The organism is Mycobacterium persicum (assembly GCF_002086915.1).
Classification (GTDB): domain Bacteria; phylum Actinomycetota; class Actinomycetes; order Mycobacteriales; family Mycobacteriaceae; genus Mycobacterium; species Mycobacterium persicum.
This window is the reverse complement of the sequence record NZ_MWQA01000001.1, coordinates 1,144,641-1,201,970: the sequence shown is the minus strand read 5'-3', so window position 1 is coordinate 1,201,970 and position 57,330 is coordinate 1,144,641. Positions and strand designations below refer to the sequence as shown.

At 65.7% G+C, this 57,330-nt stretch carries 54 protein-coding genes and 2 pseudogenes (1 of these 56 cut by a window edge); 34 read left to right on the top strand and 22 right to left on the bottom strand.

Annotated features, from left to right (window positions below; genetic code table 11):
* The 8 genes from B4U45_RS05370 to B4U45_RS05335 form a co-directional block, all read right to left on the bottom strand.
* A protein-coding gene (locus B4U45_RS05370) for a hypothetical protein (RefSeq protein WP_219859346.1) crosses the window boundary here: on the bottom strand, positions 1-445 show its 5' end (the start). It extends 527 nt beyond the left edge of the window; 445 of the gene's 972 nt are visible here — the first part of the coding sequence; its start codon is at positions 443-445; its stop codon lies off the left edge, out of view.
* Positions 445-1,503: a vWA domain-containing protein gene (locus tag B4U45_RS05365; RefSeq protein WP_083153210.1), complete on the bottom strand. Its 1,059-nt coding sequence runs from the start codon at positions 1,501-1,503 to the stop codon at positions 445-447. The genes B4U45_RS05370 and B4U45_RS05365 overlap by 1 nt, the downstream gene beginning before the upstream one ends.
* Positions 1,500-2,594, bottom strand: coding sequence for a hypothetical protein (locus B4U45_RS05360; RefSeq protein WP_122511608.1), 1,095 nt, complete (start codon positions 2,592-2,594; stop codon positions 1,500-1,502). Before B4U45_RS05360 ends, B4U45_RS05365 begins: the two co-directional genes overlap by 4 nt.
* Positions 2,585-3,058 carry a hypothetical protein gene (locus B4U45_RS05355; protein ID WP_083153214.1) on the bottom strand — a complete coding sequence of 158 codons (474 nt, stop codon included), beginning with the start codon at positions 3,056-3,058 and terminating at the stop codon, positions 2,585-2,587. Before B4U45_RS05355 ends, B4U45_RS05360 begins: the two co-directional genes overlap by 10 nt.
* Entirely contained in the window at positions 3,048-3,920 is an 873-nt protein-coding gene (locus tag B4U45_RS05350) for a DUF58 domain-containing protein (RefSeq protein WP_083153216.1), read from the bottom strand. Before B4U45_RS05350 ends, B4U45_RS05355 begins: the two co-directional genes overlap by 11 nt.
* Positions 3,921-3,927: 7 nt before the next feature.
* Entirely contained in the window at positions 3,928-4,929 is a 1,002-nt protein-coding gene (locus B4U45_RS05345) for an AAA family ATPase (protein WP_075548348.1), read from the bottom strand.
* Between the two features lie 37 nt (positions 4,930-4,966).
* A complete protein-coding gene (locus tag B4U45_RS05340; protein WP_219859345.1) occupies positions 4,967-6,226 on the bottom strand; it encodes a hypothetical protein in 1,260 nt (419 codons plus the stop codon).
* Between the two features lie 615 nt (positions 6,227-6,841).
* Positions 6,842-7,522 (bottom strand): esterase, encoded by a 681-nt coding sequence (locus B4U45_RS05335; RefSeq protein WP_083153218.1) that lies wholly within the window; start codon positions 7,520-7,522, stop codon positions 6,842-6,844.
* 230 nt (positions 7,523-7,752) lie between these two features.
* Here B4U45_RS05335 and B4U45_RS05330 point away from each other — a divergent pair, with 230 nt between their 5' ends.
* Both B4U45_RS05330 and B4U45_RS05325 read left to right on the top strand, forming a co-directional pair.
* The gene (locus tag B4U45_RS05330) at positions 7,753-9,936 is read left to right on the top strand and encodes an adenylate/guanylate cyclase domain-containing protein (RefSeq protein WP_423734686.1); all 2,184 of its coding nucleotides are present in this window, start codon (positions 7,753-7,755) and stop codon (positions 9,934-9,936) included.
* Positions 9,933-11,336, top strand: a complete 1,404-nt coding sequence (locus B4U45_RS05325; RefSeq protein ID WP_075548344.1) for a mechanosensitive ion channel family protein — start codon at positions 9,933-9,935, stop codon at positions 11,334-11,336. The genes B4U45_RS05330 and B4U45_RS05325 overlap by 4 nt, the downstream gene beginning before the upstream one ends.
* 17 nt (positions 11,337-11,353) lie before the next feature.
* On the opposite strand, the gene B4U45_RS05320 is transcribed toward B4U45_RS05325, so the two are convergent.
* Positions 11,354-13,066 (bottom strand): amidohydrolase, encoded by a 1,713-nt coding sequence (locus B4U45_RS05320; protein WP_082275538.1) that lies wholly within the window; start codon positions 13,064-13,066, stop codon positions 11,354-11,356.
* A gap of 192 nt (positions 13,067-13,258) precedes the next feature.
* On the opposite strand from B4U45_RS05320, the gene B4U45_RS05315 reads away from it, so the two are divergent.
* From B4U45_RS05315 to B4U45_RS05305, 3 genes are read left to right on the top strand one after another with little or no spacing between them, the layout of a single operon-like run.
* Positions 13,259-14,560: a glutamate-5-semialdehyde dehydrogenase gene (locus B4U45_RS05315; RefSeq protein WP_075548343.1), complete on the top strand. Its 1,302-nt coding sequence runs from the start codon at positions 13,259-13,261 to the stop codon at positions 14,558-14,560.
* A gap of 25 nt (positions 14,561-14,585) precedes the next feature.
* Positions 14,586-15,461, top strand: coding sequence for an AAA family ATPase (locus tag B4U45_RS05310; protein WP_075548342.1), 876 nt, complete (start codon positions 14,586-14,588; stop codon positions 15,459-15,461).
* A gap of 13 nt (positions 15,462-15,474) precedes the next feature.
* The gene (locus tag B4U45_RS05305; RefSeq protein ID WP_075548341.1) at positions 15,475-16,914 is read left to right on the top strand and encodes a vWA domain-containing protein; all 1,440 of its coding nucleotides are present in this window, start codon (positions 15,475-15,477) and stop codon (positions 16,912-16,914) included.
* 6 nt (positions 16,915-16,920) lie between these two features.
* Here B4U45_RS05305 and B4U45_RS05300 read toward each other — a convergent pair whose 3' ends face one another.
* A complete protein-coding gene (locus B4U45_RS05300; protein WP_075548340.1) occupies positions 16,921-17,913 on the bottom strand; it encodes a class I SAM-dependent methyltransferase in 993 nt (330 codons plus the stop codon).
* Between the two features lie 904 nt (positions 17,914-18,817).
* Here B4U45_RS05300 and ltrA point away from each other — a divergent pair.
* The gene (gene ltrA, locus B4U45_RS05295) at positions 18,818-20,080 is read left to right on the top strand and encodes a group II intron reverse transcriptase/maturase (protein ID WP_075545413.1); all 1,263 of its coding nucleotides are present in this window, start codon (positions 18,818-18,820) and stop codon (positions 20,078-20,080) included.
* A gap of 426 nt (positions 20,081-20,506) precedes the next feature.
* Here ltrA and B4U45_RS05290 read toward each other — a convergent pair.
* A pseudogene (locus B4U45_RS05290) lies at positions 20,507-21,028 on the bottom strand (M23 family metallopeptidase); the annotation flags it as partial.
* Between the two features lie 245 nt (positions 21,029-21,273).
* Between B4U45_RS05290 and rpsB the strand changes: the two are divergent.
* The 12 genes from rpsB (at position 21,274) to B4U45_RS05230 (ending at position 29,703) form a co-directional block, all read left to right on the top strand.
* Positions 21,274-22,128 (top strand): 30S ribosomal protein S2, encoded by an 855-nt coding sequence (gene rpsB / locus B4U45_RS05285; RefSeq protein ID WP_083154277.1) that lies wholly within the window; start codon positions 21,274-21,276, stop codon positions 22,126-22,128.
* A 12-nt stretch (positions 22,129-22,140) separates the two neighbouring features.
* Entirely contained in the window at positions 22,141-22,956 is an 816-nt protein-coding gene (gene tsf, locus B4U45_RS05280) for a translation elongation factor Ts (protein WP_075548079.1), read from the top strand.
* Positions 22,957-22,965: 9 nt separating this feature from the next.
* Entirely contained in the window at positions 22,966-24,372 is a 1,407-nt protein-coding gene (locus B4U45_RS05275; RefSeq protein ID WP_075548080.1) for an amidase, read from the top strand.
* Positions 24,373-24,542: 170 nt separating this feature from the next.
* Positions 24,543-25,079, top strand: a complete 537-nt coding sequence (locus B4U45_RS05270) for a DUF1360 domain-containing protein (RefSeq protein WP_075548081.1) — start codon at positions 24,543-24,545, stop codon at positions 25,077-25,079.
* A gap of 17 nt (positions 25,080-25,096) precedes the next feature.
* On the top strand, positions 25,097-25,510 hold the full coding sequence (locus B4U45_RS05265; protein ID WP_036407092.1) for a ChaB family protein: 414 nt from the start codon (positions 25,097-25,099) through the stop codon (positions 25,508-25,510).
* Positions 25,494-25,973 (top strand): hypothetical protein, encoded by a 480-nt coding sequence (locus B4U45_RS05260; protein WP_075548082.1) that lies wholly within the window; start codon positions 25,494-25,496, stop codon positions 25,971-25,973. The genes B4U45_RS05265 and B4U45_RS05260 overlap by 17 nt, the downstream gene beginning before the upstream one ends.
* Positions 25,970-26,224 (top strand): hypothetical protein, encoded by a 255-nt coding sequence (locus tag B4U45_RS05255; protein ID WP_075548083.1) that lies wholly within the window; start codon positions 25,970-25,972, stop codon positions 26,222-26,224. The genes B4U45_RS05260 and B4U45_RS05255 overlap by 4 nt, the downstream gene beginning before the upstream one ends.
* Complete coding sequence (locus B4U45_RS05250) at positions 26,221-26,526, top strand: monovalent cation/H(+) antiporter subunit G (protein WP_082275515.1); 306 nt, start codon at positions 26,221-26,223, stop codon at positions 26,524-26,526. Before B4U45_RS05255 ends, B4U45_RS05250 begins: the two co-directional genes overlap by 4 nt.
* The gene (locus tag B4U45_RS05245) at positions 26,523-26,789 is read left to right on the top strand and encodes a DUF4040 domain-containing protein (RefSeq protein WP_075548084.1); all 267 of its coding nucleotides are present in this window, start codon (positions 26,523-26,525) and stop codon (positions 26,787-26,789) included. The genes B4U45_RS05250 and B4U45_RS05245 overlap by 4 nt, the downstream gene beginning before the upstream one ends.
* Positions 26,786-27,529 carry an MnhB domain-containing protein gene (locus tag B4U45_RS05240; RefSeq protein WP_075548085.1) on the top strand — a complete coding sequence of 248 codons (744 nt, stop codon included), beginning with the start codon at positions 26,786-26,788 and terminating at the stop codon, positions 27,527-27,529. The genes B4U45_RS05245 and B4U45_RS05240 overlap by 4 nt, the downstream gene beginning before the upstream one ends.
* The gene (locus B4U45_RS05235) at positions 27,526-27,876 is read left to right on the top strand and encodes a sodium:proton antiporter (protein ID WP_075548086.1); all 351 of its coding nucleotides are present in this window, start codon (positions 27,526-27,528) and stop codon (positions 27,874-27,876) included. The genes B4U45_RS05240 and B4U45_RS05235 overlap by 4 nt, the downstream gene beginning before the upstream one ends.
* Positions 27,877-27,882: 6 nt before the next feature.
* Entirely contained in the window at positions 27,883-29,703 is a 1,821-nt protein-coding gene (locus B4U45_RS05230; RefSeq protein WP_198929537.1) for a complex I subunit 5 family protein, read from the top strand.
* 4 nt (positions 29,704-29,707) lie between these two features.
* Here the strand turns inward: B4U45_RS05230 and B4U45_RS05225 are convergent, their stop codons facing one another.
* Both B4U45_RS05225 and ngg read right to left on the bottom strand, forming a co-directional pair.
* The gene (locus B4U45_RS05225; RefSeq protein WP_075548116.1) at positions 29,708-30,838 is read right to left on the bottom strand and encodes a glycoside hydrolase 5 family protein; all 1,131 of its coding nucleotides are present in this window, start codon (positions 30,836-30,838) and stop codon (positions 29,708-29,710) included.
* A gap of 671 nt (positions 30,839-31,509) precedes the next feature.
* Positions 31,510-33,300, bottom strand: coding sequence for an N-acetylglutaminylglutamine synthetase (gene ngg / locus B4U45_RS05220; protein WP_099184778.1), 1,791 nt, complete (start codon positions 33,298-33,300; stop codon positions 31,510-31,512).
* A gap of 309 nt (positions 33,301-33,609) precedes the next feature.
* Here ngg and B4U45_RS05215 point away from each other — a divergent pair, with 309 nt between their 5' ends.
* Entirely contained in the window at positions 33,610-34,494 is an 885-nt protein-coding gene (locus B4U45_RS05215) for a cyclopropane mycolic acid synthase family methyltransferase (protein ID WP_075548088.1), read from the top strand.
* Between the two features lie 38 nt (positions 34,495-34,532).
* Here the strand turns inward: B4U45_RS05215 and B4U45_RS05210 are convergent.
* Together B4U45_RS05210 and B4U45_RS05205 are read right to left on the bottom strand one after the other, a co-directional pair.
* Positions 34,533-34,873 (bottom strand): annotated as a pseudogene (locus tag B4U45_RS05210) (DUF222 domain-containing protein); the annotation flags it as partial.
* 94 nt (positions 34,874-34,967) lie between these two features.
* Positions 34,968-36,536 (bottom strand): aminotransferase class I/II-fold pyridoxal phosphate-dependent enzyme, encoded by a 1,569-nt coding sequence (locus B4U45_RS05205; protein WP_158006365.1) that lies wholly within the window; start codon positions 36,534-36,536, stop codon positions 34,968-34,970.
* A 294-nt stretch (positions 36,537-36,830) separates the two neighbouring features.
* On the opposite strand from B4U45_RS05205, the gene B4U45_RS05200 reads away from it, so the two are divergent.
* From B4U45_RS05200 to B4U45_RS05180, 5 genes are all read left to right on the top strand, one after another.
* A complete protein-coding gene (locus B4U45_RS05200) occupies positions 36,831-38,009 on the top strand; it encodes a phosphatidylserine decarboxylase (protein WP_075548118.1) in 1,179 nt (392 codons plus the stop codon).
* Between the two features lie 705 nt (positions 38,010-38,714).
* Positions 38,715-40,514 (top strand): Hsp70 family protein, encoded by a 1,800-nt coding sequence (locus tag B4U45_RS05195; protein ID WP_075548089.1) that lies wholly within the window; start codon positions 38,715-38,717, stop codon positions 40,512-40,514.
* Positions 40,515-40,750: 236 nt separating this feature from the next.
* Entirely contained in the window at positions 40,751-41,251 is a 501-nt protein-coding gene (locus B4U45_RS05190; protein WP_075548090.1) for an oxidoreductase, read from the top strand.
* Between the two features lie 23 nt (positions 41,252-41,274).
* Entirely contained in the window at positions 41,275-42,765 is a 1,491-nt protein-coding gene (locus B4U45_RS05185; protein WP_075548091.1) for a molybdopterin-dependent oxidoreductase, read from the top strand.
* Between the two features lies 1 nt (position 42,766).
* The gene (locus B4U45_RS05180; protein ID WP_075548092.1) at positions 42,767-43,120 is read left to right on the top strand and encodes a hypothetical protein; all 354 of its coding nucleotides are present in this window, start codon (positions 42,767-42,769) and stop codon (positions 43,118-43,120) included.
* Here B4U45_RS05180 and B4U45_RS05175 read toward each other — a convergent pair.
* The 3 genes from B4U45_RS05175 to B4U45_RS05165 all read right to left on the bottom strand — a co-directional run bounded on the left by B4U45_RS05175 (position 43,086) and on the right by B4U45_RS05165 (position 45,440).
* Positions 43,086-43,424 (bottom strand): hypothetical protein, encoded by a 339-nt coding sequence (locus B4U45_RS05175; RefSeq protein WP_075548093.1) that lies wholly within the window; start codon positions 43,422-43,424, stop codon positions 43,086-43,088. The genes B4U45_RS05180 and B4U45_RS05175 overlap by 35 nt on opposite strands.
* Before the next feature lie 7 nt (positions 43,425-43,431).
* Complete coding sequence (locus B4U45_RS05170; protein WP_176216247.1) at positions 43,432-44,424, bottom strand: YncE family protein; 993 nt, start codon at positions 44,422-44,424, stop codon at positions 43,432-43,434.
* A 176-nt stretch (positions 44,425-44,600) separates the two neighbouring features.
* Positions 44,601-45,440 carry an SDR family oxidoreductase gene (locus B4U45_RS05165; RefSeq protein ID WP_075513726.1) on the bottom strand — a complete coding sequence of 280 codons (840 nt, stop codon included), beginning with the start codon at positions 45,438-45,440 and terminating at the stop codon, positions 44,601-44,603.
* Positions 45,441-46,054: 614 nt separating this feature from the next.
* Between B4U45_RS05165 and B4U45_RS05160 the strand changes: the two genes are divergently transcribed.
* A complete protein-coding gene (locus B4U45_RS05160; protein ID WP_183154983.1) occupies positions 46,055-46,516 on the top strand; it encodes an MPT63 family protein in 462 nt (153 codons plus the stop codon).
* A gap of 124 nt (positions 46,517-46,640) precedes the next feature.
* On the top strand, positions 46,641-47,576 hold the full coding sequence (locus B4U45_RS05155; RefSeq protein ID WP_075548095.1) for a lysophospholipid acyltransferase family protein: 936 nt from the start codon (positions 46,641-46,643) through the stop codon (positions 47,574-47,576).
* Position 47,577: 1 nt separating this feature from the next.
* Here the strand turns inward: B4U45_RS05155 and B4U45_RS05150 are convergent, their stop codons facing one another.
* The gene (locus tag B4U45_RS05150; protein ID WP_083155160.1) at positions 47,578-48,306 is read right to left on the bottom strand and encodes a winged helix-turn-helix domain-containing protein; all 729 of its coding nucleotides are present in this window, start codon (positions 48,304-48,306) and stop codon (positions 47,578-47,580) included.
* 402 nt (positions 48,307-48,708) lie between these two features.
* Here B4U45_RS05150 and B4U45_RS05145 point away from each other — a divergent pair, with 402 nt between their 5' ends.
* From B4U45_RS05145 to B4U45_RS05115, 7 genes are all read left to right on the top strand, one after another.
* On the top strand, positions 48,709-50,220 hold the full coding sequence (locus B4U45_RS05145) for an FAD-dependent oxidoreductase (protein ID WP_075548097.1): 1,512 nt from the start codon (positions 48,709-48,711) through the stop codon (positions 50,218-50,220).
* Between the two features lie 176 nt (positions 50,221-50,396).
* Positions 50,397-51,203: a UMP kinase gene (pyrH, locus tag B4U45_RS05140; protein WP_075548098.1), complete on the top strand. Its 807-nt coding sequence runs from the start codon at positions 50,397-50,399 to the stop codon at positions 51,201-51,203.
* A 30-nt stretch (positions 51,204-51,233) separates the two neighbouring features.
* Positions 51,234-51,791 carry a ribosome recycling factor gene (gene frr, locus B4U45_RS05135; RefSeq protein ID WP_023372356.1) on the top strand — a complete coding sequence of 186 codons (558 nt, stop codon included), beginning with the start codon at positions 51,234-51,236 and terminating at the stop codon, positions 51,789-51,791.
* A 31-nt stretch (positions 51,792-51,822) separates the two neighbouring features.
* Positions 51,823-52,710: a phosphatidate cytidylyltransferase gene (locus tag B4U45_RS05130; protein ID WP_075548099.1), complete on the top strand. Its 888-nt coding sequence runs from the start codon at positions 51,823-51,825 to the stop codon at positions 52,708-52,710.
* 40 nt (positions 52,711-52,750) lie between these two features.
* Entirely contained in the window at positions 52,751-53,845 is a 1,095-nt protein-coding gene (gene rlmN / locus B4U45_RS05125; protein WP_075548100.1) for a dual-specificity RNA methyltransferase RlmN, read from the top strand.
* A 66-nt stretch (positions 53,846-53,911) separates the two neighbouring features.
* On the top strand, positions 53,912-54,433 hold the full coding sequence (gene dsbE / locus B4U45_RS05120; protein WP_075548101.1) for a disulfide bond-forming protein DsbE: 522 nt from the start codon (positions 53,912-53,914) through the stop codon (positions 54,431-54,433).
* Between the two features lie 4 nt (positions 54,434-54,437).
* Positions 54,438-55,304 (top strand): cytochrome c biogenesis CcdA family protein, encoded by an 867-nt coding sequence (locus tag B4U45_RS05115; protein ID WP_083155157.1) that lies wholly within the window; start codon positions 54,438-54,440, stop codon positions 55,302-55,304.
* Here the strand turns inward: B4U45_RS05115 and B4U45_RS05110 are convergent.
* The 3 genes from B4U45_RS05110 to B4U45_RS05100 form a co-directional block, all read right to left on the bottom strand.
* A complete protein-coding gene (locus B4U45_RS05110; protein ID WP_075548120.1) occupies positions 55,297-55,551 on the bottom strand; it encodes a DUF2631 domain-containing protein in 255 nt (84 codons plus the stop codon). The two genes, B4U45_RS05115 and B4U45_RS05110, sit on opposite strands and share 8 nt — an antisense overlap.
* A 116-nt stretch (positions 55,552-55,667) precedes the next feature.
* Positions 55,668-56,099 carry a type II toxin-antitoxin system VapC family toxin gene (locus B4U45_RS05105; RefSeq protein ID WP_075548103.1) on the bottom strand — a complete coding sequence of 144 codons (432 nt, stop codon included), beginning with the start codon at positions 56,097-56,099 and terminating at the stop codon, positions 55,668-55,670.
* Entirely contained in the window at positions 56,086-56,343 is a 258-nt protein-coding gene (locus tag B4U45_RS05100) for a ribbon-helix-helix domain-containing protein (RefSeq protein ID WP_075548104.1), read from the bottom strand. The genes B4U45_RS05105 and B4U45_RS05100 overlap by 14 nt, the downstream gene beginning before the upstream one ends.
* A 140-nt stretch (positions 56,344-56,483) precedes the next feature.
* On the opposite strand from B4U45_RS05100, the gene B4U45_RS05095 reads away from it, so the two are divergent.
* Positions 56,484-57,330, top strand: an 847-nt coding sequence (locus tag B4U45_RS05095; protein WP_219859343.1) for a 1-deoxy-D-xylulose-5-phosphate reductoisomerase, incomplete at its 3' end; no start/stop codon positions are given.

Below are 57,330 nucleotides of genomic sequence, written 5' to 3'. Positions count from 1 at the left end.
TGTCAGCACTGCGAGCCGCCAGGTCGCCTTGGGTCTCGCGAACCAGCTCCAGGTTCACCCGGGCCGCGCAGGAGTCGGCACCGCCGGTGCGGTCCAACACGTTCGTGAAGTCCTTTTCGGCGTCCTCGAGTCGGCCTTCCAGCACGGCGAGATCACCGGCGATATAGGACACCTGGGCGGGCTCAATGATATTCAACGTGCTCAGGGTGGCGACGTCGGCGCGCAGCGCGTCGATGTCGTGATGTGCGAAATCCGACACCGCAGCGTCGCCGGTCAGCATGGTGGAGCTGATCTTGCCGGCCGTCGCCAGCAACACCAGCGCGATCGGCGCCGAGTAGGCCACCAGGTGTCGTCGCAGTCGGATCCGGTGCGGTCCGCGCTGCCACCACCAGGTCGCGCGTTGCCAGGCCCGGTACACGGCGGGCCGGGGGTCGCGTCGCAGCATCAAGACCTCGCTCGTCGGGGTATCCGATTGCGCCGGAATTCGCGCAGTGTCAACGAAATTTCGCCGAGCGCCAGTATTGAGGCCAGCCCGGTGAACGCCCAATACAACTCGGTGCGCTCCACGGTGACCGACGCGACCACCGGTGATGCTGTTGATCGGGTGCCGGTCAGGTCGACGGCGGGCACGACGGGGGTGATGGGGCTGTTGTCCCGGTGAAAATACGGCACGCCAAGCTGGCCGGCGATCGCCTTGAGAGCGTCTTCGTTGAGTCCGGAGTTTGCGGCCCGGTTGGTTTGCTTGTCCCACATATAGACAAGATCGCCGTTGACGTAGGCCTGCGGGATCGGGCCACCGGCGGGGGTGCCGTAGCCCAGCACTGCGCCGCCCGCAATCGTGTCGTGGGGTATGTCGAAGCCCCCCTGGGCGGCTCGTGAGCCGCCAGCGCCCTCGCCGAAGTAGAACACGAGGTTCTTGGAATCACGGTATTGCCCGGCAGCTTCGGCGAGCTTGGCGCGCAGCAGGTCGTTGGCGGCGGCCGCGTTGACCTGAAACATCGCGTCCTGCGGGACCTCGGTGTAGGTCGACAGCCCCTTGACGAACGGCTTGAGGCTCCACACATCGTCAGATAACGGCCAGTCCAGGCCGGCCCTGGCGGCAAAGCTGATGACCGCGAAACGTGCCCGCGGATATTGATCCATCAGCGCGGCGATGTCGCCGCGGATGCCCGACATACGCGACTTGGCGTCGGCGTAATCCTCGACTCGGCTGTCTACCGAGCGGTCGACGACAAAGAACACGTTGGCATTGGCCGACGAGCCGCTGGCGGGTTTTGGCTCGGCTTGCCGGTGTGGGTCGCCGTGCGGCAGGCCGGGCCGGGCCGCGGCAAGAACCAGGAGCAGCCCGGCTGCGGTGAGCGCACCCCAGCGCAGGACCACCCGCAGGTAGCGGCCGGTGCCGGTGCGCACCAGCACCCGGTACAGGGCCGCCATCCGGATGGTGATGAGCACGACGGCGATGACGATCAGCGCGGCGGCCGGAACGATCGGATCAAATGTCACCGCCGTAGCACCGCCAACGACACGAACAGCAGTCCCGCCACCGCCAGCGAGCAGAGTAGCGGCACGTTGGGGTAATCCCAGGATCGGCTGGTGACGATGGTACCGCTGGGCAATACCACGTTGGGGGGACTGGCACGGATCTTGTCCAGCAGAGCGGACAGGGTGGGGTCGGTGCCGGCGCTGGTGTCACCGGCCGTGCCGGCCGGGTTGTAGACGCTGTAGCGGCCGCCGGTGGCGTTGGCGATCGCGGCCAGCGCCTGGTTGGACTGCTCGGGTGACTTGACCACGTCTGCGCGCGCGATGACGTTGATCTGCACACCCGCGCCGGTCGCCAAGTCCTTGACCTGCTGGTCGGTGAACAGTGCCGGTCGGGACTCCTCCGGGGCGCGAAAGCTGCTGTACCCCAGATAAATAAGCGAGCGACGCCGGGTGCTCTTGTCCTCGAAGGAGGGAAACCCGGTTATGCACAGGGCCAAGGCGTCTTGCACGCTGCGCGCATAGTCGTCATAGCTGAGTCTTCGGGAAAAGCCGTTGATACCGGCACGCAGTTCCTCGGCTTCGGGCCCAGGAAGCTCTTTGGTGGTCTCCAGCTGGTGCTGCAGGGCAGCCATCTCGGCGTAGTGGCTGAATCGGGTGGCGGCGTAGTCGTAATCTCGGGTCAACGGCACGACCCGAAGCGTGGTTGAGGTCATTCCGATGCGTTGGGTGTCATACGTTTTGATCTGCCGGGCGAAGTAGGTCAAGAGTCCGGCCGTGGTGGGGTCGGTGACCGGCTCGCCAACGCAGACCATGATGTCTTCGGGATGTACAGCTTCGAAATTGCGGCTGGCCGAGGAGAATCCGACGGGGCGAGAGGTGGTCAGCAGTGCCGTGGCGAATAACGCCAGCAGCAGCACCAGGGCGGTCAGCATCGACCAGAATTGGATCCGGGCCACGCGAGCGTATTCGGGCATTCCGGTGAGCCGATCGACGTGGGCCAGCGGTCGCAGCACCTTGGTGATTTTGGCCATCGGCGCCAGCAGTGCCGCGACGATCACCGCAGCCAGCGCGACGGCGCCGAGGATGAAGACGGCCCACCATCTCAGCTCCACGTACGGATCACCTCCATTGCGGCGCGAATGACGCCGTGCATGTCGACGCGTTCGGTGGCGAACTGGGCATCGTTGAGCGCGATGAATACCGGTGCGGCCGAAGCGAGTTGCGCATTCTCGGCGATGGCGTCGATGTGCAGGTACTGCACCCGTGCACCGGTGGACACGTGCAGGAAACTCCGCAGCGTGCGGCTGATGGCCGCGGCGGCCTGCCCGTCTGACAGCCGACCCGCGCCATAATGGCCGCCGATGATGGCGACAGTTCGGGTGAAGCGCCTACGCAGCAGATACGCGTGCACCCCACGGATAACCGGGATACGGCGCAGCCGCGCGGCGGGCAATGTCCACACATATACCCCGGCGTAGTAGGCGAGGGTGGTGGCAATGCACATCGCGGCCACCGCCCACCACCAGCTGGAGAATCCGGTGGGGCCGCCAAGGTAGCGCAGCAGGTCACCCGGCATGCTGGAACGCCTCGGTCAATGCGACGATATTGGCGCGAATCTCGGCGCTACTGCCGACACGAGTGAATTGGACACCGCGCGTGGTCAAGAACTCGTCGAGTTGGGTGATCCGTGCAGCTTCGCGGCGACGGTACGCGTCGACGATCCGGGTTCCCAGGGTGGCGCCGTTGATGACGTAGCCACCGGTGGCCACGTCGTAGCCGTCGCGTTCGCCTTCGACGGATCCCACTGCAGGCATGTCGGAGACCATCGCCCACATCAGGTCGTGACGCCCGGACAGCTGTTGCAGCGCGCCGGCCAGCCGGGCATCGGCGTCGGGTTCGTCGGAGATCACGATGACCAACATGCGGCGACGGTAACCCGTTGCCACGTAGGTTAATTGGGTAACAATGTCACTCGTGGCGGGTTGACTGAAGGTGTGGCTGTAGAAGCGGTGCAGCACACTTTCGACGTGGGTTTCGCCGCGGCGCGCCCGGATATTGGCGCTGCCGCGGGAATCTCCATACACCATGCCCAGTTCGTCGGAACGGCTCAGCGTGATCAACCCGATCGCACCCATGACGTGCAGCGCGACGTCGCGTTTGACCTCGCCGCTGGGCGCCAGTGCGGTCATGTTGCGTCCGGCATCGGCGATCAGCAGGATCTTGTGGTGCTTTTCGGAGACGTAGCGTTTGATCAGCACGGACCCGGAGCGCGCCGAGGCTTTCCAGTCGATGTCACGGATGTCGTCGCCGGCCACATAGGGGCGTAAGTCGTCGAATTCCAGGCTGCGGGTGTGCAGCAGCGCGTAACGGCCCCCTTCGAGAAGTCCACGGGTGTCGGTGCCGAAGTACTGTTTGGCTCGATTGAGGTGTTTGCCCATGGTGTGTTTAGGGCACCCGCACCGCTTGCAGGACCGCGTCGACGACGACCTGCGGAGTGATCTTGGCGCTGCTGGCTTCAAAGCCCAGGATCAGCCGGTGTCCTAACACTCGATGGGCCAGCTGCTGAATGTCTTCCGGCCGCACATGGTTACGGCCGCGCAGCAGTGCCAGTGCTCGAGCGCTTTCGCAGAATGCGATAGTGGCCCGCGGCGAGGCGCCGTACTCGACCATGCGGGCCAGCTGCGGCGGCAACAACTGTGATGGGTTGCGGGTTACCGCAACCAGCTGGCTCGCGTAGTGCATCAAGGCGGGATCCATGTGGATATTGCGCACCACCGCTTGCAGGCGGCGCACATCGTCCAAACCGATTACTGGATCGATCGGCCGGTCCTTGTCATAGATACCGGCGTCGCGGCGGACCATGACCTCCACCTCTTCCTGGGCGCTCGGATAGCGCAGGATGTCTTTGAGCATGAAGCGGTCGGTCTGAGCTTCCGACAACGGGTAGGTGCCCTCCTGGTCTACCGGATTTTGGGTGGCGATCACCAGGAACGGTTGGGGGATCGGGTACACCGTTCCGGCGATCGTGGTCTGGCGTTCTTCCATCGCCTCGAGCATCGCGCTTTGAGTCTTGGCGCTGGAGCGGTTGATCTCATCGAGGAGCACGATGTTGGCGTGCACCGGACCCAGTTGGGTGGCAAATGAGTTGGTCTCGGCCTCGTATACCTGGGTGCCGAGGATGTCGCTGGGTAGCAGGTCCGGCGTACATTGGATGCGCTGGAACCGGCCGTGGATCGATTCGGCGATCACCCTGGCTGCCGTTGTTTTGGCAAGTCCCGGAACGCTTTCGATCAACACATGCCCGCCGGCGAGCAACCCGATCAGCAGCGACTCACGCAGATTGTCCTGCCCGACCACCTTGGTGGTGAACGCGTGTGACAGCGCGGCGATGCTGCGCTGCGCGGCGTCGATGTCGTGGTGGTTGGGTTGCACTCGTACGGCGGTCATCGCGGCCTTTCACACATCGACAACAGGGTGTCGGGGTTCATCGAAATTTCAGTTCCGGCGGTGTCTTGGCCAGATCTGCGGTGCCCGAAAGGAACTGGCTTGCCTCGCCTTGCTTGGTGGCGCCTCCGGTGGTCCTGACCGTTATCGGCGCTTTGGCCTCGCCGAAAAACATCAGCGCCAGCCGATAGGGATCGAAGCTGTCGAATTTGACTGCGCTGATATCCGCGGGCCCCCACGCAGCGGTGCCGTCGGCCAAGCCGTAGGGATCCACGCTCATCGGGCAGCCGGGTGGGGCCAGCAGGTTGGACTTCTGACAGTTGGCCATCGCGGCGACGAGCTGGTCCCGGGCCGCGTCGCGGCCCTTGTCCGAGAGCACGAAGGTCGGCTGTATCCAGGTTTCGCTGATCAGCGAAACCTGGTCCAGCAAAATTGGTTTGGCCGTCACCGTGATGTACGGGTTGCTGGTGCCGACGTCGATCCAGCCGGGAAACACGTATACCGTGGAGTCACCGACGGGCTTACCGAAGAATGTCACCGTCTTGCCGGCAGCATCCCTGTCGCCGGCGATTCCGGGCTTGACCTTGATCGCCGCCGACGGGAGTTTCCAGCTGCCGTGGTCCTTTTTCACCGAAAGGGTGGTGTCGGAAACCTTGTCGCCGAAGTTGACGACCACATGTACCTGAGCGAAGCCGACCGCCGCCCCAGCCCCCGTCGAATCATCGCTGAGAATCCTGATGTTGCTGATCGGCCATTGCGCGATCTGCTTTTTGAGGATCTCGCTGGTGAGAAGTTCCTTGGTGGCCGGCTGGTCGGCGCCGTAGGACAGCGCGGTCTCGGCATCTCCGCGGGCCAGTGCCTGCAGGTAACCCTTCACCATGTCGCCGGCCGACCCGCCGCCGCCCGAGCCACCACCGCCGGCCAAGGTGATGACCAAGACAATGGCCACCACCACCAGCACCGCGCCACCGGCCGCCAGCGTCACCCATAACGGCTTACGGCTCTTGCGCAGTCCCGGCGACGGTGACCAGCCCGGCGGTGGCCCCGGCAGCGGCGGCCCGATGGGCGCCGGTCCAGCCGGCTGTGGGTGCCAGCCGACGCCGACCGGAGGCGGCGGGCTGCCCCAACCGTTCTGCAGTGGCTGATGTTGCTGCCAGGGCCCCGCGGCCGGCGGTTGCTGGTGCTCCCACGGACCCGGTGGCGAGGCCTGCGATTGCCAGCGATCAGCAGCCGGATCGACGGCATCCGACCCACCCACCGGGTTCGGGCCGCCAAACCGCCCACCCGACCAATCAGTCACGACAACCTCCACAGCTAAGGGCACCGAACATTCAGTGCGCCATCTTGTTGTGAGCGCGTTCGGCACCGCCCACGCCACAAACCACGTCGGGCATCGGTACTCGGGTGCAAAACAAACCCTGATCGAGTTGGTGGGCGGGTAGTCGCCGCGCTCGTCGGTTTGGGAGCGATAGCCTGGGGTAGCTGGCTGCCGTCATCACCAGCCCACCCGACGTCAAGCAGAGTTGTTGCCCCGGCCGGTATGAAAAGCGTTCTCCTGCTGGTGGTGCGCTGCCTTCGCAGCCACCTGGCACACTGCCTCCCTTGTTCGCGGAAATCAAACGCATTCAGTAAACCCGAACCGGCCGATCTCGCAACTCAGCCGGTTCGCCGAACCGGAGACAGCATGTGCCGCCGGCCCCACCGTTCACGGTGGGCACCACCGATTCGGCAACTGCGAGCGGCACAGTCGGAGCGGGGCCTCAGCGGATCGTCGTGTCCGGACCGAAACCCGGATCCGGGTTCATCGTCCAGCCGTGGCGGTGATCAAACTCACCAAACAACCGCAACCACTTCTGTCGCGTCAGCGGCTCCAGACCACCGTCTTGCTCTTCAGCCAAATTGCCTTGCCACGCGGCTAAGCCAGCATCGAGTCGATAGCGGAGCGTGGGACCGATGCCTGGGTGGGGCCGGCGGACTCGGGCAGTAGTTCACCCGGGTTGAAGAAAAAGGTCACTCCGTCGTTGGTGATGGCGAAATTCTGGTAGTTTGCCGGATCCAACCCGGCTGCGGGCGCTACCTGCTGTCCGGTCTGCTTTTGCAGGGCAGTCTGCACGATGGGAAAGACGATCGGCAGCGGGTCGGTCTTGGGCTGCCACAGCGTGTCGTAGGTAATTGGCTTGCGATATCCCTGATCCCAGTTGAACGCCTTGTACTTCGTCGTCGGCTGCCCGCTGCCGACGTTCTGAACGACCTTGAGCACCAAGGACTGGGTACCGCGAGGCGGTATCGCCGATTCGTAGTTGGTCGAGGTGATTTCCAACTGGTAGGGCGCATCGCGGGGAGCAGACGATTTGGCGACGTTGAGGAAGTCGTCTCGGGTCTGGGCGACATAACTTTGCAGCGACTTCTGGTCGGGGTAGTTACTCGGGAGGCTGATATTGATGGTGTATGCCGGGTCCGAAACCTGAATCTGGCATACCTGACCGGTAGTGGCGCCCTTCAGCTCGTCGCAGTAGGTCTTGGGTGCGGCCGCGGCGATTGCCGGACTGCCGAGCGCGACGACGGCCAGGACAACCAGGGGCGCTGTGATTCGCATGCGAGGTTCCCTCCGAGGCAAAGTTGCGGCGCCGGGGTAACGGACCAGTGTCCGGCCGCGGTGATGACCGGGCCATCGACCAACATAAGCCATCGGGGCACCCGCGGCGTTCCTGGGGGCAGCAGGCCCTGGGGCGGCATGTTTTCGGCCAAACCCGATTTTCCCTGCATTTTCGCGTTAGTCTGCTGCGTGATCTGCCGGTCTTGCCGCCGTAAGCGAAAGGAAGCCGAGTGACATCGGGGCAGCCAACGCAACCGGTATCCCAACAAGAGCCGGCACCAACCGGGAGTCGTGGGCGCCGGCTGCTGCGGTTGTTCCGGATGGGCATCCAATCGAAGTTATTGGTGACGCTGCTGCTGTGCAGCATCATGTCGGTGGCGGTGGTCGGTCTCACCGGATATGTGACCGGTCGCAATGCGTTACAGCAAGTGGCAACGGAGCGGCTGCTCGAATTGCGGGAGTCGCACAAGCGGCAGCTGGAGGGGCTATTCGGCGAGTTCACCAATTCCCTGGAGGTGTATAGCAGCGGTTTCAGTGCGGTCCAGGCGATCGAGGCGTTCACCGATGGCTTCAACCAGCTGTCCAACGCCACGATCAGCCCGGCCCAGCAGGAGTCGATCGTCAATTACTACAGCAACGCGATGGTCAAACCGATCAATCAGCTGACCGGTGACGATGTCGACATCAATGCGCTGCTGCCGACCTCCAACTCGCAGAAGTACCTTCAGGCCAACTACACCGCACAGTGCGCGTCGGCGATCGAATCGGTGTTGTGCGGCGACGCCGGTGACGGCAGCGACTGGTCGGCGGCCAATGCCCGCTACAACGACTTCTTCCGCGGGATCGTCACGCGCTTCGACTATCGAGACGCGCTGTTGCTCGATCTTCACGGCAATGTCGTCTACACCGTGAGCAAGGGCCCCGACCTGGGTACCAACATCTTCACCGGCCCCTATCGGGAAACGGTCTTGCGGGACGCATACCGGAAAGCGTTGCGCTCCAACAACGTTGACTTCGTATGGATCACCGATTTCCAGCAGTATCAGCCGCAGCTGGACGCCCCCACCGCATGGGTGGTGTCGCCGATCGGGATGGCGGGCAAGATCGAAGGCGTTATGGCGTTGCCGCTGCCGATCTCGAAGATCAACGACATCATGAACGCCCACAAACACTGGGAAGCCGTCGGCATGGGCCGCTCGACCGAGACCTACCTGGTGGGCCCGGACAACTTGATGCGTTCCGATTCACGGCTGTTCCTGCAGGACCGGGACAAGTATCGGCGGGAGGCGATGGCGGGCGGCACTCCACGCGACGTGGTGGACAGCGCGATCCGGCTGGAAACCACCGTTCTGGTGCAGCCGGTCCCGAGCGCCGGGGTTCGCGCGGCCCAACGCGGACAGACCGGCGTCACGAAGGACACCGACTACCTGGGCAATCGGGAGCTGGAAGCCTATGCGCCGGTGGATGTGCCGAACTCCGATCTGCACTGGTCGATCTTGGCGACCAGGGACGATTGGGATGCCTATCAGCGGCTGTCCACGTTCGGCAAGACTCTGGTACTGGCGGTCGCCGGGATCACCTTGGCGATCTGCGTGGTATCGATGCTGCTTGCCAAGCTGCTCGTGCGCCCGATCCGACGGCTAGAGGCCGGCACCGAGAGAATCGCCGCCGGCGACTACGAGGTGACCGTTCCGGTGCGGTCACGCGACGAGCTCGGGGACCTCACCGCGGCTTTCAACGAGATGAGCCGCAACCTCAAGATCAAAGAAGAGTTGCTCAACGAGCAACGCAACGAAAACGATCGGTTGCTGCTGTCACTGATGCCCGAACCGGTCGTGCAGCGGTATCGCGAGGGGGCCCAGACCGTCGCGCAGGAGCACCAGGACGTCGCCGTGATCTTCGCCGACATGGTGGGGCTCGACGACATGTCCGACGACCTTTCCGGAGACGAACTGGTCGCGGTCGTCAACGAACTTTTCCGGCAGTTCGACTCCGCGGCTGAAGCGCTTGGCGTGGAGCGGATTCGAACGTTCCACAACGGCTACCTGGCTAGCTGCGGCGCCACCACCCCGCGACTGGACAACATCCACCGAAGCGTGGACTTCGCCATCGAGATCCAGCGCATCATCGACAGGTTCAACAGCCGGTCACGGCACAAGCTCCGGCTGCGGGTCGGCATCAATACCGGCAAGGTCATCAGCGGCTTGGTCGGTCGCGCCAGCCTCGCCTACGACATGTGGGGTGCCGCGGTAAGTCTGGCCTATCAAATGCACAGTGGCTCACCGCAACCCGGCATCTACGTCACATCACAGGTGTACGAGGCGATGCGCGACATCTGGAAGTTCGTGCCGGCCGGAACCATTTCGGTCGGAGGTTCGGATCAGCAGATCTGGCGGTTGGTGGAACGCCAATGAACATCTTCACCGCCTCGTGGTTCTATTGGGCGGTCTCGGTCGCGCTGGGACTGCCCGTCCTGATCGTCATTCTCACCGAGTTGCAGCACACGTTGCGCCGCAGGGGAAGTCACCTCGCCAGGCAGATCAGCCTGCTGCGCAACTACTTGCTGCCGCTGGGCGCGCTGCTGCTGCTCATCGTGAATTCGGAGGGCGTCCCGGCCCACGACAACGCCGTCCGGATTCTGACCACGGTATTCGGTTTCCTGGTGCTAGTGCTGCTGTTGTCCGGCCTCAACGCGACCGTCTTCGCCGCAGCTCCGCAAGGTTCCTGGCGCAAGCGGCTACCGGTGATCTTCCTGGACGTGGCCCGGTTCGTGCTCATCGGAGCCGGGCTTGCGGTGATCCTGTCCTATGTCTGGGGTGTGCGGATCGGCGGACTGTTCACCGCCGTGGGTGTGACCTCGGTGGTCATCGGCCTGATGTTGCAGAACTCAGTCGGCCAGATTGTGTCCGGCCTGTTCATGTTGTTCGAGCAGCCCTTTCAGATCGACGACTGGCTCGACACCGCCACCGCGCGGGGACGAATCGTCGAGGTGAACTGGCGCGCCGTCCACATCGACACCGGCAGCGGCCTGCGGATCACCCCGAACTCGGTGCTGGCCAGCACACCGTTCACCAATCTGAGCCGGCCGGCGGGCGGCTACCAACTGGCGGTGAAGACCACATTTTCCGAGGCGGACTCGCCCGACCGGGTTTGTGCGATGCTGTCGCGGATTGCCGGCGCGCTGCCGCAACTCCACAGCGGTTCCGTCCCTACCTCCGAGCCGGTCGGCGGCGCCGAGTACTGCACCACCATCGGCTTACGGTCACCCGCTGACGAAAGTGCCGCGCGAGCGACATTTCTGCGCTGGATCTGGTATGCCGCCCGGCGGGAAAACCTGCACCTCGACGGCGCCGACGACGACTTCTCGACCACCGAGCGCCTGCGGGACGCTCTGAAAACGGTGGTCGGACCGGCGTTGCGGCTCAGCGACGCCGACCAGCAGTCGTTGCAGTCGCACGCGAGGATGCTGCGATACGGCGCCGGCGAAATCGTGCAGTGTGCGGGTGAGGTGCCCGCGGAGATGATGTTCGTCGTCACCGGCTTGGTGCGGCTGACCGCGACGGCCGACGACGGATCGGTGGTGCCGATCACCACCCTGGAAGAAGGCGGATTTCTGGGTCTGACCGCGCTGACCCGGCAGCCCAATCTCTCCAGCGCATACGCGATCGACGAGGTGACCACGGTGGAGATCGGTCGCGAGCACGTCGAGCATCTCGTGATGCGTCAACCGTTGCTGCTGCAGGACTTCGGCCACATTCTCGAAGAGCGACAAAGCCAGGTGCGCCAGAGTCTGCATCGGGAGTGGTTCAACTGAAGCGGTCGAGCCTGCCCTCACCCGAGCGGATGCACTTCTCCTTCGAACACCGTGCCCCAGATGCCGACGTCCTTGAGGGCCTCGGCGCCAACGTCATAGGGGTTTTCCTCGAGCACCGCGAAGTCCGCTTTCTTGCCGGCGCGTATGGAGCCGAGCTCGTCTTCTTTGCGCAGGATCCAGGCGGCATCGATGGTGATCGCCTTGAGCGCGGTATGCAGGCTGACCCGCTCCTGCGGACAATTCAGGTTGCCGTTGATCGTCACCCGGTTGGCCGCCACCCACGCCAGGGTGAGCGGCGACAACGGCGCCATCGGACAGTCGGAGTGTACGGTGAACGGCATACCCATCCGCTCCAGCATCCCCAGCCGCACCATCTGCGCTCCGCGATCCGGGCCCAGCCACTGCTCGCTGAAGATATCGCTGAGCATGTACAGGTAGTACGCGTTGCACGAGACCAGCATGCCGATCTCGTTCATCTGCCGGCACTGGTCCTCGCTGTTGAAGGCATAGTGCTCCAGCGTGGCGCGATGGCCGAAGCGCGGCTTGACGTCCAGCAGCCTGCGGATGATGTCAATGTAGGTTGCGGAACTGAGATCGCCGTTGATGTGGGCGTGCAACTGGTAGCCGGCCTTCCAGAATGGTTCGGCGTAGCTGTATAGCAGCTCTGGCGGGGCCATCCACACGCCCTGGTGGCCGTCCAGATAACCCGGGAAAGCGCATTGGGAGAGTCCGCTGTAGATCGCGCCGTCGGCCTGCAGCTTGAAGTGACGGTCGAACATCACCCGCGCGCTGTTGTGCGTTGCCCACTCTTCGGCCGCCTCGAGCGCTGCCGCCGGGTTGACGCCGCGGGGGATGAAGTCGGCCGTGGTGGGCGTGAGAATGATGCGGCAGGGCGCCTGCGTCGACTCGGCGGTGTCGCGGATCAGTTTGGTCTCGCCGACAGGGTCGCCGAAGATGCCAACTCCCATGTCCAGGCACGTGGTCACGCCGGCCATATGCACCATTTCCAGGAAGTTCTGCATCCCCTTGCGATAACGGTCCGGATCGAAGTGCAATCTGCCCAGCCGAGACGCGTTCAATAGCTGCGCCCCGTTCTCCCAGAAATGTCCTTCTTCCCAGTTGGCGTCCGGATGCCCGCTGAACTGCTCTGACGTGACCCCGGTCCAGTTGAGCGCGGCGTCGTTGAGGAAGAGCTCGTGAAACGACCGATGCCACAAGATGATCGGCTTGTCGCCGTAGCGCTGAGTCAGGTCGGACTTGGTGAGTTTTCCGTGCCACAGCGGATGGTAGCCCCAGGTGACGAACGGCAGCGTCCAATCCTGGTGTGCCGCAACCAGTTTGTCGAGCCCGGCAAGGTAAGACTCCGGAGTTTTCGCCCCGGGGAACTTCCCGGTCGGCAGGGTCCAGTCGTCGGGCGCCAGAAACGGATACTGAGTCAAGACGGCGGGCAAGGACGGGTGCACGTGCGGGTCGATGAAGCCCGGCATCAGGACCTTGTCCTTCATCCGGTCATCGACTTCGTACTCGTAGCGGTCGAGCCACGGCCGCAACATGTCCAGCGTGCCGACGGCGACGATCCTTCCGCCGCCCACGGCCACTGCCGTTGCCGTCGGCATCGCCTCGCACATGGTGATGATCTCGCGCGCCGGGAAGACGGTGATTTTCTCGAATTCTTGGTGCGTGAGCTTCTGGGCCGGCCTCTTTTTGTGAGCCGATTTATCAGATGGCATGCATGTGGTCCTTTCCCGCCCTCCCGGCCTGCCGCGTTCCGCAAGCGCGCACGACTCGGTCGTATCGGATCACGTCGCATCGGATCACGAGGCCCCATTGTGCCGAACCCGCCGTTCGTCCCCGGCTTTTCCCGCGGCAGCCCAGAACCGGGCCGTCGTACCCGGTCGGCTAACGCCCGTTACGCTGGGGCAATGAGTGTGCAAGCGCCGTCCCCGAGCGCTGGGGGCACCTCCCGCCCCCAGGCCCGGGGGACGACTCAGGAACGAGAGCCGGACTACCGTCGACAGGTGCACGATGCCGCCCGCCGGGCGCGGGTGGCGGCCCGGCTGCTGGCCGTGTTGCCCAGGACGGTTAAAGACCGCGCGTTGCATGCCGCCGCCGACGAGATCTTGTCGCGCGCCGACCAGATTCTGGCCGCCAATGCCGAAGACCTCGATGCGGCGCGCGCCGCCGGCACACCCGCCGCGATGCTCGACCGGCTTGCCCTGAACCCGCAGCGTATCGACGGTATCGCCGCCGGTCTGCGCCAAGTCGCCGGCCTGCCCGATCCGGTCGGCGAGGTGTTGCGCGGCTACACGCTGCCCAACGGGCTGCAACTACGCCAGCAACGCGTCCCGCTCGGTGTGGTCGGCATGATCTACGAGGGCCGGCCCAACGTCACCGTCGACGCCTTCGGCCTCACGCTGAAGTCGGGCAACGCCGCGTTGCTGCGCGGCAGCTCCTCCGCCGCGAGGTCCAACGAAGCGCTGGTCACGGTGTTACGCAGCGCGCTGGCCGGCCAGGACCTGCCCACCGATGCGGTACAGCTGCTCTCGGCCGCCGACCGGTCCACCGTCACCCACCTGATCCAGGCGCGCGGCCTGGTCGACGTGGCCATTCCGCGCGGGGGAGCGGGCCTGATCGAGGCCGTGGTTCGCGACGCCCAGGTGCCCACCATCGAAACCGGTGTGGGCAACTGCCACGTCTACGTCCACGAAGCCGCCGACCTGGACGTGGCCGAACGGGTTTTGCTGAACTCCAAGACCCGCCGGCCCAGCGTCTGCAACGCGGCCGAGACCCTGCTGGTCGACGCGAACATCGCCGATCACGCGCTGCCCCGGCTACTGGCGGCGCTGCAGGACGCCGGTGTCACCGTGCATCCGAATGCCGACGACGACAACCTGCGCCGGGAATATCTGGCGATGGAGATCGCGGTGGCTGTGGTCGACGGTGTCGACGCGGCGATCGCTCACATCAACGAGTACGGCACCGGACACACCGAAGCCATCGTGACCACCAATCTTGCTGCGGCTCAACGGTTCACCGAACGGGTCGATGCCGCCGCAGTCATGGTCAACGCGTCGACGGCGTTCACCGACGGCGAGCAGTTCGGCTTCGGCGCCGAGATCGGCATCTCCACCCAGAAACTGCATGCCCGCGGTCCGATGGGACTGCCGGAATTGACTTCGACCAAGTGGATCGTGTGGGGAGACGGCCATACTCGTCCGGCCTAGCCGGCCCTGCTAAGGAGAACTGATTGTGACGTTACCCGCTCGGTCCACGCCACTATTCGCCGATATCGCCGACGTCTCGCGGCGGCTGGCCGAGACCGGTTACCTGCCCGACACCGCCACCTCGACGGCCGTCTTTCTAGCCGACCGGCTCGGTAAGCCGCTACTGGTGGAAGGCCCGGCCGGCGTCGGTAAAACCGAACTCGCGCGTGCCGTCGCCCAGGCCACCGGATCCGGACTGGTCCGGCTGCAGTGCTACGAGGGCGTCGACGAGGCTCGGGCCCTCTACGAGTGGAACCATGCCAAGCAGATCCTGCGCATCCAGGCCGGCTCGGGCGACTGGCAGACCACCAAAGACGACGTGTTCAGCGAGGAGTTCCTGCTGCAGCGTCCGTTGCTGACGGCGATCCGGCGCACCGATCCGACGGTGCTGCTGATCGACGAAACCGACAAAGCCGACATCGAAATCGAAGGACTGCTGCTGGAGGTGCTTTCCGATTTCGCGGTGACCGTTCCCGAGCTGGGCACGCTCACCGCCGAGCGGGCGCCGTTCGTGGTGTTGACCTCCAACGCCACCCGCGAACTCTCGGAGGCGCTCAAGCGTCGCTGCCTGTTCCTGCACATCGACTTCCCCAGTCCCGAGCTGGAGCGGCGCATCCTGCTGTCGCGAGTCCCCGAGCTGCCCGGGCACCTGGCCGAGGAGCTGGTGCGCATCATCGGCGTGCTGCGCGGCATGCAGCTCAAGAAGGTGCCGTCGATCGCCGAGACCATCGACTGGGGCCGGACGGTGCTGGCGCTGGGCCTGGACACCATCGACGACGCCGTGGTCGCCGCCACGCTCGGCGTCGTGCTCAAACACCAATCCGACCAGCAACGCGCGGCCGGCGAGCTGCGGCTCAACTGAAGGGGCTGCGCCGATGGCCACCCGACGTATCCGTCCCACCCGCCCGCTGGCCCCGCACGGGCTGCCCGGTCATCTGGTCGGGTTCGTGGAAGCACTTCGCGCCGTTGGGATTTCGGTGGGTCCGTCGGAGACGGTGGATGCCGGGCGGGTGATGGCAACGCTGGGTCTGGGCGATCGTGACGTGTTGCGGGAGGGCATCGCGTGCGCGGTGCTGCGCCGGCCCGATCACCGCGAGACCTACGACGCGATGTTCGACCTGTGGTTTCCCGCAGCGCTGGGCGCCCGCGCGGCGGTCACCGAAGACGACGCCGACGACGACGGTTCGCTGCCGCCCGACGACGTCGAGGCGATGCGGCAGATGCTGCTGGATCTGCTGACCGACAACTCCGACCTGGCCGATATGGACGAACGGCTGGTGGCGATGATCGCGCGCATCGTCGAGGCCTACGGCAAATACAGCTCCAGCCGCGGCCCGTCGTTCTCCTCGTATCAGGCGCTCAAAGCGATGGCGCTGGACGAACTGGAGGGCAAGCTGCTGGCGGGACTACTGGCCCCCTACGGCGACGAGCCCACCCCCACCCAGGAGCAGATAGCTAAAGCGCTTGCAGCACAACGTATTTCACAGTTACGTAAGTTGGTCGACGCCGAGACCAAGCGGCGCACCGCCGAGCAGCTCGGCCGGGACCACGTCCAGATGTACGGCATCCCACAGCTTTCCGAGAACGTCGAGTTCCTGCGGGCTTCCGGTGAGCAACTACGCCAGATGCGCCGGGTGGTGGCCCCACTGGCCCGCACGCTGGCGACCCGGCTGGCGGCGCGCCGGCGCCGGGCCCGCGCCGGATCGATCGACCTGCGAAAGACGCTGCGCAAGTCGATGTCCACCGGCGGTGTCCCGATCGACGTGGTGCTGCGCAAACCGCGTCCGGCCCGTCCGGAACTGGTTGTGTTGTGCGACGTTTCCGGTTCGGTCGCCGGGTTCAGTCACTTCACGCTGCTGCTGGTCCATGCTCTGCGCCAACAGTTTTCCCGAGTTCGGGTGTTCGCCTTCATCGACACCACCGACGAAGTGACCCACATGTTCGGCCCGGAAGCCGATCTGGCCGTGGCGATCCAGCGGATCACCCGCGAAGCGGGCGTGTACAACCGCGACGGCCATTCCGACTACGGCAACGCTTTCGTCTCGTTCCTGCAGGCTTTCCCGAGCGTGCTGTCGCCGCGCAGCTCACTGCTGGTACTCGGCGACGGCCGCACCAACTACCGCAACCCGGCCGTCGACGTGCTGGCCGACATGGTCACCGCGAGCCGGCACGCGCACTGGCTCAACCCCGAGCCGAAACACCTGTGGGGCAGTGGTGATTCGGCGGTGCCGCGCTATCAGGAAGTGATCGCCATGCACGAATGCCGCTCGGCCAAGCAGCTGGCAGAGGTGATCGACCAGCTGTTGCCGGTGTGACCCGGCTCAGCGGGTTTTGCGGAAGACCAGCCAGCGCATCGTGATCGGGCTCGTCTCCCGCTCGACGGGGAACACGTCGAGGCCGCTGACCCAGTCGGCGTACCAGCTGGTGGGTGGCCAGGCGCCCGGGGGCAGGTGCGCCTTCTCGTAGTCGTAGACGGAGTCGTCGCCGACGAGCTCCAGCGGAAGCCCGGCCGCGGCAGCCGACATCTCCGGTCGAGTGAAGATGCTGGTGTACACCTGTTGCCCGAACTCCCGGGTGGCCTCGTCGAGCATGTAGTCCAGGTCCGTCAGGAAGGCGTTGAACACCAAGCGTCCGCCGGGAACCAGGCACTGCGCCGCCAGCTCGAACAGGCCGCGCAACTGCTGTGCCGTCCGGAAATCAGACACCACCTCGGAGAGCACAATCAGCTGGTAGTCGCGCCGCAGCTCGTCCATGCTCGAAAAGACATCCCGCGCGATGACCCGCACGTCGAGGGATTCCCGTTCGGCGTCGCAGCGGATGATGTCGGCGAACTTCGGCGTCATCTCCACCACGTCGACCGGGTGCCCGCGCCGCGCCAGCGCCAAGGCGTTGCGGCCGGTGCCTGCCCCGATCTCCAGCACCCGATGCGTGCGTGGTTCGGCCGCCTCGTTGGCCAGCGCCCATACCCGGGCGTCGGGTTCGGTGCCGAAAAGTGGCGGCTCGCGGGTGCTGATCCAGCTCTCGTACTCCTGCGCCACGGTCCGCCAATGGGCCCGCACCTGGTAGTGCAAGGTCGGGCCGATGGGAGCGTTGAACGAGATGATGATGTTCGAGCGATGCGACGCCGCGTACGCCTGGGCCAATTGGGCCTCGAGGACCTTTCTGACATGGGCAAGTTCGTCGTCGGAAAACTGCCGGCCCACGGTGGCGAAGAGCTTGGCGCACATCGCCACGTATTCGTCGATCATGCCCGGCACGGCCGGCAACGTGATCTCGCCGGTGACCTGCGAGCGGGTGTAGAACCGCCGGGTCATGGACTCCTTCAGCAATGCTGTGGGCCGGTCCGGGCTGGGCGCCAAATTATCCACAGACACCTTTTACACGACCTAGCGCGCGGTTACACCGGCATTCGAGCAATGGCTTGGCCCGGCTTCGGCCCGGTTTCCTCCGGAACTGTGCCGGCCAACCAATGGCTGACGGATCGCGGCGCCCAGGTCAGTGATTCGATGTCCAGCTCCGAGCGGTCCTGGGGCTGCGAACCGGTGTGGGGGATGGAGATCGGGTGCTGGTGCGGTTGGGTCGGTGGCCGACGGCGCCGGGTGTGCGCCGACGGGTGTGCGCTGACGGGTGTGTCCCGAGCGTGGAAGGGAGTTCGATGTAGGTAGAGCTTTCCGAAGCGGTGCTGTGCAGGAGATGAAGGATTGTTGGCCCTTCGGAGTCGCCCTGCGGGGGGTGGCTTCAAACCGCCACATGCTGCAGGAGCGGTGACGTGATTGTGGTGAGCGATGTGGAAAAGGCACAGGTCGATGTGTCAGGTGGGGATCGGGAAGGCGAGCGCAAGCGATTCGCTGTTGACGTGTCGAAATGCACATAGATGACATCGAAACCGGGGTGTCCGTCATATCCCGGGATGAGTCTGGCGGGTGCCCGTTGATTGGCCAGGCGGTGTCCGGCATGGAGGCGACGCGAGCCCGATCTGCGGCTTTTGCATGGAACGGGAGAAGACCGGATTCGACACTGCCCGTCCGGGTTTTTCGGGTGGGCGAGAGGGAGTAGCCCGCGCTTGTCGTGGGTGTGAGTACCGTCGCGGGTCCGGTTGGCGGACCGGCTCGTAGTAGTGGTGAAGCTCTTGTAATGGGGGTGGAGCGAAGGGGCCGGGTCATCTGTGGCTGTGTTCGTTGGATCAACCGAGACCCGTTGGGGTTCGGGAGGAGTCGGATGGGCGAGTTGAAGTCGCCGGGCAAGCCGTTCGAGATTTCGAAGTGGGCGGTCCAGGAGGCGTTTGAGAAGGTCAAGGCGAACAAGGGCGCGCCGGGCATAGACGGGGTAACCATCGAGGCATTCGAGGCCGACCTGGGCAACAATTTGTACAAGGTGTGGAATCGGATGTCCTCGGGTAGCTACTTTCCGCCTCCGGTGCGTGCGGTGGAAATCCCCAAGCCGCATGGCGGGGGGACCAGGATGCTGGGGCTGCCTACGGTGGCCGATCGGGTGGCGCAAACGGTGGTGGCCGAGGAGCTGAAGTCGGTGGCGGAAGCCCTCTTTCACGAGGACTCCTACGGGTATCGGCCGGGCCGCTCAGCGATCGACGCGGTGGGAGTATGCCGGCAGCGGTGTTGGAAAACCGACTGGGTGATCGATTTGGACATCCAAAAGTTTTTCGACAGCGTGTCTTGGGACCTGATGCTAAAAGCGGTGGCGGTCAACACCGATCTGCCGTGGGTGATGCTGTATGTGCGCCGGTGGCTACAAGCTCCGGTGGCATTGCCTGATGGCACCCTGCAACAGCGAGACCGGGGCACCCCACAAGGGTCGCCGGTCTCGCCCGTGCTGGCCAACCTGTTTCTGCACTATGCGTTTGACATGTGGATGGCCCGGGAGTTCCCGAGTGTCCGCTTTGAACGCTACGTCGATGACGCGGTGGTGCACTGTGTCACCGAGCGCCAAGCCCACCAGGTGTTGGCCGCGCTGCACGACAGGATGGGCGAGGTCGGGTTGCGGCTGCATCCCGACAAGACCCGGATCGTGTACTGCAAGGACGCTAACCGGCGTGGTGACTATGCGCACACGTCGTTCACGTTTCTGGGTTTCACGTTCCGTCCGCGCGGGATGCGGGCCAAAGACGGACACACGTTCCTGTCGTTTTTGCCCGCGATCAGCAGGGACGCCTTGACGAAGATCGGCCGGGAGGTGCGGTCCTGGCGACTGCACCATCGCACCGGGCGATCCTTCGCTGACCTTGCACGCTGGATCAACCCCATCGTGCGGGGCTGGATGAACTACTACGGCGCCTTCTTCCGGTCGGCGCTGCATCCTCTCCTGGCGCGCATCAACGCCTACCTGATGCGTTGGGTCCGCAACAAATATCGGCGGTATCGGAGCCGCGGTGCGTTCCAGCAGGCATGGCAGCGGGTCACCACGCAGTACCCGCGTTTCCTCGCGCACTGGCAATGGACCACCACCGTCCCCGCCGTCTGGTGATCAAGATGACAAGAGCCGGATGAATCGAGAGGTTCACGTCCGGATCTGTGGGAGCCGGAGGGTGCAATCCCCTCCGGCCACCCGACCTTTGACTGCGTATGTAGGGCGGGCACATCCCACGATCGGCCGCCGTGACGGCACACTCGACGCCATCAATGCACAGTCGGCGCCGCCAGCGCACAGTCGACGCCGTCGGCCACCGACCCCACCGCACCAGCATGCGACCTCCATCTCCCCTACACCGGGGCACAGCCCCACGACCGCTAATAGCGACAAGAGACACCACCCCGCTCTCTTGGCCAGGCACGGCAGTCGACCTCGATCCGCTAAAGCCAAAAACAGTGCCGCCCAAGCCGGAGACTCCTGTGGCTACCGCTACGGGTGTGGCGCTTGCTGACCGCTAGCCGCCAACACAAGAACTCAGCCCGTCAGCGGCTTGAGCCTTATCGGTGTTGATGCCACCAAACCCAGTGGGTCGACATAGTCGGCACGCGAAGCCGGGCCCCACATGGCACCCCAATGCAGGCACGCCAGAGCAGCGCAGCCGGGATGGCCGGCCTGCACCGTCCCCAGCACCGTCTGGGCCGTCACCAGCTGACCGGCCCGGACCATCGCGCGCACCGGTTCGTAGCTGGTACGCAAGCCGCCCGGATGAGCTAAAGAAACGACCGGCCGCCCCGCCAGCAATCCGGCGAAGACAACCGTCGCGCTGCCGGGTGCGTACACGGGCTGACCCGGAGCAGCGGCCAGGTCCACACCGCGGTGTCCGGGATGCCAGTTCGGCGCGGGCGCGTCATAGCCGCGCACCACGGCGGGACGCGGCCGCAACGGCCACTCCAGCCGAAAATCGTCTGCAACCGCCGGCGAGGCACTGGCCAGCGTCCAGCACAGGATCAGCACCAACCGTCGCACCGGCTCAGTGAAGCGCCACGCCAACCGGGGTACCAGTCACCGCTGACGGTTCTGGGGAGTACGCCCCGGCTGGGGAAAGCCATCAGCGCGCGCGGTGTAAACTGCTGCACGCAGCTCGCATCAGTGGGCTGACTTCGCGCGTCTGCACGGCGACTCCCGTTGTTCAGGAATTCGCCCCGCGTGCTGGGCGGTCCCGTAACAGGGTCCGGCATCGCAGCAGCCGCCAGGGCCCGGCGTCACCCGATGCCGAGCAAGCAACCGACAACAAAGGAATACCGGCAATGGCCGTAGTCACCATGAAGCAGCTGCTTGACAGCGGCACCCACTTCGGGCACCAGACCCGTCGCTGGAATCCCAAGATGAAGCGGTTCATCTTCACCGACCGCAACGGCATCTACATCATCGACCTACAGCAGACCCTGACGTTCATCGACAAGGCGTACGAGTTCGTCAAAGAAACCGTCGCCCACGGCGGCACGGTGCTGTTCGTCGGGACCAAAAAGCAGGCGCAGGAGTCCGTCGCCGCCGAAGCCACCCGCGTCGGCATGCCGTACGTGAACCAGCGCTGGCTGGGCGGCATGCTCACCAACTTCTCCACCGTGCACAAGCGGTTGCAGCGCCTCAAAGAGCTCGAGGCGATGGAGCAGACCGGCGGCTTCGAGGGCCGAACCAAAAAGGAAATCCTGGGCCTGACCCGGGAGAAGAACAAGCTGGAGCGGTCCCTGGGCGGGATCAGGGACATGGCCAAGGTGCCCTCGGCGGTCTGGGTCGTCGACACCAACAAGGAACACATCGCCGTCGGCGAGGCCCGCAAACTCGGAATCCCGGTGATCGCGATCCTGGACACCAACTGCGACCCCGACGAGGTCGACTACCCGATCCCGGGCAACGACGACGCGATCCGTTCGGCCGCGCTGCTGACCAAGGTGATCGCCTCCGCGGTTGCCGAGGGCCTGCAAGCCCGTGCCGGGCTGGGCCGCGGCGACGGCAAGCCCGAGGCTTCGGACTCGCTGGCCGCCGAGCCGCTCGCCGAATGGGAGCAGGAGCTGCTGGCCTCGGCAACGACTCCGGTGACCGCCGGGGCTGGCGACCCGACGCCCGAAACCTCCACCGAATCAACGACTGATCCCTCATAGGAAGGCTGATCATTGGCGAACTTCACCGCGGCCGACGTCAAGCGGCTTCGTGAGCTCACCGGTTCCGGCATGCTGGACTGCAAGAACGCGCTGGCCGAAGCCGACGGCGACTTCGACAAGGCCGTCGAGGCGCTCCGGATCAAGGGCGCCAAGGACGTCGGCAAGCGAGCCGAGCGCGCCACCGCCGAGGGCCTGGTCGCGGCCAAGGAGGGCGTGCTCATCGAACTGAATTGCGAGACCGACTTCGTCGCCAAGAACGCGGAATTCCAGGCGCTGGCCGATCAGATCGTGGCGGCGGCCGTGTCGTCGAAAGCCGCCGACGTCGACGCGCTCAAGGCGGCTCAAGCGGGTGACAAGAACGTCGAGCAGGCAATCGGCGAGCTGTCGGCCAAGATCGGCGAGAAGCTCGAATTGCGCCGGGTGGCGAACTTCGACGGCACCGTCGAGACCTACCTGCACCGGCGTTCGGCCGATCTGCCGCCGGCGGTGGGTGTGCTGGTCGAGTACCAGGGTGGCGACAAAGATGCCGCTCACGCCGTTGCGCTGCAGATAGCCGCGCTCAAGGCGCGCTACCTGTCGCGCGACGATGTGCCCGAGGACGTCGTGGCTACCGAACGCCGCATCGCCGAGGAGACCGCGAAAGCGGAGGGCAAGCCGGAGCAAGCGCTGCCCAAGATCGTCGAAGGCCGGCTGACCGGTTTCTTCAAGGACGCCGTCCTGCTCGAGCAGCCATCGGTGTCCGACAACAAGAAGTCGATCAAGGCCCTGCTGGAGGAAGCCGGGGTCACGGTGACCCGATTCGTCCGGTTCGAGGTAGGCCAGGCTTAGCAACAGCCCATGACCCGCATCCACGCTTTCGGTGACGACGCGCTGGGCGATCTCGACGCCGTCGCTCTTGCCGAGGCCATCCGGTCCGGTCAGGTCGACCGGGCCGAGCTGGCCGAGGCTGCGATCGCGCGAAGCCAAGCCGTCAACCCCAAGCTCAACGCGGTGGCATATGAGGCCTTCGACAGGGCGCGCGACGCGGCCCGGCGGGGGACGACCAACGGCTTTTTCGGCGGCGTACCCAGCTATATCAAGGACAATGTCGACGTCAGCGGGCTGCCGACGATGCGGGGCACCGATGCGTGGACACCGCACCGGGCGGGCGCCGACAGTGAGATCACCCGAGTGCTGCTGTCCACAGGTCTCATCTCGCTGGGCAAGACCCAGATGTCGGAGTTCGGGTTCAGCGCTGCCGCCGAACACCCGCGGCTGGGACCCGTCCGCAACCCTTGGCATACCGACCACACGGCGGGCGCCTCGTCATCGGGCTCGGGAGCATTGGTCGCCGCCGGGGTGGTGCCCATCGCGCACGCCAACGACGGCGGCGGCTCCATCCGCATACCAGCCTCCTGCAACGGCCTGGTGGGGCTCAAGCCGTCGCGCGGCCGGCTACCCATCGATCCACAGTTGCGGCGGCTGCCCATCCGGATCGTTGCCAACGGTGTGCTGACCCGCTCGGTGCGCGACACGGCCGTCTTCTATCGAGAGGCCGAGCGCCTCTGGCGGTCCAAGCTGCCTCCGGTGGGAGATGTGAGCAGCCCGGGTAAGCGACGACTGAAGATTGCCGTGATCACGCGCTCGGTGCATGTGGAGGCCAGTCCCGAAGTCCGCGACCTGACGCTGAAGGCGGCCGGGTTGCTCGAAGAGCTCGGTCACCATGTCGAACACGTCGACCAACCGCCGGTGCCGTCCAGTTTCACCGAGGACTTTGTGCTGTATTGGGGTCTGATGGCGCTGGGGCAGGTGCGCACCGGACGGCTCACGTTCGGCAAGACGTTCGACCCGACCCGGCTGGACAGCCTGACTCTGGGTCTGGCCCGTAATGCCCGCCGCAATTTTCATCTGCTCCCGGCCGCGATCCTCCGGCTGCGCGGAGTCCGGCGGCACACCGCGCAATTCTTCGGTACCTACGATGCCGTGCTCACGCCTACCGTCGCCGATGCGCCGCCGCGCATCGGCTATCTCGCTCCCACCGACTATCAGCAGGTCATGGACCGGATGGCCGATTGGGTGGCATTCACGCCGCTACAGAACGTCACCGGGGAGCCGGCGATTTCGCTGCCGGTGGCGCAGTCCGCGAACGGGCTGCCGGTGGGAATGATGCTGGCGGCCGACCTGGGGCGAGAGGACCGGCTGTTGGAGCTGGCCTATGAACTCGAAGAGGCTCGTCCCTGGGCGCGGATCCAAGCCCCCAACTAGCCGAGCAACCAGGACAGATCGAAGCCGAGCCCTTATCGGTCCGGCGAATGTGTGGATCCGGCTTCGGATGATCGGCGCGGCCGAAAGCGCGCTTTGGCACCCATCGGTGGGATTGCCAGGGCCTGACTCGGGGTAATCGACGTCCAGATCCGAACCGTTGAGGAGCGATCGTGGGCGATGCGACCGAAGTCAGCAGCGGCGTGGCCGAGCGGGCCCGGCGGGAAGCCGACACCTATCGCGGCGACAATCCGCGTCCACTGGGCGGTTACCTGATGGTCCTCGCCATCTACGGTGCGGTGGTCGGGCTTACCGCCGTCGTCGCCGCGGCCACCGGTAAAAGGCTGCCGGAGCGCTGGCGGGCGCAGGATCTTTTCACGGTCACCGTCGGTACCCACAAGTTGTCCCGCTCGCTGACCAAGGATGCGGTCACCAGCCCGTTGCGGGCGCCGTTCGCCCACTACGCCGGCACCGGTGGTCCCGCCGAGGTGAACGAGGAAGTCCGGGAAGATAGCGCGCTGCGCCACAGCCTCGGGGAGCTCCTGACCTGCCCCTTCTGTCTGGACATGTGGGTCGCCACTGCCCTGGTGATCGGGCTGATTTTCGCGCCGAGGTTCACCCGTTTAGTCGCGGGCACCTTCACCGCGCTGGCCGGCGCCGACTTCCTGCAGCTGGCCTACGCGACGGCCCAGCAGGCAGCCGAGGGCTGAGAAAAGGAGGAGATCCAATGCCGAAGACGACCAAGGGCGGCAAGCCGAAGAAGAGCGAGCTGCCCAGCACGCTGCAGCGCTCCAACGCCAAGGCGCAACGCACCTTCGCCAAAGCCCATGATGCCGCCGCTGAGGAGTACGGCAGCGAGCAACGTGCGCACCGGGTGGCCTACGCCGCACTCAAGCACAGCTTCGAAAAAGTCGGCGACCATTGGGAGCCCAAGAAAAAGAAGGGCCCGTCGGACGAACTTGCCAAAGGCGGTGGTCCGCGCAACACCGGCCGCTCAGCGGAGGGCGTCGATGCCAACGCCAGCAAAAAGCACCTACTCGACGTCGCGCGGCGCCTTGATGTGCACGGCAGGTCGACGATGACCAAATCGGAGCTGGTCGACGCGATCAAGAAGCACAATCGCCGTGTCCGGGGCAAGTAAGCGGTTACCTCAGTTTGTCGGTGAAACCGGTCTCTGGTGGGTGCTGAGCGCCGGGGTCTGGCTGGCCACGCTGAGCGCGCGCACGCCAGCGGAACTGACGGTGATGGCCGGGTGCACTTTGCCCGTCGCGGTGCTGGCGCGGTCGGCTCGACGCGCCAACGCCGGCCGCTGGCAGTTCCGGATCGGCTGGCTGGGGTGGTTGGCGACGGCGGCGCGCGACGTCGTGCCACAGGCTGTTGGCGTGTGGGCACATCGGTTCACCAAGCGCTCCGCGACCATCAGGGCATTGCGCTTGCCCGACGAGACCCGGCCGGTGGCCGCGGCACGGCGGGCGACGGCGGTTCTGACACTTGCGACGACACCGGAAACCGTCGTGCTGCAATGTGATCCAAGCAAACAGTCGGTGCTTGTGCATTGCACACGGGTGCACCCGGGCCGGCTCGAGATGGCGGTGCAGCGGTGAACGCGGGGGAACTGGCGGTGCTGCTGTTACTGGTCGGGGCTTTCGTGCCGGGTGTGTTGATGTCCTCTCGCGGCCTGCCGCACCACAGGCTGGTGGGACTCGAGTTCGCCAGTCTGGCCGCGGTGATGGCGCTGACAGTGTATTGCGTTGCCTGGCAACGAGATTCGACTCTTATCGTCCCACTGGCGTTGGCTCTGGTATCGCTGCCGAGCGCGCTGGTCTACACCCGGCTTCTTGCCCGCAAGAGATGAACGCCCAGTCGATCGGTTGGGCCATGGTGTTCGCCGGCGTTGCGGCGGTGGCGTTCAGCGCGGTTGCCGCAGCGCTGCGGGTTCGGGTGCTCGACCGTCTGCACCTGCTGACCGCCGCGACGTCGGTCGGCGTGCCGCTCATCGGCGCGGGACTGATCATTGTGCGGGGCTGGACTCAGGCCTCGGCGATGCTCGTCGCAATCAGCGTCGTGGTCCTGCTGACCGCGCCGGTGGTCTCGGCCGCGACGGCCCGACTTGCGGCCGAGCATGACGGCCTGATTGACGAGACCTCACCGCGATGACCGCGCTTGTCGTGGTGGTCGTGACGCTGGTCGGCGTCACCGGAACCGTCGTCGCGCTGACCGGGGCACCCGACCGCCAGGCCATCGGATTGTCGGTGTTCGGCCTGGCTCTCACGCTGATGTTCGTGGTGCTGCAGGCCCCCGATGTCGCGTTGTCGCAGCTGGCGATCGGCGGAGTCGTGGTGCCGCTGATGGTGATGCTCACCATCCGGGCGGTACACCGGCAGGCCGACAAGCGCGATGGCGTGGAGGCCGGGCCGTGACCCGCGGCATCCGGACGGTGGTTTTCGTCGTCGGTGCGATGGGCCTGGCGGCGTGGCTGTGGATCGGCTTGGCGAAGTTACCGGGTTTCGGGCACAACCACCATCCGTACCGGGATTTGGCTGTGGCAGCCGCACTTTCACGGGCCACCGGCAACGCGGTCGCCTCGGTCAACTTCGACCAACGGGCGTTGGACACCCTGGTAGAGGAAACCATCCTGCTGGCGTCGGTCACCGGCGTGATGACCCTGCTGCGCCCGGCCGTCGAAGAACGCGAATACCGGCCGCCGCAACACGACACTGTGTTGGACGCGACGCGGCTGGTCGGCTATCTGATGCTGCCGGTGACCCTGGCGCTCGGTCTCGACCTGATTGTGCATGGTCACCTCACCCCGGGCGGCGGGTTCCAGGGCGGTGTGGTGTTGGCTGCCGGTTTGCACCTGCTCTATGTCACCGGAAGTTTCCGGGCGCTGGATCGGCTGCGGCCGGTCAACGTCTTCGACATCGGGGAAGCGTTGGGAGCGGCCGGATTTGTGGTGATCGGGCTGGTCGGCTTACTGGTCGGTGGGGTGTTCCTGCGCAACCTGTTGCCGACCGGCACGCTGGGCAACCTGTTTTCCGGGGGTTCGGTGGCGCCGCTCAACGTCGCCGTGGGTGTCGAGGTGGCCTGCGGGATGACGGTCCTGCTGGCACAATTCCTGGCCCAGGAGATCACCATCGTCACCAAGGATTCTGGCCGGTGAGCGTCTACCCCTATTGTGTCGCCGGCTGGCTGGTGTTGATCGGTGCGTTCGGTATTGTTCGCAGTCGCAACCTGATTCACGCGGTGGTGTGCCTGTCGGTGGCCCAGTCAGGCACCTATGTGCTGCTCTTGGCGGTCGGATTCCAGCGCGGCGCCGCCCCGCCGATCTTCACCGGGTCCAACGTGCCGCCGCCGGCACAGGTGGTAGACCCCGTGGTGCAGGCGATGACGCTGACCGACATCGTCATCCAGGCGACCGTCACCGCCTTGCTGTTGGCGCTTGCCATCCAGATCCACAAGCGGCACGGCACGCTGAACCCCGATGAGCTCTCCGCGCTGAGGGGCTGAGCGACAGTGCAGGCCATCGCGGCCCAGCTGCTGCCGCTGCTGGTCGCGATGCCGATCCTGGCCGGCTGCCTGCTACTCGCATTGAGCCACCGGCTTTCAGGTGCGGCGGCCAGCTGGCTGACCGCGTCGGTGTCCGTCGGCGCGACAGCCGCCGGCGGGTGGGTGGCGGTGGCCGCGCGGGAACAGCCGGTGTTCACCTGGATCGGCGGCTGGTCCATGCAAGGGCGAACCACGGTCGGTATCGCGCTGGCGGCCGACCCGATCTCGGCCGGTTTGGCCATGCTCGCCGGCTTCTTGATGGCCTGTGCCGCGCTGTATAGCCGCCGCGGCCTTGACGAGGCCGGTCCCCGCTTCGACGCACTGATGCTCGTCTTCCTGGCGGCCATGAATGGTTTCGTGTTCGCCAGCGACGTGTTCAACCTGTTCGTGTTCCTCGAGTTGATGGGTGCGGTGGCCTACGCGCTGACCGGCATCAAGATCGAAGACAAGTCGGCGATCCAGGGTGCGCTCAACTTCGGCATCATCCAGTCGCTCGGCGCCTGCCTCACCCTGGTGGGGATCGCGATGCTCTACGCGCAGACGGGTCAGCTCGGCATGGCTCAGCTCGGTATCGCACTGGCGCACCGCTCGCCGGACGCCACCACCGTCGCAGCCTTCGTCTTGATTATGGCCGCCCTGTTGGTGAAGGCCGCGATCGTGCCGCTGCATTTCTGGTTGGCCGACGCACACGCGGTCGCCCCCGCGGGGGTCTGCGTGCTGTTCTCCGGGGTCATGGTTGAACTCGGCCTGTACGGCGGGTGGCGGGTGTATTGGGTGGTGTTCGCCGACGCGTTGCCGCACGCCGCGGTATCGCGGACCTTCCTGGCGGTCGGCGCGCTGACCGCGGTCGTCGGCGCGGTGATGTGCCTGCTGCAGCGGCACCTCAAGCGGCTGCTGGCTTACTCGACGATCGGCCATATGGGCTTGTTCTTGGCGGCCACGGCGACGCTGCGCCCCGAGGGGGTCACCGGGACGGCCGTCTACGTGCTGGCTCATGCCGGCGCCAAGTCGGCATTGTTCTTGACCGTCGGGATTCTGCTGGACCGTCACCAGACGGTGGACGAGTTCGAGTTGTCCGGACGTGGCCGCGGCCAGTGGCAGCTGGCCGGGCTGTACCTGCTCGCCGCGCTGGCGCTGGCCGGGTTGCCGCCGTTCGGCACCGCGTTGGGAAAGTCGTTGTGCGAGGAAGCGATCGGCTCCGGATGGGCGTCGGCGTTGTTCCTGCTGACCTCGGCGGCGACCGGCGGTGCGGTGCTGCGCGCCGGGGTGCGCTGCTTCACGAGATGGGGGAGCGGCGCGCAGCCGGCCGCCGACACGTCGCGGGCCAGCAAAGGCGAGGAGGAACCGGACACGGTCCTGCGCCGGACGCCGCCGAGTATGCATCTTCCCGTCGCCGCCCTGCTGTTGGGCTGCCTGGCGGTCGGGGTGCTGCCCGGACTTGTCCAGGCCGCCGATGGCGCCGGGCGACGATTCGTGGACACCGCCGGGTATGTCGCCGCAGTTCTGGGACGGACGGTAGCCGGCCCGACGACCGGCCCGGCGCACAGCTGGTCGGCGAGTGGGGTAAGCCTGGCCCTCATCGGTGTGCTGGCCGCCGGTTGCCTGGCGATGCTGGCGTTGCGGCGAACCGACGACAGCGCGCCGCTGCCACGACGGGTGTCGAGGGTGATCCGACCGGCTGTCGCGGCGCTGCAAGCGGCTCACTCCGGCCATGTTGGCGACTACGTTGCCTGGATGTTCGCCGCCGTGACCCTGCTCGGCGCCGTCTTGGGCCTGCAGGTGCTGTGACGCGTCAGTTCATCCGATCGACTGAGGACATGATCTGAATTTCGCCGTCCTGGTATGGACGTCCGTCGGGATACAGCAAGTCGTGGAACCACAGTTTGGGGACCGTCGGATAGGGGTGTTCCCAGGAGTCCCACGGCAGGTAGGTCTGGGTCTTGCCGGCAACCAACCCCCAATTGAAAGCTGCGACGTTGTAGCGCTTGGCAATTGGCAGGATTCCGGCGATGGTGCTGCCCAGCGGACGAGCCAGATATTCGGTGCACAGGATGGGCCGGCGCAGCGGCAAAAGCTCAGCGATGCGGGCTTCGAAGACAGCCGGCGCTCCATAACAATGGAAGGTGACCACGTCGGCGTTGTTCAATTGAATGGCACAGATTGGGCTGCGACGCCGCGGATTTGCCCACTGGCCGTGCCACACGCCGCTCGTCAGCGGTTGACTTGGGTCCACTGAGCGTGCCCACTGGAACACCTCCGGGAGCAGTTCCGCCACTCGTTCCTGCTTATCCGCGCGTTCTACGGAACGATATGGGCGGGCGGGATTGTCGGGCTCATTCCACAGGTCCCAACCCAATACCCGGTCATCGCTGCGGAATTGGCTCAAAACCCGGGTGACGTAGTCGTGCAGGACAGGACGGTAGCTGCGGTCGTCGAGGTGCTCAGCGCCCGGGCTTTGCACCCAACCCGAGTTGTGCACCCCGGGCCTGGGCTCGGGTTGCGGACCCGGATGGGGAAGCGGATCCCAGCAGGAGTCGAAGAAGACGAAAAGCGGCTTGATGTGATGGCGGGCGGCGATGGCGACGAACTGTGCGAGACGGCGCTGAAAGCCCCGATTGTCTTGGGCCCAAAGCTGATCGTGGAGAAACACGCGCACACTGTTGAGCCCGCACAACCGCGCCCAGCGCAACTCGGTATCGATTTGTCGGGGGTCAAAAGTCTCGGCCTGGAACATCTCGAGCTGATTGACTGCGTTCGAGGTGATGTAATTCGCGCCGATGAGCCGCTCTTGTGCCTGGTACCAGGTGTTGGCGCGGTCCGGTGACCACTGCCCGGCGCCCGCCGCGGATGCCCGGGGCACATGAGCCAGGGCGAGACCCGCCAGCGATACCAGCGGCACTTTGAGCACGGTTCGGCGCGGGATGACGTCACCTCGACTTCTTGCAGAATTCACACTATTGGGCCCTTCATCGGATGACGGTGGAGACTGCCGCGTCGAACATCACTTGCCAGATCCGGGTCAGTCGGTCGTTCCCAGTGGCACGCCCAGTCGAGCACCGACCGAGGGTTGTCCGCCGGTCGATCGATGCCAGTTCATCAGCCGTTGCGTTGGCGCCGTTAGCATTTCCAGGTTAGCGGGTCGGCGCCGCCTGCGGTGCCGAATGCCACCAGCTCGCGGGTGCTAGGCAGACAACCTGGGTCGCGGTCGTGACCGGCAGACCGGACAACGTCGTGGGCGGTTGGTCGTTGCGTACCTCCGATGGACTGACGTGGTAGCTGACTGGCGCCGGCCAAGGGGAGCGTTCCCGAATCCCTCTGCGGCCAAACATGATTGAATGCGCAGGCGTCGGACGCGCGTTGAATAGCAGTCGAGTATCCAACGCGATCCATGCGGGCAGCCCAGCAAGAGCCCGGCTCCGGGGATCCGCCTCGGCCGGGCGGTCCGGCCCACACCCTGCTCGACGCGGTTGTGGAGGCCAAGCGCCGAAGCGACCGCGGCACAGACATTCTCGCCCAACCGGCATCAGCGAGGTGGAAGTGCCGGGCCGGCCCCGTTCTGCCACTGCGCACCGCACCGCCCAGACGGGTCGGTCATCAACGTGGCCGCGACTCTTCCGGAGTCCAGGCCGGCGGCTGCCCGGGCTGGCCGGGGAACAAGAAATCGACGAAAGCCGCAACCGTGGGTTGCGGTTCGTGGTTGGCCAAGCCGGGGCGCTCGTTGGCTTCGATAAAGGTGTAGTCGGTGCCCGTGACATCGGGCACGAGTAAGTCGATTCCGGTCACCGGGATAGCGATCGCCTCGGCGGCTTCGATCGCGATTCGACAAAGTTCCGGGTTCACCTTGTCGGTGACGTCGCGAATCGTGCCGCCCTGATGCACGTTGGCGGTGGACCGAACCTGAAGCCGAATACCTTCGGGAAGAACATCATCGAGCTGCCAGCCGGCTTTGGCGACGGCGTTGCGGGTGATGTCGTCGAAAGGAATGTGCGATTCGCCGCCGGTAGCGGCTGATCGTCGCCGGCTCTCGGCCTCGATCAAGTCGCGCACGGTGTGCTCGCCCGTGCCGACGACCTCCGGCGGCATCCGCAGTGCGGCGGCAACCACCCGGCCGTCGATGACCACCAAGCGCAGGTCGTCGCCCGGCGCTCGTTGCTCAATCATCACCTCGGGGTATTCCTCACGAGCTCGCGCCAAAGCCGCGGTCAGCTCGTCGGGACCGTTGTCGGCAGTCACCCCCACGGTGATGCCGTTGCCTTGCTCGCCGCGGGTCGGTTTGACGACGACCTCGCCGACCTCGGTCACAAACGCGTAGTCGTCGCCGTCGAAGGTGGCCAGGCGCACCCGAGGAACGTTGATGCCTGCCTCCTTGACCAGGCGTCGAGTCAAACGCTTGTCGTCGCACCGGCACATGGCGATCGCCGAAGTGTATTCGGACAGCGACTCGCGGGTGATCACGCTGCGCCCGCCGTGGGTGAGCCGCATCTCGCCAGTCTCGGCATCCAATACCTCAACGAAGATTCCGCGCCGCAGCGCCTCATCGGCGATGACCCGCGCGTAGGGATTGAGGTCATCGACCGTCTCCGGCGGTGACGTGAACAGCGGCTCGTTGATGGCGTTGCGACGCTTGATCGCCATCACCGGGACGCGGCGAAATCCGAGCTTCTCATACAGGGCGATGGCGGCACCGTTGTCGTGCGTGACCGACAGGTCCAGGTAGGCGCGCCCCGCCTGGCGAAAGCGGTCCACCATGGCCCTGGTCAGAGCCTCCCCGATGCCGGGCAGCCCGGCGGCCGGGTCGACCGCCAGAGTCCACATACTCGATCCGCGCTCCGGGTCTGCGAAGAGCACCTCGTGGTCGACCCCGGTCACGGTACCCACCACCGCGCCGTCGTCGTCGCGCACGGCGATCAGGTAGGTCACCGCATCGGCATGCAGATGGTTGTGCCAGATGGTCTCGACCGGCGCGGGAACCATTGCACACCGGACAAATACCCGATTCATGGCATCGGCATCTGCGGGGACGGTCAGGGTGCGTACTGTCACGCCCACCGGAGCGGACGCCGGATCCTGGTTCTCCGAATCGTCGGTGAAACGCAGCCGATAGGTGTGGCTGGGGTCGATGAACAACTCATTAGGTGCTCCGGCGACGATCACGTGCGGCTCTCGTGCATAGATGCAGATGTCGCGTCGTCCGGGGGCCTCCTGCCGCAGCACCTCGGCCAGTGCGGCGGAATCGGCAAAGGTTTGGCCGAATATCAGCCGACCCCAACCCAAATCGAGCTCTACATCGTTGGCCATCGATTCCATCAGGTCCGGCGGCGAGGCGTCGTGCAGGCTCAGCGTGATGGGCTCGGAATGGTCCTGCGAGGGATCAACGGCGGTCATGCCGCCCCGCCCTGACAACCCGGTCCGTGCTCGTAAAATACGGCCAGACCCGCCACTGAATGTGCCATCGCCGTGTTGGTTACCCATCTTGGGGCGAGTAACAACATTCAGCCGAACCGACGGCCCTGCGATGGATGTAGATGCGCGCGAAGGCGCCGGCCCCTCCACGGATCGAGGCTTAGCCCACTGGGGATCGTGTGGTTTACTCACGAGACGACTACCCGGATCGCGTCGGCTAAGGACCGATTCGCCCCCGGCAGCCCGGTCGTGGTGGCCGAGCTCGACAAGGATCAACGTCAGAGGTGAGCTTTGCCCAACAAGAGTGGTGAAAACGACGGCCTAGAGCCGCATTTCGACGATGTGCAGGCCCACTACGACCTGTCCGACGACTTCTTCAGGCTGTTCCTGGATGCGACGCAGACCTACAGTTGCGCCTACTTCGAACGCGAGGACATGACCCTCGAGCAGGCGCAGCTGGCCAAGATCGACCTAGCGCTGGGCAAGCTGGGGCTGCAACCGGGCATGACGCTGCTCGACATCGGATGCGGCTGGGGCGCCACGATCGTCCGAGCCCTCGAGTGTTACGACGTCAGCGTCGTAGGTCTGACGCTGAGCCGCAATCAGCATGCCCACGTGCAGCAACTGCTCGACGAGCATCCCAGCGCCCGAAACAAGCGCGTGCTGCTGCGCGGCTGGGAGCAGTTCGACGAAAAGGTGGACCGCATAGTCTCGATCGGCGCCTTCGAGCACTTCGGCCGCAAGCGCTACTCCGACTTCTTCGCGATGGCTTACCAGGCGCTGCCACACGACGGCATGATGCTGCTGCACACCATCATCAAGCCCAGCGATGAGGAGTTCGCCGAACGTGGACTGCCCATCACCATGACCAAGCTGCGGTTCATGAAGTTCATCATGGACGAGATTTTTCCGGGGGGCGACCTGCCCAGCGCCAAGGTCGTCGAGGAGCATGCGCGACAGGCCGGCTTTGCCGTCAAACTGGTCCAGCCGTTGCGACTGCACTACGCCCGTACCCTCGACACCTGGGCCGCCGCGCTGCAGGCGCACCGGGACGAGGCCATCGCGATTCAGTCCCAAGAGGTCTACGACCGCTACATGAAGTACTTGACCGGTTGCGCCGAGCTGTTTCGCGAGGGCTATACCGACGTTGCGCAGTTCACCCTGTCCAAGGGCTGAGCACGTCGCCAAGTCACCGAGAAGAGTTGTGCCGCACGCTACCCGGGCTCGTCCTCGTCGTTGCTGTCTCGCAGGAGTTTCTCGGGGTGGAAGTAGCTGTTGGTTCGTGGTCGGCTCGTTGATCCAGATGAGTCGAGATGGGCCGGTGGGATCCACTCGGATGCGCATGACGGGCGAGGCGGATGACATCGCTCATCGGCAACGAGGCGCCGCCGCCGGTGGTTGCCTTGCCGGCCGCGGCTTCGAGGTCTTTGAGTGTGGTGGTCACAATGATCGATGCCGGTAATCCGTTGTGCTGGACCAGATCTCCGCTGGCCAGCAGTCCACGCAGGCCGGCCAGCACACCGTCATGGTTGCGCTGACTTTCCGAGCGGGTGTCGCCACTTGAACTCCCCATGTCCGAAACACTATGCAGACCCACCGACAAGAAAGCCGCAGAAAACGACTATCCGGCAAGAGATTTCATGTTTCGCTCACAGCGAACGTCCTGCCGCCACCCGTAATTCGGCCAATGACTCGTCGGCGGCGCCTTCGACCATCGCTCCCTGGGCGGCTTGGCACTGCAGATAGTCGACGATCGCATCGGTGAGTAGCTCACCCGGGGCGACCACCGGAATGCCCGGCGGATAAGGGCAGATCATCTCCGCAGAAACGCGACCGGCCGCCTGCTGCCACGGCACCATCTCGGTCGCGCCCAGGAAGGCGTCGCGCGGCAACATGACGGTTTCGGTGCGCAGGTCCGACCACGCCGGCACATCGTCGACGGTGCGCGGCTGGGCGCCGGCGTGTTCCTCGGCCAACGCCGCCATGGCGTCGACCAGTCGTTGCGCGGTGGCGTCGGTGTCTGCGTAGCTGATCAAGGCCATCACCCGGCGGTGATCGGACAGTTCCATATGGATGCCGAAGCGTTCCCGCAACCAGTCAGCGGCCTGGAACCCGGTCAGACCCAGCCCAACGACGTCGACGGTGACATGGGTCGGATCGAACGCGAAAGCACCTGGGCTGCCAAGGATTTCATCACCCATGAGGCTCAGCCCCGGCATCCGCGCGAGTTCCGATCTGACCCGCAGCGCCAAATCGATCGCGTCGCCCAGCAGCCCCTCGCCATCTTGTTGAAACTCGCGCCGGGCCGCGTCGATGGACGACAACAACAGCGACGACGCGCTCGTCGATTGCTCGAGTTCGAACACCAGCGACAACCGCGTCGGATCGATCCGATCGCCCTGCCTGCTGAGCACCGAGGTCTGCAGCAACCCGTTGAGTGTCTTGTGGACGCTGCCGATGCACAAGTCGGCGCCGCACTCCAGCGCCGAGGGCGGAAGCCGGCTGCAGAAGCTGTAGTCCAGTCCCCAGGCGTCGTCGGTGATCAGCGGGATGTCTTGGGCGTGGGCCACTTCCGCGAGCCGGCGAATGTCGGCGCTGACGCCGTAGTAGCTCGGGGTGAACACCATGGCGGCGACCGCCTCGGGATGTTCCCGCAGGACCTGCTCCAGCCGCGCGGGGTCCACGCCGTGGGCGAGTTGCCAACGCTGGTCGTATTCGGGTTCCACGTAGGCCGGCATGGCGCCGGACAGCACCAGTGCAGAAAACGCCGACTTGTGGCCGTTGCGGGCCATGACCAGGGTCTCGCCCGGGCGCACCGCCGCCATCATCGCGACGTGGACGTTCTCCGTGCTGCCGTTGGCGGAGAACAAGGTCTCGTCGGCGCCCACGGCCGCGGCGAACAGTTTCATGGCGGTCGGCTCCACCTGCCAGGACTGGTGCCGGTTGTCGACGCCCTTGTTCATCGCCACGTCGGCGCGAAATGCCTCGGAACCCATCCAGCGGGCCGCGAGCGGTGGCATCCGGCCGGTACCCGATCGGTGGGCCGGGATGCCGAAGGCGATGTCGCCGCGCTGCTGGAACGCCTGAATCGCGTCGCCGATCGGGGTGGCGTCGGGCTGGGCGCGGGCCGGCCCCGCCTGCGCCTCCGCTTGCGCTCTCGCGATGTTCTTGCGGCGCTGATGATCGATGCGTTTGGAGAACGACTTTGCGGTTGTCACTTTCGTGGCCTCCCTCAGGGTGCGGCGCGCTGCCCGGCGCCGGTGGCCCACTCTTGTTGGCGGAGGCGAGCGCGCTTGGAATCCCTCATGACCACCGCCACTTCGTTTCGTGGCCATGAGTACCCACTGTTGGCTGCTGGTATGCGGGGTTAGCCCGCCGCCGCGGGGGTACCCGTACGCGAAAAGCAACCCGGAACGACCGTCGCCTGCGGGCCAACGGCGCCGTCTCTCATGGCGTACCACCTGCTTGTTGTCGCGGCGGTCGGCGGTGACGGCAACTTTGAGGACGGACACATGAGCGAACCGGACGCCATCATCCAGAAACTGCGAGACATCCTCGACAAGGAGCAGGGTCTGGAAAGTCTGCTCGAGCGGTCGTTGGTGAAAGCGCGCAACTGGGCCGAGGAAGAACTGAACCCGCGGCTGTTCGCGGCGTTGGAGTGGCCTACCGACATCGGTGAATACGAGGACTACCTCAAGCGCTACCTCAGATGGGTTCCGCACGAGTCGAATGGCGATGCCTGGAAGAACGAGCAGCGGCAGGCCCAAGAGGTCAGCGATCGGATGGGGCATTTCTACTTTCTGGTCGACCAGAAGGTCGACGGTGAGGCGCCACAGGACTCCGACGCATTCCGGGAGTGGATGACCGACTTCGCCCGGCGGTGGGGCGATTTTCTCGATACGCCCGAGTCGTTCGGTCCGCAAGCGTTGCAGTCGTTCATCGACAATGCCCCGGAGTACCGCATCGAAGAATCTCTGGTCGACGGTGTGCCAAACGCCCCCAGCGGTTGGCTGACGGCCAACCAGTTCATCGCGCGCGAAATCAACGGCGGGCTACGGCCGATCGCCGAGCCGGCCAGCAATCTGGTGGCCACTTCGCCCGCCGATTGCCACTATCAGCACGCTTACGACATCGACGCCGACTCCAATATCCCGGCCACAAAGGTCAAGAACCGCAAGTACGGCAACATCAAGCAGCTCTTGGAAGGCAGCGCCTACAGCGAAAGATTTGCCCGCGGCACCTTCGTCCATTACATGCTGCCGGTGCACGCCTACCATCGGTACCACCTGCCGGTGGCGGGGGTGATCAAGGAATCGTTCCGGATCAACGGCAAAGTGTTCATGCAGGTTGGCATCGAGAATCATGAGTTGCGGGCCAGCGACAGCGCCAGCAGTGGATACGAGTTCTCCCAGACACGGGGTGTGGTCACCATCGACACCGCGGAATCCGACTGCGGCAATATCGGTGTCGTCGCGGTGATCCCGGTGGGAATGGCGCACGTCTCGTCTGTGGTGCTCACCTCGGTGGCGGGCAAGCACATGTCCAAGGGCGAAGAATTCGGCTACTTCCAGTTCGGCGGCTCCGACATCATCATCTTGTTTCAAGAAGGCGTGAGCCGCGAGATCGACACCAGTCAGAAGTTCCGGCTCGTTGGCACACCCGTGGCGCGTTGCCGGCTGCGTTCCGCCTGACCACGGCCAAAGACCGTCTCGGTCATGCCGAAAACTGTTGCCGCCCCGCGGATCGCGTAGGTAGCCGGCATGGCGGCTAACGCCTAGGCCCGCGGGCCCCAACCGGACAAGCTTGGGCCCACCGGGGAGGAGCTCGACATCCTCCCCGGCAGGAGTCTGAACCGCGTCGAGGGCAGGCGCGCCGCGCCGTTCACGAGGTGCCGCATCATCGGCGAAATGAGCCGCCGGCCGGTTAGGGTCAGCGCCCGGACCGGCTCGAATCCGCCGCGCACGCGAGCCTACTGAAGCGCCATGGATCGCAGCGACAGATCGCCGCCGAAGGTGAAATGGTGCCGCATCGGCAGCTTCCGCAGATCCACCGAATTCGGTTCCGGCAGGGTTAGGCAACGCCCACGTCCTGACAGCACCAGCCCGCCCAGCGATACTGGCACTCCTGCCGGCAGTCCCCAATCAAATGACCAAAATCCGTTTCATTCGGTCGTCGGTGCGGTACCCCCTACGCGGCGAACCAAACACCGGTTGGCGATTGGCGCGTCCCTTCCTTCGTTGGCTCGCGAAACCATTCGGCTGCCCGGCCTTGGTGTCATCGACGGCGCGATGACGCCGATTACCGCGACGGGGGCTCGCGCCGCAGGTGGCAACTGTGGGGAGGGGTCGGCCCGTGGTCCCAACAGTTAGGTCCCAGCAGAAAGGATGTAGGGGGAGATGACCGACCCACTCGGCTTGTCGGTCGGGGTGGCAAACCTCGTCGCCGCGCGAACGGGCAGCGCGCCGGTGACCCGCAGCTCGGTGCTGACACTGTTCAATCAGCGCGCACCCGAGGTGGGCACGCCGGAGGAAAACCCCAATGCGGTCGGGCCCGGGCTTGCGCTGAGCGGATTCGTCGAGCGGGTCGGGGACCCGGAGCCGTTGATCGCGGCCGATGGATCGGCCCACTCCGGCGCGGCTATAGCTGCCGGAGCGCTTGATGCGATGGCAGGCACCGTCGGTTACGGGGCGCCGGTTGCCATCGCGGTTCCCGCGCATTGGGGCGAGCGTCAGGTCGGCGCGCTGCGCGAGGCGTTGCGGGGCCATCCTGACTTGGCGCCGGGCGCGGTGCAACCGGCCTTCCTCGGCGACGCCGCCGCCGCGCTGGCGGCGCTGTACGCCAAACCGGGTTTTCCCACCGACGGCATCGTGGTGCTGTGCGACTTCGGCGCCAGCGGCAGCAGCGTCACCTTGACCGATGCGGCGTCGAACTTTCGCCAGATCGCCACGACCCAGCGGTACACCGACTTCTCGGGAAACCAGCTTGACCAAATGATCTTGCGGCATCTGGCAGTGGAGGCTCGCGACGCCGACGCCGACGCCGACGGGACCGCGCCGCTGGCGCCGCTGAGCCGACGGCTGGCCCAATGCCGAAGTGCCAAGGAGCAACTGTCGGCCGCGACGGTCGCGGTCATCCCGGCTGAGCTTCCCGGTATCGGCGAGGACGTCCGCCTGACCCGCGCCGAGTTCGAGGACCTTATCTCCGACCCGCTGCAACGATTCATCTCGTGCGTCGAGGAAGTGTTGCAACGCAACCAGATTCCACAAGGCAGGTTGGCCGCCATCGCGACAGTCGGTGGGGGCGCGAGCATTCCGTTGATCACCAGTCGGCTTTCGGAGCGGCTGCAGGTGCCGATTGTCACCACGGCGCAACCAAGGTTGAACGCGGCCATCGGCGCCGCCGTCTTGGCCCAGATGCGATCGTCGGCCGTTGGCGCACCCCCTCAGGGCGTGGTCGGCAACGCGGCGGCCGGGATGGCCGCCGCCGCAACGGAAGGCGAAGCCGCGGCGCTCGCCCCTACGGAGGTGATTCCGTCGGGGTGGGCCGTCGGGGCAAGCCGCGCCGCCGCCGGCCAAGCGTCCGTCGACGGCGACCAATCGGCGACGTACCGCGCGCTGGCCTGGTCGCAGGAAGCGGCTGCGGGCGACCCCGCGATACCCGGCGTCGACTATGGCGATGCGGGTGCCGGCGTGACAGCCGACACCGAACGGCCCGACGCCCATTGCGAGGATGCGTCCCAACGCACGCATTGGTACGGGCGATCGTCGGTGCTCATCAGCGTGACCGGCGCGGCGGCCGTTGCACTGGTGATAGCCGCTGTCCTGGCCGTGAAGTTCGGTGCCGCCGAGAGTAAACCCGTCAACAACACCAGGGTCATCACGCCGCCCGTCGAGTCCTCCCAGCTGGTGCCGGTACCTCCACCGGCCTCGAACACGCCCACCGTCGCTTCGTCGACTGTCGAATCGACCGAGCCGGTGACGACGCCGCCGGCCACCACGGTGGCGACGACGCAGCCGCCGGTGACGACGACCCGCCCGGCGACCACATATCCCACCAACCCGGCCTACCCGACGACCACCAATCCGGCCAACCCGTATTCGACGACCCCTTACCCACCCGCGAGCAAGAGCCTGGCGCCGGCCCCACCGCCGAGGACGACGACACTGGTACCCGTCAGACCGCCGTTGAACCCCTGACTCCGTGCGCCAGCCGTACGCCAGCCGGGTGCGGCTCGAGGTCAATGAACCGAATTGCCCACCAATGGGATTCGATCCCCGTCTGCGCCCAGAGCATAGGCCGGACGACGGCACGGTTGTCGCAGCCTTCGCCTTCAGACAGCGAGCGGCGTGGATCCGCTGGGGCTCCCGTCGGTCGGCTGCCATGCCGGAGAACCACCGGTTTGCGGCCCGATTCGGCGGGGTACTTAGCAGCGGTGGCTGGTCTGCTCGGGCGACTGTGGCTCAAGGCGTGGCAGCGACTATGGTCTTCGCCGGTACTGACGCTGAACGGCTACGTCGCATTCGATCTCCCGCGGACGGTCACCGGGTTGGCCGGATCGCTGCTGATGGGCCTGCTTGGGGTGCACGTCTACCTGTTGGCCACCCAGCCGGGCTTGCCGCTGTACTTCATGATCTACGCCGCGGTGCTGATCGCCGGCTGCCTGATCGCGGCCGCTGCCATGGCGTTGGCGCTCAAACCGCAGGTGCCGCAGGCTGGTTGGTATTTCGGCAGCTTCGTCAGCGGGGTCTTCCTACTTATCTATCTGGGTAGCCGGTTCGCCAGTCTGCCCGGGCTGGTGGCGCTCACCGGCCGCTGGGACCTGGCACCCGGGACGCTCGCGGCGGCGTTCGCCGCCGGCTTCGTCGCTGTCCATGCGACGGTGCTGTCGGGCATCAACGTGGCTTATCCGCAGCGGCAGAACTGGCACGACTGAATCGGGCAGGAATGACGCAGACTATGACCGTCCTCGACTTCCCGGCGTGGCTGCGCATCGAGCATTGGCTCAACGTGCTGTTCCTGACCTTGGTGATCCGCAGCGGCATCGAGATCCTGTCCACTCACCCCAAGTTGTACTGGCACGACGACAGCAAGCCGGGCACCGAGTGGGCGCGCTTCACCACCAAGGAGATGCCGGTCAACAAGCTGTACGACACCCTCGACGAAGAGGAGGACTACAGCTCACTATTCGCGTTGCCCGGCCACAAAAAGTTGGGCATGGGACGTCATTGGCACTTCTTCTCGGTCATCGGGTGGATCCTCGTCGGACTGTCGTACTACATCCTGCTGTTCAGCACCGGCCAGTGGCACCGGTACTGGCCGTATTCGTGGTCGATCTTCCGTGAGGCATACAACGACATCGTCACCTATCTGAGCTTCAACCTGCCGCCGCTGTTACCCGGCGGTCCCGACGATGCCATCCAGAAGCTGACCTATGCCGCGGTCATCTTCTTTTTGGCGCCGTTTCAGATCCTGACCGGCGCCGCGCAGTCACCGGCCATCGAGGCGGCATTTCCGTGGTACGTGCGGATGTGGGGGGGCCGGCAATGGGCGCGCAGCCTGCACTTCCTGGGGCTGGTGGCGTTCCTGGTCTTCATCGTCATCCACCTGTCGATGGTGTTCTTCTGGGGCTGGGGCGAGTTGACCGCGCTGATGATCTTCGGTTCCATTCGTGACACCAACTGGGCCACCGCGTGGTCGCTGGTGATCATCGCGGCCATTGTCGCGGTCCATGTCGCGGCAACTGCGTGGAGTCTGCGCCGGCCCGTTCAGGTCCGTCGCGTCCTTGGCGCCGTCGTCACCGCAGCCCGCAAAACCTTGCTGCGGCGGTTGAATTCGCGGCAGAACTACCCGCAGCGAATGATCTCCAAGGAACACCGGGTCAACGGCAAACCGCCGGCGAGCACCGAATACAAGGTGATGGCGGTGCACAACTTCGTCGACTGGCGATTGCGGGTCGGCGGCCTGGTGGAGCGTCCCGTCACCCTGGATCTGGACGGGTTGCGAGCGCTTGCCGACCGGCATTCGCAGCGGGTTATGCACAACTGTGTCCAGGGCTGGACGAGTATCGGCGAGTGGAGCGGGCTGCCGCTGGCTTCGCTCGCCGACCATGTGCGGCCGCTGCCGCAAGCGAAATACATCTGCTTTCTGACCATGCAGGACAACGGCCGCGACGAGCCCAGTGCAGAGGGGGTAGGGCAGTTCTACGAGGTGATGGACCTCGAGCTGGCGTACAAGCCGCAGACGCTGCTGGCCTACGAGATGAACGGAAAGCCGCTGCCCATCAAGCACGGAGCGCCGTTGCGGCTGCGGGTGGAGACGCAGGTGGGCTTCAAAATGGCGAAGTGGATCAACCAGATCGAGTTCATCGAGGACTACTCCGGCATCGGCCACGGCCTGGGCGGTTGGCGCGAAGACAACGTCCATTACGACAAGGATGTGGAGATCTGACATGACCGACATGGCGGTACGTCCGGAGCTGGTCTGCCTGAAAAGCGCTGAGCGACAACAAGTGGCAGAGCTGGTGGCGGTCAAGGGCGGGCACTGTGCGGCATGCGGCGGCAAGCATTTCGAGGTCGGGCATGCGCTCTATCTGGGTTTCCTATTCCTCAACGAGGACGACGACGCCTTCATGGTGGCGTTGACGTGTCGCAACCCTGACTGCCCCAAGCCGCGGACCGGAATTGTATTGGCGGCCAACGAGTTCCTGACCGACTACCAAGGCGTTTCGGACATCGGAGCCATCGCCGGCCACGCCCGGGCGGCACAGGCTAGCGCCACCTGGGGTGGCTCGGGGTGTCGGTGAACCGGGGCCGGGCCAGATCGAACCTCTCGATCAGATCCGACACCGAGCGCAGGTCGTCACACACCGATTGGAAGCGGCGTTCGTCAGCCTCGCTCAATATCCCCAGGCAGCTGTAATGCACCAGCCGGCGCAGTCGTCCGGCCAGCGCCGCCCCCCACCGGATGCTGAAGTCGTAGGCCTGGCCGTCGTCGACCTCGTGGCGGCGGCCGAGTTCTCTGAGCGCCTCGATCTGCTCGGTGAGCAGTTCGAGGTCATCGTCGACACCGAGCGGTTGGGGTGTGTCTGCTGCGGTACTCGTTGGCATGGCTGTCCTAGAGGTGCGGTTTGGCCACGCTGACCAGATACGGCTGACCGCGCACGGTGAGATACACCCGCTTCGGCCCGATCGCCATTCCGGATAGCGGCGCCGTGGCGAGCGGACCGCCCGGAAGACCTGCCCGATAATCGATCGTGCGGAGCACCGGGATGATCCCGTCCGAGTACCCGGTGAAGCTCTCCGTTTCCAGCACCACCACGTCGCGGTCGGTGACGGCGTAGATGCGGGTTTCGTCGGTGCCCAGATAGCGAATCGGTGCCGAGAGTTGCGCGCAGCCAAGCACTTCCATGCCGTGCCCGCCGCGCCGCAAATCGACCGCGTACAGCACGCTGTCGTTGCGCCCGGCGACGTAGCTGCGCGTCACGGCGGTGCCGTCCCCTGCCGACACGGCGACATCGATGTGCAACGAGCCGCGTTCTTCCGGAGGTGACGACGGCCCCTTGTAGTAGCGGATGCCGGAGGGGCCGTAGAGGTGATACTCGATCTGGCGTCCGCGATTGGCGCCGTCGATGGTGTCTGCGGGTTCTGCGGAGATGTTGGCGGTCGGCAGTTTTCGAAAGCCGTACTGATCCACCGGCGTCACCGAAGACCCGTCCGCCGACAGCGCCAGCAACACCCGCATTCCGGCATCTTCGGTGAGGTAGGCCGGAGCCGGCCCGGCGTCGAATTCGTCGACGCGTTGCAGGCTCTCGATGTCGACGACCGTCACCCGGTCACGCTGCGGTTGCGGCACGAAGACGTGTCGATCGTCCTTCTGGCTGATCTGCAGGTTGCGCCCGACGTCCATCGGCTCCGAGAGGCGCGTGTCGGCTGTCGGGGAACCAGTGACCGTGATCTTGGCGAGCCGGTGATCGTCGGTGAGCCCCAGCAGCGAGTGGTCGCGATACGACCAGACGGGATCACGCACCGGGGCGCCGATCGCGGTCAGCTCCACCGCCGGCGCGCTTTCCAGCGCGACCCCTGGAGCGGAGCACCCGGCCGCCGCCATCAGTCCGGCGGCTACTGCGCCAGCCACGCCAGACCAGCTCCAGCGCCGCTGGTGAGAAGTACCGATGGCCACGATCGCTCGCCGTCCTTTCACCACCGCCCCAAGGGCAGTACCCCGGCAATCGTCCGGCTACACGTGTCGCTTCGGGCAGCGATCGACGGCCCCGGTAAATGCCATTACAGAATCGGCCGGCCGCCGGTGACGGCTACCCGGGCGCCGGAAATGTAACTGGCGTCATCGGATGCCAGCAGGACGTAGATCGGCGCCAGTTCGGCGGGTTGGCCGGCGCGCCCCAGCGGCACGTTGTCCCCGAAGGACGCCACGCTGTCGGCGGGCATCGTGGCCGGGATCAGCGGTGTCCATATCGGACCGGGCGCCACGCTGTTGACCCGAATCCCTTTGTCGCCGAGCAGTTGAGCCAGGCTTGCCGAGAAATTGGCGATCGCCGCCTTGGTTGCGGCGTAGGGCGCCAGCGTGGGGTTGGGCGTATCGGAGTTGACCGAGGAACTGCCGATGATCGAGGACCCGGAGCCCAGGTACGGCAACGCCGCCTTGGCGAGATGAAAGTATGCGCCGATATTGAGCCGAAAGGTGTAGTCCCACTCCTCGTCGCTGATCTCGTCGAGGCTGTCGTGCATCATCTGATACGCGGCATTGTTGACCAGGATGTCGAGTCCGCCGAATTCCTGGACGGCGCGGTCGATCACCGCGCGGCAGTGCGCCGGATCGGCGAGATCCCCCGGAACCAGGACGCAGCGCCGGCCGGCCTCTTCGACATAACGTGCGACGTCGCGCGCGTCGTCGTGTTCGTCGAGGTAGGAGATGAGGACATCGGCGCCTTCTCGCGCATACGCGATCGCCACCGCACGGCCGATGCCGCTGTCCCCGCCGGTTATTACCGCGCGCTTACCGGTGAGCTTTCCCGAACCGCGATAGCTGTTCTCGCCGCAATCAGGAACAGGATTCATCCGGGCCTGCACTCCGGGCACGCTTTGTTGCTGTGCCGCAAAGCTCATGGCAATGTCCTTTCCGGTAATTCATACCGACCAATTGTCAAGTGCCGCAAATGTTCAAACTGACAAGTTCGCAGGAGCATCAGTTCAGGATTTCCGGCTTGTCGGGCCGGCAGTAGGCACGTCGGGATCGTCGTCGGCCGGTGGCTCCGGATCGCGCCATTCCTCGCCCCTGCTGGATCGATTTCCCTGCAGAGTGCCGCTCAATTCATGCTTGAGCTCATCGTCGTCGCGCGGACTGTGCTTAGCGTTCCCACGTTCCATCGCAGGTTGCCCCTTTCGTGAGCCGCGTAGCCCCGGCTGCAGACGGGCTACCCGTGGCCACCGCGGGCTAATCAACCATTTCGTCTCCCAGCGGAATGCGGTCGGTGCAGTGGCACCTGATACCGCTGTTGATGGATGTTAATGAGTGTTGCCAATGATGTTGCCGGGCAAACGGAAACCTGATGGTTCCTGCAGGTAGACCCGCCGATCAGGGCAACTTGTGAGTTGACCGGGTTTGGGCCCCCGACGGCGGGGTTATCCGTTGGGGGTGGTTTAAGACCCCGAACAAGGGAAACAACTGCTTTGAACGACACGAACGAGAGGGGATAAGCGTGAAGTTCACAACGACGGCGATGAAGACAGGTATCGGTGCCGCGGCAATAGCGGCAGCCACCGTCTTTGGCGCAGCAACAGCCTCTGCGGCGACTCCGACCATCCAAGGCTTCGGTACTAGCGAACAGCTCGTGGACGGAGCCTTGGTTACCTCCTACACGGTGAGCAACTTACACCCCAGCAGCACGGCGATTCCGGGCTTCATGCCGGATGGGCAGCTCTACCAGGCGGACATCACCGCCAGGGCGGTCAGCGGAACTATTACTCCGGTGGTCAACAACTTCAATGCCCGTGCAGCCAACGGTCAGACCTACCGGGTAGTCACCACCGTGCCCGTTCCCAACGGCCTGAACCCGGCACCGATCACTCAGGGCAATGAACGCAGCGGCACCCTGTACTTCGACGTGACCGGCGTGCCGCCCAATGGTGTGGTCTACAACGACGGAGTGCAAGACGTTCTCATCTGGACCAGCAACGTCTAGCCGGCGAGTCGGAAAACCGCATGTGGCGGTAGTTTTCAGGTAGTTCTCAACGGTCTCCCCGCGTCTTTGGACACGGGGAGTTCCGTTTTGCTTGCAGCTCAATCGGATCGGGTACTTCGTCGGTATGAGCGCAGATGATCTCAGGCCCGAAGAACTCCGCCAACAGGCGCGGCGCCATGCCGATCAGGCGCGGGCGACGATGGGGGACAAGCGGGAAAAGCAGGATGGTGGTCTCAGCGGCTGGGTAGCCAAACGGGCCGGCGAATGGGATCTCGACGGTCAGGACGAGACCACGCTGCATCGCCATAAGTTTGTGTGGAACTTACTTGTCGACTACTGGTTCCGGATGGAGATTGACGGTTGGGACAACATTCCCGAGCCGCCGGTGCTGCTGGTCGGCATCCACTCGGGGGCTCCGTTCGTCTGGGACGCGTGGACCGTGGGTCTGCAATGGTGGCGCAGGTTCGGTCCGGAGCGCCCGCTGCACGGCACCGCTCACGACGCGCTCATGGCGATTCCGGGAATCGGGCGATATTTCCGGTCGATGGGGGTCCTTCCCGCGGCTCCGGACGCCATCGCGACGGCATTGGCCGAGGGGCGTGACGTGGCGTTGTGGCCCGGCGGTGAGGTGGATTCGCTGCGCCCCTGGACCGAGCGGGACCGGGCCAACCTCGCCGGGCGGAAAGGCTTCGTGAAAATGGCGATTCGGGCCGGGGTGCCGATCGTGCCGATCGCGACGGTCGGCGGCGCCGACGCCATGCCGGTGCTGATCCGCGGCGACCGCCTATCCCGCGCGTTGCAGCTCGACCGCCTGTTGCGGCTGAAGGTGTTTCCAGTGGCGATCTCACTGCCGTGGGGCATCGCGCCGGCGGCGCTTCCGCAGCTGCCATTGCCGGCCAAGATCCGGACCCGGTTCATGCCCGCGGTCGGCCTAAACCACGACCCGGCCCGCGCCGACGACGACGCCTACGTCGACAGCAAGTACCGCGAAGTCGAGCACACCATTCAGCGCGGCATGGACGCCCTGACCCGCAAGCGCGCCCTGCCGCTTTTCGGCTGAACTATTGCGCGACGGAGTCCCGGGCCGCCGTAGACACCGAACTCACCTCCGGCTCGCGGACAATCCAGCGGGGCTGTGGTGGCGTCGCCGCCCGGTAGCCCACGCTGCGGACGGTTTCCACCAGCGCTGCGTACTGGGCTCCGAGCTTGGCGCGCAGTCGTCGCACGTGGACGTCCACGGTACGGACCTGCCCGGTGCAGTCATAGCCCCACACTTCATGCATCAGCCGGGTCCGGGTGAACGCCCGACCGGCGTGCTGCACGAGGAACGCAAGCAACTTGAATTCGGTGGCGGTCAGGCCCAGGTCTTTGCCGCCCAGCGACGCCGTATAACTGTCGGGGTGCAACAGAAGGTCGCCGAATTCGAGGGCGCCCTCCAGCGCGTTGCGCCGGCGGGTGATAGCCAGCCGCAACCGTGCCTGCAACTCGGCCGCGTCGGCCGCCTCCAGCAGCACATCGTCGAAATGCCAGTCGATGTCAACCTCGATGAAATCGGCTAGCGCGACAACGGCAACCACCGCAAGCGCGGGCACGTCGGCCGTCAGCCGCCGGCATGCCCGGCGAGCCGCGGCCAGGTCGGTGCGCGCATCGATCATCGCGACGTCGGCGCCGTCAAGCTGCCATCCGTGGTGGTCGTCCAGCGGGGCACGCCGCACCGAGCGCGCGAACGATTCCAATCTCGGCAATGCCGAGGGGAAGTCGGCTTCGTTGCTGATCAGCAGAACTTCCAACAGACGTCTCCCAACCCCTTCGCGAGGGCCCCGCCATCCCCTTATCCGTAGGCACCTCCGGGGAGATGTCTTACAGCGAAGCCCTGAATACCCGCTAGGAAGAAAATTATTCCAACGCTGTCAGCGCCACCGGTCCGGTTGAGATTCGGCGCAATCGATGAACCCGGCCCGTATCCCGGGCCGGGTCCACCATTCCCTCAAGTTATGGCCCCTCAAGCCTGTCCTGTCGGCGCTGCGCGGCTGCGTTTCGATCTGCGCGCCGAGTTCCCCGCCGCGCCAGCTGCTCAAACATCGGCAATCGGGCGCCGGTCGGGCCCGAGGACGGAAACAGCCGCGGCTGTGCCGCGGCGCTGTTATCACCGACACCGTTTGGGTTTGCTCACAGCGGGCAATTAGGCACCAATGAAATCCCTATGGCTGGCCGGCCACAATCGGCTGCGGGAGCAATCCGACCGGCTCAACGGCCAGTTGACATCGGCCGACGTGGTGGTCGTCGGCGCCGGTATCACCGGACTGGTCAGCGCGGTGCTGTTGGCCCGGGCCGGCAAGGAGGTGCTGGTGCTGGAAGCCCGCACCGCGGGCGCGGTGACCACCGGCAACACCACCGGAAAGCTCAGCCTGCTGCAGGGAACCACGCTGTCGAAGATCGTCGCTCGCCACGGCGACGGGCTCGCGGCCGACTACGTGCGGGGCAATCGGGAGGGTCAGGACTGGCTGTTGCGGCACTGTGCGGCCAACCAGCTGCCGCTACAACGCGAAGACGACTACACCTACGCCCAAAACCCCGGCGAAGTTGCGTCGGCGCGAGCCGTGCTGGCCGCCTGTCACCGGGCGGGAGTCGGCGCGCAGTGGGCCGACGAGGCCGATGCGCCGTTTCCGTACCACGGTGGTGTGCGGTTGGCCGATCAAGCCCAGGTCGACCCGATGCCGTTGCTGGACAGCTTCATCCGGGAGCTGACCGACCGTGGCGGTCTTCTTGTGGAAGGCGCCCGGGTGCGGAAGTTGTCGCACCATCGGGGCCGCGTCCGGTTGGCCGTGCGTACCGCTGACGGCGACGCCGGCGTCGACGCGGGACACTGCATCCTGGCCACCGGCATGCCCGTCTTCGACCGCGGCGGATTCTTCGCCCGACTCAAACCCAGCAGGTCCTACTGCACCGCCTTCGACGTACCGGGCCCCATCACCCGGTCGATGTTCATCTCGGCGGGCTCGCCGACCAGGTCCGTGCGCTATGCGCCGTTCGGTGACGGTGAGCGGCTCATCGTGGCCGGAGCCAGCCACGTCGTCGGGCGCAAGAGTCCCACTGCCGAACTCGGCGAGCTGACGTCCTGGGCGCAAAGCCACTACCCGGACGCGGTAGCCACCCATCGCTGGTCGGCCCAGGACTACACGCCCGTCGACCAACTTCCCTATGTCGGCCCCATCCTGCCCGGTGATGAAAAGGTGCTCGTCGCCTCCGGCTTCAACAAGTGGGGACTGACCAACGGAGTGGCCGCGGCGTTGCTGCTCAGCTCGCGCATTCTCGGCGGACGGATGGACTGGGCGCGGGCGTTCGCGGCCTGGAGCCCGCATGAATTGAGCGGGGTCACCACGGCTCTCACCGCCAACCTCGAGGTCGCCTATCACCTGGTCAAAGGCTGGCTGGTGCCGGCCATCCGGCGACCCGATGGTATCGACGGCGATGGTGACGGCAACGGTGGTGTGGTCACCGGGCCGCCGTGGCACCTGCAGGCGAGGTGTTCGGTGGACGGCGTCGAGCATCGGGTTTCGCCGGTCTGCCCACACCTCGGCGGGATCGTGAACTGGAACGAGGCCACTCACGCCTGGGAATGCCCGTTGCACGGGTCGCGGTTCGCGCCGAACGGCACGCTGCTGGAAGGACCGGCCACCCGGGGCCTGAACGCTTCGCCTTAGGCCGGTCTTGGGCGGGTTCTGGGACTTGTATCGGCCGCCGACGTTCGGGCGCCGGCTTCGGCGGCCGTAGCCGGCGAGGTGAACCACCCCGGCTGCGCCACGGCGCCGCGATGAGGCAGGATGTCAGATGCCGTCCCGCGTGGTCGCCGGGATGGCACTGTCATGCGAGGAGTCATATGGCGGAGTCCCCGGAAACTGACGTCGCCGGCTCGACGGCTCCCCGGCCAGAGGCGACAACCCCCAACGGCGTACCGGCTTCGGCGGTTTCGCACCCACCGTCGAGGTATAAGCGGGTGTTGCTCAAGCTCGGCGGCGAAATGTTCGGCGGCGGCCAGGTGGGACTGGATCCCGACGTGGTGGCCCAAGTCGCTCGGCAGATCGCCGAGGTGGTCCGCGGCGGGGTGCAGGTCGCCGTCGTAATCGGTGGCGGCAACTTCTTCCGCGGCGCGCAGTTGCAGCAGCGCGGTATGGAACGCACCCGTTCGGACTACATGGGCATGCTCGGTACCGTCATGAACAGCCTTGCGCTGCAAGACTTTTTGGAGAAAGAAGGCATCGTCACCCGGGTCCAGACGGCGATCACCATGGGCCAGGTGGCCGAGCCCTACCTGCCGTTGCGGGCGGTGCGTCACCTGGAGAAGGGGCGGGTGGTGATCTTCGGCGCCGGCATGGGGCTGCCCTACTTCTCCACCGACACCACGGCAGCGCAGCGGGCGCTGGAGATCGGCGCGGACGTCGTCTTGATGGCCAAGGCTGTCGACGGTGTGTTCGCCGAGGATCCACGCGAGAATCCTGCGGCCGAACTACTGACCGTGATCAGTCACCGTGAGGTGATCGACCGGGGGCTGCGAGTTGCCGATACCACCGCATTCAGCTTGTGTATGGACAATGGCATGCCGATTCTGGTGTTCAACTTGCTGGTCGATGGGAATATTGCCCGTGCGGTCGCTGGTGAGAAGATCGGAACGCTGGTCACCACCTGAACGCTGGTCACCACCTAAGGGGAAGACGCGATGATCGATGATGCTCTCTTCGATGCCGAAGAGAAAATGGAGAAGGCCGTATCGGTGGCCCGTGACGACCTGTCAACCATCCGGACCGGGCGCGCCAACCCGGGTATGTTCTCCCGGATCGTCATCGACTATTACGGCACCAACACCCCGATCACCCAACTGGCCAGCATCAACGTTCCCGAGGCACGGCTGGTCGTCATTAAGCCGTATGAAGCCAACCAGCTGCACGCCATCGAGACCGCGATTCGTAACTCCGACCTCGGAGTCAACCCCACCAACGACGGCACCCTGATCCGCGTGGCGATACCGCAGCTCACCGAGGAGCGCCGGCGGGAACTGGTCAAGCAGGCCAAGCACAAGGGCGAGGAAGCCCGGGTTTCGGTGCGCAACATCCGTCGTAAAGCGATGGAAGAACTGCACCGTATCCGCAAGGACGGCGAGGCCGGCGAGGACGAGGTCGGCCGCGCGGAAAAGGACCTCGACAAGACCACCCACCACTACGTCGCCCAGATCGATGAACTGGTGAAGCACAAGGAAGGCGAGCTGCTGGAGGTCTAGGACCGCTCAGCAGCCAAGCTCCTACAGATCCGTGGCAACCACCGATGCCAGCACCGGCACCCCGGCCGACAACCCGGGCCATGGGCCGAAGAAGACTTCCCGGGCCGGACGAGACCTGCCCGCGGCCATCGCGGTCGGCTCGAGCATCGGCGCGGTCCTCGTGGCGACGCTGCTGCTGGCTCCGCGTGGCTGGGTCGCAATCTGCGCGCTGGCGATGGCCGTCGCCAGCCATGAGGTGGTACGGCGGCTGCGTGAAGCCGGGTATCTGATCCCGGTGGTCCCGTTGCTGGTCGGCGGGCAGGTGACGATCTGGCTGAGCTGGCCCTACGGCGCTCGAGGCGTGCTGGCGGGCTTCGGCGCCACGGTCGTGGTCTGCATGATTTGGCGGTTGTTCATGCAGGACAAGCGGCCTGGTGTGGCAGCGTCGCCAGGAAACTACATGCGCGACACCTCGGCCACCGTTTTCCTGGCCGCGTGGGTGGTGTTGTTCGGTTCCTTTGCTGCGCTGCTGGTCTACCACGGCGCCGGGTGGGTGTTTTGCATGATGATCGCGGTCATCGCCTCCGATGTCGGAGGTTATGCGGTGGGGGTGCTGTTCGGCAAGCATCCGATGGTTCCGGCGATCAGCCCGAAAAAATCCTGGGAGGGATTCGCCGGTTCGATGGTCTGCGGCATCACCGCGACAACCATCACCGCGACCTATCTGGCCGGCAAGACACCGTGGGTGGGGGCGCTGCTGGGCGTACTTTTCGTGCTCACCACCACCCTGGGCGACCTGGTCGAGTCCCAGGTGAAGCGCGACCTCGGGATCAAGGACATGGGGCGTCTGCTGCCGGGCCACGGTGGCCTGATGGACCGGCTCGACGGGGTCCTCCCGTCCGCGGTGGCGGCCTGGATAGTGCTGACGCTGCTGCCCTGACCTGCCCTGGGCGACCCGGCAGGTCAATACTGGACACATCATGGTCGGTGAGCTGGTTTTCGAGGCGCCGCACCGCGGCATGCCACCGCGGCATCTCGCCGACCTCGACGCGGCCGGCCGCGCGGCCGCTGTCGCCGAACTGGGCCTGCCGGCCTTTCGGGCCAAGCAACTCGCGCACCAGTACTTCGGCCGCCTGATCGCCGACCCGCGCCGGATGACCGACCTGCCTGCGGCCGTTCGCGACGTGATCGCCGCGGCGATGTTCCCGACTTTGCTGACCGCAGTGCGCGACGTCACCTGTGACGCCGGCCAGACTCGAAAGACGTTGTGGCGGGCCGTCGATGGGGCCATCGTCGAGTCGGTGCTGATGCGCTACCCGCAACGCAATACGGTGTGCATCTCGTCGCAGGCCGGTTGTGGGATGGCCTGTCCGTTCTGTGCCACCGGCCAGGGCGGTCTGACCCGCAATTTGTCGACGGCAGAGATCGTCGAACAGGTGCGGGCCGCCGCCGCGGCCATGCGGGACGACTTCGGTGATCGGCTGTCCAATGTCGTCTTCATGGGCATGGGGGAGCCGCTGGCCAACTATTCGCGGGTGCTGGCCGCCGTGCGGCGCATCACCGAGCCGCCGCCGGGTGGTTTCGGCATCTCGGCCCGTTCGGTGACGGTGTCGACGGTGGGTCTGGCCCCGGCGATCCGCAAGCTCGCCGACGAGCGGCTCGGTGTGACGCTGGCGCTGTCGTTGCATGCGCCCGATGACGAGTTGCGTGACACGCTGGTCCCGGTGAACAACCGCTGGAAAGTCGACGAGGCCCTTGGTGCCGCCCACTACTACGCCGAGGTGACCGGCCGTCGGGTATCCGTGGAATACGCATTGATTCGTGACGTCAACGATCAACGGTGGCGGGCGGACCTGCTGGGCCGGCGGCTGCACCGCGCGCTGGGGCCGCTGGTCCATGTCAACCTCATCCCGCTGAACCCGACACCGGGCAGTGACTGGGATGCCAGTCCCAAGCCGGTGGAGCGCGACTTCGTCAGACATGTTCGTGCGCAAGGGGTTTCGTGTACCGTCCGCGACACTCGCGGCCGGGAGATCAGCGCCGCGTGTGGACAGCTGGCCGCCGGAGGCGGCTGAGCGTGATGAACCGCGGCACGGGGCATTACGTGATCAGGGCACCAACGTCCGAATACGAGGTCTGCCATGATTCTTCGTCTACCGTTCCCGACCAGAGCATTCGCCGCGGGCTTTGTGGCCGTCGCGTTCGCGGTTGTTCTGTTGCTCGGCGTTGCCGGCGCGCCGCGCGCGGTGGCTGCCGATGATCGTCTGAATTTCACCGCCACCACCCTCAGCGGCGCTCCTTTCAACGGGGCCAGCCTGCAGGGCAAGCCGGCCGTCTTGTGGTTCTGGACGCCCTGGTGCCCGTTCTGCAACGCCGAGGCGCCCAGTGTCAGTCACATTGCGGCCACCAATCCCCAAGTCACTTTCGTCGGCATTGCGGCGCACTCCGACGTCGGCGCGATGCAGGGCTTCGTCGCCAAGTACGGCCTGAACTTCACCAACCTCAACGACGCCGACGGTTCGATCTGGGCTCGCTACAACGTTCCTTGGCAGCCGGCGTGGGTGTTCTACCGCGCGGATGGCTCGTCGACCTTCGTCAACAACCCGACGTCGGCCATGTCCGAACAAGACCTCGCCGGCCGGGCGGCCGCGCTGGTGTCCTGACATCGTGGACCTGGGTCTGGTCGGTCTGGCGTTCGCCGCTGGGCTGGTGGCCGCGCTGAACCCGTGTGGGTTCGCCATGTTGCCCGGCTACTTGCTCGTGGTGGTGCACGGGCGGCATCCCGGCGAACGGGGGGGATTGCCAGCGCTCGGGCGAGCGCTGGCGGCCACCGTGGGAATGACGCTCGGCTTCACGACGGTGTTCGGGTTGTTCGGTGCGCTGACCATCTCGGCGGCCACGACGGTGCAGCGTTACTTACCGTACGCGACGGTTCTGATCGGGATTGTTCTTGTTGCGCTGGGGGTTTGGCTGCTGGCGGGTCGCGAGTTGACGGCGTTGACGCCCCGGCGGTTCGGCCCGCGATGGGCACCGACGGCCCGGCTGGGATCCACATACGGCTACGGCGTCAGCTATGCGACGGCCTCGCTGTCGTGCACCATCGGTCCGTTTCTGGCGGTCACCGGGGCCGGGTTTCGGGGTGGTTCGATCGCCGGCAGCGTCGCAATCTACCTGGCGTACAGTGCCGGTCTCACCCTGGTCGTCGGTGTGCTTGCGGTGGGTGTCGCGGCCGCGAGTTTGGCGCTGGCCGACCGCATCCGGCGGGTCCTGCCGTTAGTCAACCGGATCAGCGGCGGCCTGCTGGTCCTGACCGGACTGTACGTGGGTTACTACGGCTTCTACGAGCTGCGGCTGTTCGCCGGCGCCACGGTGAACGCTCGCGACGGGGTGATTACCGCCGCCGGCCGGCTCCAAGGGGTTCTCGCCGGCTGGGTGCACGAACACGGTGCCTGGCCGTGGGTTGCGGCGTTGGCAATGCTGACGCTCGGCGGGCTTGCCGGTGCGTGGTATCGCCGGGCGCGGCGTTCTACCTGAGCCAGCCGCGCCGGCGGCCCCACAAGTCGCGCACCAGCACGACGAGCACCAGTGCGGCAAACCCGATCAGGAACCAGTCCTCGATGTGGCCGACGTGGTTGCCGCGCAGCATTGCCAGCAGGAAGACGAAGATGCCCAGCCCGACGATGTGCCAGGTGCGGTGGTTGATCCTGCTCCAGCCCCACTTCGCGGACGGCACCTCGGCGGGGTCAACGCCGGTGTACTGCTCCACCTCGGTACTTGCCACGGCGACTCCTCCGGTTCGGTTCTGGCTTCTGGCAATCGGGTCGGCGGTTTCCGACATTTTGACACACGCCGGATCAGCCTGGAGTCAGCCCGCCGGGCGACCAACCGTGGCGGCGCTCACATATCTAGGGGATGACGCCAGCGCAGCCGGCGAAAGCGGGCGAAACCGCGGTCGGCGCTCACCAAGGTCGCGTTGTTCTCCAGGGCGTAGGCGGCCAGATACGCGTCCGCGATGTCGTTGCCACTCGCATCGATATCGGCGACGAGCTGCCGGAACAGCATCCAGTGCCGCTCGCCGGGGCCAAGCCGCACCGCGGCGGGTGCCGCGAGCAGGGCGTCGACGGCCTGCCACGCGTCATGCGGGCTCGTCGGCTCGGTGAAGACGCGCCGGTTGGTCACCACCCGGACGAAGCCGGCGAGCGCGCCGTCCGGCAGACCCAGTGGCTCGTCGTCGTTGGCCAGCTGCTCGAGCAAACCGCGATAGCTCGAATGTTCATGCAGGTCCGCCCGATGCGCATAGACGAGAACGTTGACGTCAACGCAAAGCATCGACCGACACGCCCTCGTCCATCGCCTCCGCGACGGCGGCGTTGGACGACAGATCTACACCAGGCCGAAGCCCGCCACTGCCCGTCGGCCGGACCCGATAGCGGCCGGCAGCCGGCTGCTCGGGCGGATTGAGACCACGCCGCACCGCGTCCTCGAGGACGGCGGCGACAGTGCGCCCGGAGCGAGCGGCCCTTGCCTTCACCTCGCGGTAGAGCTCGTCATCGATCCGGATCGTCGTGCGCATATGACGGCATTTTAGCATCAACCGTAGACATCAAGATGCCACCGTTGATGCCGGTCGCCCTGACTCGACGACCGCCGTCGGCGTGGCGACGACGAGAGAGTTTGGCGGCACAATGAGGAGGTGACAAACCCGAGGATGAGGTGACAAAGCCGAGCGACGGGCACGACGGCAGCCGGTTGCGTGTCCTGGTGTTGGGCAGCACCGGTTCGATCGGCACGCAGGCGCTGGAGGTCATCGCCGCCAACCCGGACCGCTTCGAGGTGGTGGGGTTGGCCGCCGGCGGCAAGCATCTCGACACACTGCTGCGGCAACGCGCCGAGACCGGGGTGACCAACATCGCCATCGCCGACGCTGTAGCGGCGCAGGCTGTTGGTGACATCCCCTTCCACGGACCCGATGCCGTCACCAGGCTCATCGAGGAAACCGAAGCCGACGTGGTGCTTAACGCATTGGTCGGTGCGTTGGGCCTGCGGCCGACGCTGGCGGCACTGGAATCCGGTGCCCGGCTGGCCCTGGCCAACAAGGAATCGCTGGTGGCCGGTGGCCCCCTGGTGCTGCGCGCCGCGCGGCCCGGCCAGATCGTGCCGGTGGACTCCGAGCATTCCGCACTGGCCCAGTGCCTGCGCGGTGGCGCTGCGGATGAGGTGGCCAAACTGGTGCTCACCGCCTCCGGCGGACCGTTTAGGGGCTGGGCCGCGGCCGACCTCGACAGCGTCACCCCGGAGCAGGCCGGCGCCCATCCCACCTGGTCGATGGGCCCGATGAACACGCTCAATTCGGCCTCGCTGGTCAACAAGGGCCTGGAGCTGATCGAAACGCACCTGTTGTTCGGCATTCCCTATGACCGCATCGACGTGGTGGTGCACCCGCAGTCGATCATTCATTCAATGGTGACCTTCATCGACGGCTCGACCATCGCCCAGGCCAGCCCGCCGGATATGAAGCTGCCCATTTCGTTGGCGTTGGGCTGGCCGCGCCGGGTGCCCG

Excerpts from the sequence above, each read along its gene's own strand:
- B4U45_RS05145 (WP_075548097.1), top strand. The coding sequence starts at position 48,709 with ATGAAATCCCTATGGCTGGCCGGCCACAATCGGCTGCGGGAGCAATCC.
- B4U45_RS05355 (WP_083153214.1), bottom strand. The coding sequence starts at position 3,058 with ATGCCGGGTGACCTGCTGCGCTACCTTGGCGGCCCCACCGGATTCTCC.
- frr (WP_023372356.1), top strand. The coding sequence starts at position 51,234 with ATGATCGATGATGCTCTCTTCGATGCCGAAGAGAAAATGGAGAAGGCC.
- B4U45_RS05350 (WP_083153216.1), bottom strand. The coding sequence starts at position 3,920 with ATGGGCAAACACCTCAATCGAGCCAAACAGTACTTCGGCACCGACACC.
- B4U45_RS05175 (WP_075548093.1), bottom strand. The coding sequence starts at position 43,424 with ATGCCAACGAGTACCGCAGCAGACACACCCCAACCGCTCGGTGTCGAC.
- ngg (WP_099184778.1), bottom strand. The coding sequence starts at position 33,300 with ATGACCGCCGTTGATCCCTCGCAGGACCATTCCGAGCCCATCACGCTG.
- B4U45_RS05345 (WP_075548348.1), bottom strand. The coding sequence starts at position 4,929 with ATGACCGCCGTACGAGTGCAACCCAACCACCACGACATCGACGCCGCG.
- B4U45_RS05305 (WP_075548341.1), top strand. The coding sequence starts at position 15,475 with ATGGCCACCCGACGTATCCGTCCCACCCGCCCGCTGGCCCCGCACGGG.
- B4U45_RS05325 (WP_075548344.1), top strand. The coding sequence starts at position 9,933 with ATGAACATCTTCACCGCCTCGTGGTTCTATTGGGCGGTCTCGGTCGCG.
- B4U45_RS05315 (WP_075548343.1), top strand. The coding sequence starts at position 13,259 with ATGAGTGTGCAAGCGCCGTCCCCGAGCGCTGGGGGCACCTCCCGCCCC.
- B4U45_RS05155 (WP_075548095.1), top strand. The coding sequence starts at position 46,641 with ATGAGCGCAGATGATCTCAGGCCCGAAGAACTCCGCCAACAGGCGCGG.
- B4U45_RS05265 (WP_036407092.1), top strand. The coding sequence starts at position 25,097 with ATGCCGAAGACGACCAAGGGCGGCAAGCCGAAGAAGAGCGAGCTGCCC.
- B4U45_RS05300 (WP_075548340.1), bottom strand. The coding sequence starts at position 17,913 with ATGACCCGGCGGTTCTACACCCGCTCGCAGGTCACCGGCGAGATCACG.
- B4U45_RS05245 (WP_075548084.1), top strand. The coding sequence starts at position 26,523 with ATGACCGCGCTTGTCGTGGTGGTCGTGACGCTGGTCGGCGTCACCGGA.
- B4U45_RS05275 (WP_075548080.1), top strand. The coding sequence starts at position 22,966 with ATGACCCGCATCCACGCTTTCGGTGACGACGCGCTGGGCGATCTCGAC.
- B4U45_RS05200 (WP_075548118.1), top strand. The coding sequence starts at position 36,831 with ATGAGCGAACCGGACGCCATCATCCAGAAACTGCGAGACATCCTCGAC.
- rlmN (WP_075548100.1), top strand. The coding sequence starts at position 52,751 with ATGGTCGGTGAGCTGGTTTTCGAGGCGCCGCACCGCGGCATGCCACCG.
- B4U45_RS05320 (WP_082275538.1), bottom strand. The coding sequence starts at position 13,066 with ATGCCATCTGATAAATCGGCTCACAAAAAGAGGCCGGCCCAGAAGCTC.
- pyrH (WP_075548098.1), top strand. The coding sequence starts at position 50,397 with ATGGCGGAGTCCCCGGAAACTGACGTCGCCGGCTCGACGGCTCCCCGG.
- B4U45_RS05195 (WP_075548089.1), top strand. The coding sequence starts at position 38,715 with ATGACCGACCCACTCGGCTTGTCGGTCGGGGTGGCAAACCTCGTCGCC.
- B4U45_RS05165 (WP_075513726.1), bottom strand. The coding sequence starts at position 45,440 with ATGAGCTTTGCGGCACAGCAACAAAGCGTGCCCGGAGTGCAGGCCCGG.
- B4U45_RS05335 (WP_083153218.1), bottom strand. The coding sequence starts at position 7,522 with ATGCGAATCACAGCGCCCCTGGTTGTCCTGGCCGTCGTCGCGCTCGGC.
- B4U45_RS05100 (WP_075548104.1), bottom strand. The coding sequence starts at position 56,343 with ATGCGCACGACGATCCGGATCGATGACGAGCTCTACCGCGAGGTGAAG.
- B4U45_RS05250 (WP_082275515.1), top strand. The coding sequence starts at position 26,221 with ATGAACGCCCAGTCGATCGGTTGGGCCATGGTGTTCGCCGGCGTTGCG.
- dsbE (WP_075548101.1), top strand. The coding sequence starts at position 53,912 with ATGATTCTTCGTCTACCGTTCCCGACCAGAGCATTCGCCGCGGGCTTT.
- ltrA (WP_075545413.1), top strand. The coding sequence starts at position 18,818 with ATGGGCGAGTTGAAGTCGCCGGGCAAGCCGTTCGAGATTTCGAAGTGG.
- rpsB (WP_083154277.1), top strand. The coding sequence starts at position 21,274 with ATGGCCGTAGTCACCATGAAGCAGCTGCTTGACAGCGGCACCCACTTC.
- B4U45_RS05185 (WP_075548091.1), top strand. The coding sequence starts at position 41,275 with ATGACCGTCCTCGACTTCCCGGCGTGGCTGCGCATCGAGCATTGGCTC.
- B4U45_RS05180 (WP_075548092.1), top strand. The coding sequence starts at position 42,767 with ATGACCGACATGGCGGTACGTCCGGAGCTGGTCTGCCTGAAAAGCGCT.
- B4U45_RS05105 (WP_075548103.1), bottom strand. The coding sequence starts at position 56,099 with ATGCTTTGCGTTGACGTCAACGTTCTCGTCTATGCGCATCGGGCGGAC.
- B4U45_RS05160 (WP_183154983.1), top strand. The coding sequence starts at position 46,055 with ATGAAGACAGGTATCGGTGCCGCGGCAATAGCGGCAGCCACCGTCTTT.
- B4U45_RS05170 (WP_176216247.1), bottom strand. The coding sequence starts at position 44,424 with ATGGCGGCGGCCGGGTGCTCCGCTCCAGGGGTCGCGCTGGAAAGCGCG.